Here is a 40,954-nt window from a genome sequence, read left to right as displayed (position 1 = left end):
GTCCGGACACACGCATGGCGGACAATTCTGGCCGTGGATGTACTTCGTCCCGCTGCAACAGCCGTTTGTGCACGGTCTGCACCGGCTGGAGCAACTGGCCATCTATGTGAGCCGGGGCACCGGGTACTGGGGACCGGCGAAACGTTTAGGCGCGCCGGCGGAAAAAACGCGTATCCGGCGCGTGGCGGGCACCCCGGGCGAGGCAGGACGCGATTGAGTCTCTAGACACCTCTTCGCTCCCTGCCTGGCCCGGCGGGCCCGGCACGCGCCGGATCCGCTTGATTCCCGCCGGCGCGCCGAAACGTTTCGGCGGTCCCCAGTACCCGGTGCCCCGGCTCACATAGATGGCCAGTTGCTCCAGCCGGTGCAGACCGTGCACAAACGGCTGTTGCAGCGGGACGAAGTACATCCACGGCCAGAATTGTCCGCCATGCGTGTGTCCGGACAATTGCAGGTCGAAGCCCGCCGCCTGTGCAGCCGGCGCGCTGCGCGGTTGATGCGCGAGCAGCACGCGCGGCACGCCTTCCGGTGCGCCGGCCACGGCCGCCACGGGATCGCTGCGCTTGGCTTCGTCGAAGTGATGGGCGGTGAAGTCCGTCACCCCGGCGATCGTCAGCGAGGCGCCTTCGTGTTCGAGCACGACATGCTCGTTTTCGAGGACGGTCAGGCCGATGCGGCGCAATTCCGCGACCCAGGCGGGCGCCCCCGAGTAGTACTCGTGGTTGCCCGTGCAGACGTACGTGCCATGACGCGAAGCGAGCTGGCCGAGCGGCGCGATGTGGTCGCGCAACGCGGGCACGCCGCCATCGACCAGATCGCCCGTGATCGCGACGAGATCGGGCTTGAGGGCGTTCGACGCTTCGACGATGGCTTCGATGTAACGCCGCCGGATCGTCGAACTCACGTGAATGTCGCTCAACTGCACGATGGTGAACCCGCCCAGTTCGGGCGGCAGATCGGCAATGGGAATGTCGATCTCGACCACGCGCGCCAGCCGTCGGGCGTTATAGAAGCCCAGCAGGGTCGAGGCGGCCGTGAGGATCAGCACGATCACGGCCGAGCGGGTGACGAGCTGCGCGTCGAGCATGGAGAGCGCCATTGCCACGCCGAGCACGACGTCGCGCAGCAACGTAAGCACGAAGAGCGACGAAAAAACGCCGATGGCCGTCATGCCCGTCCACGTGAGCAGGGTGGCGAGCGGCTCTTTCTGGATGGCGCGGCTCATGAGGCCCAACGGAATCAGCACGGTCGACGCGACGAGCCATAGCCCGCCGAGCACCTTCCAGCCGATGGCGACGGGCAGCGGCGTGAGCAGTCGCCAGCCGATGTAGGCGTGCAGCAGCGCGATGATGGCGAGCATCAGCCAGCGCGGGCGCGCGGGCAGTGTGCGCTTCGACGGCTTGCCGTGCGCGTGACCCGCACCGGGCGGTGTCTGTGCGGCCTGCGAAGCTTCGGAAGATTGGGACATAGCGTTGTCGGATCAGAATTCGGGGGCGGACTCTCGCCGTTATGCGGGCGCCACGCCCGATTGCAAGAGGGGCGGCACGCCATTCGCGGAATTCGCCGAATGGGCGTGGCCGTCGGCGCGGGTCCCCGGTCGGCGGTGCGCGACGGCGGATGACGTCGGCTGTCTTCTGCTAACGTCCGTACGTCCTCATGCTTTTGGCGCCGGATACTTCTGTGCGTTCATTACGAGCTTGTCGGCCACGGCGCGATTGAGGTCGACGCCGAGGACCGTGGACAGACGCACGAGGTACATGGCGATGTCGGCGAGCTCCTGCTCGACGTGCCGCGCCTCGTCCGTCTGCATGACGGCCTTGGCTTGCGCATCCGTATGCCACTGGAAGATCTCGACCAGCTCCGCGACTTCGACCGACAGCGCCATCGCGAGGTTCTTGGGCGTGTGGTGACGATGCCAGTCGCGCGCGTCGGCGAAGGCGTGCAACTCGGCTTCGAGCCCGGTGGTATCGATAAGACGGGCGACGGGGCTGGCGGCTGCGTCGACCTCGGACGGGCTTGGATCCTTGGGTGCTGTGGACATGGGATTCAGAACTCGGAAGTGGGGTATGGTAGCGCGTTGGCGCGCGTCGCGCCGTGTAGCGTTTCGATCACCGCAGCCTCGTTCATCCTTTGGATCGTTCTTTTTCCGCCAATCCCCAAGCCGTGCCGCCCTCCGGGGCGCCTGCCGATGCCGGCGACGCCCGGCGCTGGCGCGTCACGCTCATGCCGTCCGGCTGGCAGTTCGACGCCCCGGCAGACGTGCCGATTCTGCTCGCCGCGCTGGCCGCAGGCATCAAGCTGCCGAGCCTGTGTCGTAACGGCACGTGCCGCGCTTGCCTGTGTCAGGCGCAGACCGGCGGTGCGAGCGCGCCGGTGACGTACCGGATCGAGTGGCCGGGCCTGTCACGCGACGAAAAGGCGGACGGTTGGCTGCTGCCGTGCTGCGCATACGCGAGCCACGACCTCGTCATCGACGCGCCCGATGCTGTGCGTGCTGCGCTTTGATAAACTTGCCGCTATCTGGCGCTCGCCCGTGAGCCGTCATAACCGTTTCAGGATCAGGAAAGCCGAATGGCACAGTACGTATTCAGCATGAACCGCGTGGGCAAGATCGTGCCGCCCAAGCGTCACATCCTCAAGGACATCTCCCTGTCGTTCTTCCCCGGCGCCAAGATCGGCGTGCTGGGCCTGAACGGCTCGGGGAAATCGACGCTGCTCAAGATCATGGCGGGCGTCGACAAGGAGATCGAGGGTGAAGCGATCCCGATGTCGAACCTGAACATCGGTTATCTGCCGCAGGAGCCGCAGCTCGACGCCGAGCAGACCGTGCGCGAGGCCGTCGAAGGCGGCATGGGCGAGATCATGGAAGCCCGCACGAAGCTCGATGAAATCTATGCCGCTTACGCCGAGCCGGACGCCGACTTCGACGCGCTGGCAGCCGAGCAGGCCAAGTACGAAGCCATTCTGGCCGCGAGCGACGGCAACAACATCGAGCAGACGCTGGAAGTCGCTGCCGATGCGCTGCGTCTGCCGGCATGGGACACCAAGATCGGCGTGCTCTCCGGGGGTGAAAAGCGTCGTGTGGCGCTCGCGCGTCTGCTGCTCTCGAAGCCGGACATGCTTCTGCTCGACGAGCCGACCAACCACCTGGACGCCGAATCCGTCGACTGGCTCGAACAGTTCCTCACGCGTTTCCCGGGCACGGTCGTCGCCGTCACCCACGATCGCTACTTCCTCGATAACGCCGCCGAGTGGATTCTCGAACTCGACCGCGGTCATGGCATTCCCTGGAAGGGCAACTACAGCTCGTGGCTCGACCAGAAGGAACAGCGCCTGAAGCAGGAAGAATCGAGCGAATCGGCGCGTCAGAAGGCACTCAAGAAGGAACTGGAGTGGGTGCGTCAGAACCCGAAGGGCCGTCAGGCGAAGTCGAAGGCGCGTCTCGCCCGTTTCGACGAACTGAACAGCCAGGAATACCAGAAGCGCAACGAGACCCAGGAAATCTTCATCCCGGTGGGTGAGCGTCTGGGTAACGAAGTCGTCGAGTTCAAGAACGTGTCGAAGGCGTTCGGCGATCGTCTGCTGATCGACGATCTGAGCTTCCAGGTGCCGCCGGGCGCCATCGTCGGCATCATCGGCCCGAACGGCGCCGGTAAGTCGACTTTCTTCAAGATGCTCACGGGACGCGAGCAGCCGGACAGCGGCGAAATCAAGGTCGGCCCGACGGTCAAGATGGCTTACGTTGACCAGAGCCGCGATGCACTCGACGGCACCAAGACAGTGTTCGAAGAGATTTCGGGCGGCGCTGATGTGCTGACGGTGGGCAAGTACGAAACGCCGTCGCGCGCCTACATCGGTCGCTTCAACTTCAAGGGTTCGGACCAGCAGAAGCAGGTCGGTTCGCTCTCCGGTGGTGAGCGCGGTCGTCTGCACATGGCCAAGACGCTGATCTCCGGCGGCAACGTGTTGCTGCTCGATGAACCCTCGAACGATCTGGACGTCGAAACCCTGCGTGCACTCGAGGACGCGCTGCTCGAGTTCGCCGGTTGTGTGATGGTCATCTCGCACGATCGCTGGTTCCTCGATCGTATCGCTACGCATATTCTGGCCTTCGAAGGCGACTCGCACGTCGAGTTCTTCCCGGGCAACTATCAGGAGTACGAGGCGGACAAGAAGAAACGCCTCGGCGAGGAGGCAGCAAAACCGAAGCGAATCCGCTACAAGCCGATCGCGCGGTAATGCAGGAAAAGGCGCCGCAAGGCGCCTTTTCTGTTTGTGCAGCGGCAGGACTCGCCGGTGTCATGCATGGCGGGTGTCCGGCCGGTATCAGCCAGTGTTCGACGAGTCGCGCGTGTGCGCCTGCGTGCCGCACGGCCCGCCATTTTGACGAATCAGGAGTGTGCAAATGAGCCAGTCAGTGAATCAGTTGAATGGGAAAGTCGCCGTGGTGACGGGCGCTGCCAGCGGCATCGGCAAGGAGATCGCGTTGACGCTGGCACGCGCCGGCGCGGCCATTGCCATCGCCGATCTGAATCAGCAGGGTGCCGACGCCGTGGCTGAGGAGATCAAGGCAGCCGGTGGCAAGGCGATCGGCGTGGCGATGGACGTCACCAACGAAGAAGCGGTGAACAGCGGCATTGACCGCGTGGCGCAGACGTTCGGCTCGATCGACATCCTGATTTCGAACGCGGGCATTCAGATCGTCAATCCCATCGAGAACTATGCGTTCTCCGACTGGAAGAAGATGCAGGCGATTCACGTGGACGGCGCATTCCTCACGACCAAGGCGGCGCTCAAGCACATGTACAAGGACGACCGTGGCGGCATCGTCATCTACATGGGGTCGGTGCACTCGCATGAGGCGTCGCCGCTGAAGTCGGCCTATGTCGCCGCCAAGCATGCGCTGCTCGGGCTGGCTCGCGTGCTGGCCAAGGAAGGCGCGAAGCACAATGTGCGCTCGCATGTCATCTGCCCGGGCTTCGTGCGCACGCCGCTCGTCGACAAACAGATTCCCGAGCAGGCGAAGGAGCTGGGAATTTCGGAAGACGAGGTCATCAAGAAGGTCATGCTCGGCGGCACGGTCGACGGGGTGTTCACCACGGTCGACGATGTGGCGCAGACCGCGCTCTTCCTCGCCACGTTCCCGACGGCCGCGTTCACGGGGCAGTCGTTCGTGGTGAGCCACGGGTGGTTCATGCAGTAAGCCGGGCGACATCCGGTATACGGCGATTCGTCGGACCACCGATCCGTCGATTCACTGATCCATCGTCCCCGGCGCGGTCATATGGTGCGTATTGTCGTATTGCCGTATGACCGCAGGTATCGCCGACGGGGACGTTTTCAGCAATTCCAGTTCAAGCAGCACGCTTCAGGAGAACGGTCATGACGGCCAACCCCCCGAAAGTCCCCAAACGCGCCATCGATCTGCCGCCGTACGAGACGGTGGCGCTCGTCTTGCAGGGCGGCGGTGCGCTCGGGGCTTATCAGGCGGGCGTTTATGCCGGGTTGTACGAGGCGGGCATTGCGCCGAACTGGATTGCGGGCATTTCCATCGGCGCGCTCAATACGGCGATCATCGCGGGTAATGCGCCGGAGCGTCGGGTGGCGCAGCTCGAAGCCTTCTGGCGCACGATCTGTGAGCCGGGTGTTTTTCCGCCGTTGCCTGCGCCGTTCGAGGCGGCGATCCTCAACGGTCCGGAGTCGGGACGCATCGCCTACAGCGCCTGGCAAGCATGGCGCGCGCTCGTCGAGGGGCAGAAGGGATTCTTTACGCCGCGCTGGCCGCAGCCGTTGCCCACCGCCATGGGCGACCCGGCGCATGCGAGCTATTACGACACCTCGGCATTGCGCGGCACGCTGGAGCGGTTTGCTGACTTCGACCGGATCAACTCGCGCGAGATTCGCGTGTCGGTCGGTGCGGTGAACGTGCATACGGGCAACTTCGTGTACTTCGACAACACGCGTGAGCGGTTGCGCGCGGAGCACTTCATGGCGTCGGGCGCGTTGCCGCCGGGGTTCCCTGCGGTGGAGATCGACGGGCAGTATTTCTGGGATGGCGGTCTCGTGTCGAACACGCCGCTCTCGGAGGTGTTGGGCACGTCGCCGCGACGCGACACGCTCGCCTTTCAGGTCGACTTGTGGAGCGCACGCGGTCCGCTGCCGGACAATCTGAACGACGTTGCAGGACGGCAGAAAGACATTCAGTTTTCGAGCCGCACGCGTCTGGTGACGGACAACCTTCAGCGCGCGCAGCACTATCGTCGGGTGTTGCGCGAAGTGCTTGATCGGGTGCCGGCGGACGTGCGTGCGCGCGATCCGTGGTGTCACGCGGCGGAAGAGATTGCGTGCAGCAAGCGGTACAACGTCATCCAGCTGATCTACCGCAACAAGGAATACGAGGGTCACTACAAGGATTACCAGTTCGGTCTGGCGACGATGCTCGACCATTGGGCGAGCGGTCTGGACGACATGCGCCGCACGCTCGCGAATCCCGACTGGCTGGCGATGCCCAGCGACGCGCGTGGCTTCGTCACGCACGACATCCATCGTCAGGAAGTGATCTGACGTCCAATTCCTTGGGACAGTCCCGAAAACAAAAAACCCGCGCAAGCGGGTTTTTTAAATTCGGGTGGCCTCACACGGGTGAGGCCGGATACCTACCTAGTGTCGTCACCAGTATGGAGGCTGGGAGAGGAAAACTTAGGGCAGCGACGCCAGTATACTCGTTTGCCTATGTCTCAGAGATACGAGGTCCGTAGTTGCTGCATGGAGTGGAGTGAACTGGAAGTTTGTTTTTCGTCGCCGCGGTTGAGGCGTTACACGATCGCCTGCAAGGGAGATACGAAGCGGGCAGCCGCGGCCTATCCGCATAATTTGCAGATTGCCGAAGCGTTGCTGCCTTCGTTGAATGTGCTTGAGATAACGCTGCGTAACAGCGTCCACGCCCGTTTGATGGAGGTGTTTGGCGATGCGGCGTGGTGGAATACGAGGCGGTGGCTCGACGACGGAAGCTTCCTTTGGCAAACCGAACGCATCGCCAAAGCCAAAGAAGATCTGAGACGTCGTGGTGAGCCGCAAACCCCGGACAAGCTGGTTGCCGAGTTGAGTTTCGGTTTCTGGACGTCGCTCTTCAATGCGCGTTTTCAGGGAAATCTTTGGGGAGCGCTTCGCCACGCATTTCCGAGATGTCCCAAGAAAATTCGTAAACGCGACACGATTTCGAAAGCGTTGGCTCAGGTGCGCGATTTGCGAAACCGAGCGTTTCATCATGAACCCTTGCTATGGCTTGGCCCCGCCGTGGACGAACAATACACGACGGGCGTGGAGGTGATTGGTTGGCTCAACCCGCGACTTCTTGAATGGCTGAAGCCCATCGATCGCTTTCCTCAAACATGGCAACGCTGGGAGCAAGCGCAGGCGACATTTGGATCGGGGGTGAGGTAAGGGATGCGGGAGCCCGGGGGAACGCGGTCGAATGGATCCGGTATCACACGGGTTTCCATACTACCCCTGCGGCGTGCCCCCCGACACGCCGCAGGGCCCTGCTACCGGCGCTCGCGATCCACCGGTCCTTCTTTGATTCGGTCCTCGCTCACTGCGCCAGCGCGGCTTCCAGACGCATCTTGAGCGGTTGGAGGTCGAGCAGCATGGCCGTGCGCGCTGCACCGTCCGCCGTCGGCAACTCCACCGCCTCGCGCATGTCGTTGCGCATCTCGTGCGTGGCGCGTCCGAGCAGCAGGGCCGGCACCGGCAACTTGTCCGCCTCGTCCAGCGTCACGATGTTTTCGATGGCGTCGACCAGTAGCCCGAACTTGTCCTTGCCGTGCTCGATGACGAGAATCTTGCGCGTTTGCGCGTCGTCCTGCGCCGGCATGCCGTAAAGCGCACGCAGATCGACGATCGTCACCAACTCGCGCCGCAGATTGAGCATGCCGCGCACGAACGCCGGCGCCCCCGGCGCAGGCATCACCTCCGCCGAATCGTGGATGATCTCGCGCAACTGATCGAGACGCACCGCAAGCATGTGTTGCAGACGGAACGACACATAAGCGTGCCGCGTGCCGCGCGACGACTTCGCTCCCCGCCACGCACCGTCGCCCGCCTTCGCGCGTTGCGCCGGATCCGTCTCGCGATACAGCTCGCGATGCCCACGCGTGAGTTCGAGCACCTGCGAATGCGTGAAGAGTTCATCCGCGTTGAGCAACACGATGTCGTTCGCCTGCTCTCGCGCGATGCACCCTGAGAACAGTTGCGCATGCGACGCGCTGAACGAAGGCATCGCCAGCAACTCGTCAGCGAAATACGTGACGATGCTGTCCACCGCGTCCACCAGCAAGCCGAAATGCACGTCCTCCTGTTTGACGATCAGGATACGGCGCGGATCGGACGCCGTGCCCGCAATCTCCGCCTCCGGACGACTCGCCTGCAACCCCAGAAAGTGCGCGAAGTCGATGACCGGCACGACGGTGCCGCGCAGATTCAGCATGCCGACGCAAAACACACTCGCCAGCGCCGAATTCTGCAAGTCGGGAATGCGGATGATTTCGCGAATCGCCCCCATCGGCAACGCGAGATGCGAATGCTCGACGGTGAACGACACGCATTGCAACCGCTGACGCTGCTGGCGGCGCTGCGGCGCGGTGAGCGCCTGACGCGCGAGCAACTGCGGCATGTTCTCGATGCGCACGAGCGCAGCCGGGGCCAGTATCTGCAAGATCCGATCGCCACCGTCGAGCTTGATCGCGCCGGAGACCACCTGCGGCGCCGTGTGCGACGCATCGTATTCGAAGCCCGTGCGTTGCGATGCCCGCACGCGCAGAATCTCGCTCGTGCTGTCGAATAACAAGCCCACCCGCACGCCCTCGACATCGACGATGGCGATCTTCTCCGTGACGGGCGTCGCCTTGCCCATCCCGTCCCCGGCAATGGCAAGTAACGGTTTCAGATCGACGATCGGGATGAGCGTGCCGCGCAGATTGAACAGGCCCAGCAGAAACGCCGGTGAGAGCGGCACCGGCGTGATGCGCGCCGGGTAGTTCACCACCTCCTGCAACGCCGCAATCGGCAGCGCGAACTCCACGTCGCCCAGATGAAACGAGCCGAAGACTTCGACATCGTCGGCGCGCGCCGGCGCGGGTTTGGGTGACGCGGGTATGGCGAGCGGTGGCGTCAGCGCTGCCGTGGGCACTTCGTCTGCCGGGTGTGCGTCGTATGGCGGCACATCCGCAACATCCGACACATCCGACACATCCGGGGCATCTGGCGTTTGCCCGACACGCATCGTCACGCCGGGCAGTGACCCATAGCCCGCCCCATAGCCCTTCAAACCCTGATATCCCTGATAGGGCGATATCGTCGGCGGCAGGACCGTCGTGCCGGCGATGGCGTCGCGATGCAAAAATGGAAAGCCCGGTGTCCGTGCATTCATGATTCGCGTCCCACGAGTCTGAGCGCGGGGCGACGCGGTACCGCAGCGCCCCCGTTGGAACCGATGGTGCGCACCACGAACGCGTGATGCGCGCAGTCGATCGTCAGTTGCCGGCCGACTTCACCGCCCACTTCGACGTGCACGATCGGTATGCCTGTCTCGGCGATCAGCGCCTGTGCCATCTTGGCATTGGCGACGCCGATCAAGCCATGTTTGGCCGGTGGCTGGTGCGGCATCATGTTGCCGCCGCCCGCAATCACGGCCTCGATTTCGCTGCGACGCGCCCCGTCGGCTTTCATCAGCGCGAGCAACGACGGCACCGCCTGCGTCACGTATTTCGCGCCGATAGCGAGCGTGGGGTTCGGCGCTTCGGGCAACAGGCAATGCGCAAGTCCGTAGAGGCCGCGCGAGCGCCACATCAGCCCGATACCGACGCACGAGCCGAGCGTCGCGCGCAGCACGTCTTCGCCGCGCCCGATGCGCACCTCGCCCATCAACACCTGAATGTCATGCGACTGCCCCATTCGATGCCCCCTGATTGCGGTAAATGAGCGGTTGCTCGAACTGATAGCCGGTCGAGAGCCGCGAGAGCGACTCCGATTCGCCGACGATCAGCACGCCTTCGGGGGCAAGCGTGCCTCGTACGTTTTCCAGCACGCGTTCCTGATCGCCTGCCTCGAAATAGATCAGCACGTTGCGCAGCATGACGAGGTCGAACGTCTCGCGACGCGCCAGCCGCTGGTACAGGTTGTGTTCCGCAAACGTGATGTGCGCGCGTAGCTCAGGGGCCACGGTGAAGCCGCCGGCGCTCGGACGGAAGTACTTCGCGAGCATGGCGGGGCGCTGCTGCTTGAGACCGTCGATGCTGCGCCCGCCATAGTTGCCGGCCATTGCCACGGCCAGCACCTGACTCGAAATGTCCGTCGCGTGGATCTGATACTGGAAGCCCGCGTGGCGCGTGCGGAATTCCTCGCAGATCATCGCCGCCGAGTAGGACTCTTCCCCCGACGATGCTGCGGCCGACCACATCCGGAAGGTGCGGCCGGGGTTCGCCGCCTGCCAGCGCGGCAGGAAATGCTGGGCGAAGTAGTCCCACACGCGCGGCGTGCGAAAGAACGTGGTCTCGTTCGTCGTGACGAGATTCACGAAATTGCGCACCTCGTCAGGCGTGCTCTCGAGCAGGGCCAGGTAGTCGCGATAGCAACGCAGCGACAGCGTGCGCAGGCGCGGGCGCAGGCGGCCCTGCAACATCGTCCACTTCTTCTCGTTCATCGAGATGCCGGTATGCCGGTGCACCGCGCGCAGGAGTGCTTGCTGGGTCACGGCGTCGGCTTCAGCTTCGATTTCCATATCGGGCTCTCCAGGCGGACGTTGGGAAGCGCGTGCTTACACCTTGAATCTAGACACGGTGCGATCGAGTGCCTCGGCCTCCTGATTCAGACCGGTCGTTGCCTGCGCGATCGTCTCGCAGGCACCCGCAGACTTCTCCGTCTCTTCCGCGACGTGCTGGATGGCAAGGCTCACTTCGCGTGCCGCCACGAGTTGCTCCTCGGCGGCGCACGAAATCTCGGAAATCGCCTGCGTGGTGCGCGATACACCGTTCACGATCTTCTCGAACGCTTCTCCGGCCTGACGCGATACATCGCTGCCCTGAGCGACACGCTTGGTCGATTCGTTGATGAGCTTGGAAATTTCCTTGGTCGCCTGCGACGAGCGTTCGGCGAGCTTGCGGACTTCGTCGGCCACGACCGAGAAGCCCAGACCATGCTCGCCCGCGCGCGCCGCTTCGATGGCTGCGTTGAACGCGAGCAGGTTGGTTTGCCCGGCGATCTCGCCGATCACCTTCACGATCTCGCCGATGTCTTCCGACGACTTGTTGATCAGCTCCATCGCTTCGATCGAGCGGGCGATGGCGCGCGAGCCGGTTTCCGCTTCCTGCTGGGTCGACTTGGCGAGCTGGTCGGCGCCCTTGGTGTTGTCCGCAATCGAGTTGATCGACGCCGTGAGTTCTTCGATGGACGCGTTCATTTCCTCCACCGTCGCGCCCAGCGCCTGAGCGCCCGTCGCCACGGTATTGGCACGATCGGCGATGTCGCGCGACGCGCCCGAGAATTCGCCTGCCGAATTGACGACCTTGCCGATCACGCCACGCAGGTCGTCCATCATGTGACGAATGCCGTCGGCCAGTTGATCGATGGGGTCGGTGCCCGCTACCGCGATTTCGCCCGTGAGGTCGCCCGCAGCCGCGCGGTTGACGGTGTCGAGCAGCAACGCCACTTTGCGCTGATCCGCCTCGGCGCGTCGCTTCACGCTGGCTTCCAGCTCGACTTGCTGCGTGATGTCCGTGGCGAACTTCACGACTTTGTATGGCCGACCGTTCGCGTCCAGGATCGGGTTGTATGTCGCCTGAATCCAGATTTCGCGTCCGCCATTGCCAAGACGCTTGTAGCGGCCGGCGTCGAATTCGCCGCGATTGAGCTTGGCCCAGAACTCGCGGTAGGCATTGGACGCCGCGTAATCCGACTCGCAGAACACGCGGTGGTGCTTGCCGCGAATTTCGTCGAGCGAGTAGCCGAGCGTTTTCAGAAAGTTGTCGTTGGCCGTGATCACGGTGCCGTCGAGGTTGAATTCGATGACGGCCTGTGCGATGTCCATCGCGCGCACCTTGCCCTCGAACTCGGCCTGACGCGTGCGATCCGCCGTGACGTCGGTGGCGAACTTGATGACCTTGTAAGCGACACCGTTCGCGTCGAACACCGGGTTGTACGAGGCGCGGATCCACACTTCGCGCCCGCCTTTGCCGAGGCGCTTGTACTCGCCCGCATCGAACTGGCCACGGCCGAGCTTGGCCCAGAAATCGCGATACGCGCTGGACGCCGCATAGTCCGGCTCGCAAAACATCCGGTGATGCTGGCCTTGAATTTCGTCGAGCCGGTAACCGACCGTTTGCAGGAAATTCTCGTTGGCGTGAAGAATGCGACCCTGCAAGTCGAACTCGATGACGGCCTGCACGCGGTTGAGTGCGGCGGTGACGGCCTGTAGTTCCTGTTGTTCCATCTGGAATTCAGGCGTGGCGATTTCCATGACTATTCCCCTGAGACGCTTGCCCCGGCGCGTGTCGTGCGGCCGTCACGAAAGGGATCTGCGTGCCCCCCCAATTGAGAACGCAGTCCCCTATAGACGCGATTACGACAGCGAAATGGGCAACTTGAGATCGGTGCCTACCCGCATCTGGTTTATGCCGATGCCAAGGGGAATCGCTTCGAAAACCGCATCCAATAAGGCTTTAAAGATAAATGAATCGCATAGGAAGTCGACGCCGTTATAGCGTCGATACATTTCAAACGCACAGATGAAATAGGAATACGAATGCGCCTGCACATTCGCGGTGCAGGAAATTGGCGCGATCGCTTGTCGGAAACAGGTTCCGGCAAGGATCGGAGAGATTTGAAAAAAAGCCTCCTCCCGTGTCTGCAACGGGAGGAGGGTTTGAGTCAAAGCCGCACTCTTCGGGGCAATTGAAAGGGCGACGCCTATGACTATGCAAGCGCCATGCCAGCGACACGAAACTTGAGAAAGCCCCGTATTTATTGGGTTTTCGCAGATGCGTGGAATGCCGCTATCGGGCGATGTTACGAACACACGCCCACCGCGTTACGTAACAAAGTGCGACACATTCCCCGTTTGGCAACCTTCGCTTACACGGCTTACAGACACGTGATGGGCTTCCTACAGCCGCGACGATATAAAGAAAGCGAACGGATTCGCGTTCGTCCCTGTGGAGTCAGATCATGAAGTTAGTCGTTGCGGCGTTGCTTGCCATTACCCTTGCCGGATGTGTCGTCGTTCCGGAGCGGCCTTATTACGGTGGCTATTACGGACATCGTTGCTGCTATCGATATTGATGTCCGACGCGTTCTCTTTCGGTGAAATGGCTTTCATTTTTCCGGATGAGAATGCAAGACAATTCAGGGTATTAATGCGATCAAAGCTAATTCAAAAACTGGTGAATTCGTCAGTGCGCGATGACGCATGAAGCTTCGATAAATTCGCGAGGCTTCATGCGCGCATTGCATGAGCGTCGACGACACCGGTGACAACGACTGACGATGTCTTGAGCGACTGGAAGCGCTTTGAAGCCGCTGACGTGCAATGCGGCTTGAAATCCTGGCGCGTAAAAAAGCCCCGCAGGTCGAGTGACCTTGCGGGGCTTTTTTCGCCTTCGTGGCGAACGCGCTTACCGGTGGTGATGTCCGTCGCGATGATCCCAGCCACGGCGATCCCAACCACGGTCGTGATGCCAGTGACGCGGCGGCGGGCCGCGCCAGTAACGCGGGGGCGGACCATAGACGACGGGCGGCGGCGGTGCAACGACCATCGGCGCCGGGGCCGCATAGACCGGGGGCGGCGCGTAGACCGGACCCGGCGCGACGAAGGCCGGACCGGGAATGCCGATGTTGACCGAGACGTCGGTGCGGGCAAAGGCACTGCCCGACGTGAAAGCTGCTGCGAGACCTGCAATCGCTGCCGTCGCAATCCATAAACGATGTTGCATCTGTTCTCCTTCTCTCTTTTTCGACCTGGCGCTCCCTGCACGAACGGGCAGATATCGCTCGACGCCGTGCTTGCCTGCCGTTCCCGTGCCTCGTGGCATCGACACGCAGACGCGCTCCTTGAATCGAATTCTACGGACGGCCGGCGGCGCAGGGTGCTACCGCGGCACTACAGATGTAACAAGGCGTAAGGTGGCCTGCGATTGAGGTCGCCGGGCGTGATGCTGGCAGAGGAAAATGTCGCGCGTCGTGGGAGGATGGGCGAGGGGCGAGGGGCGAGGGGCGAGTGCCGGGCGTTGGATGACGCCCGGGCGGGTCAGTCGGCAGTCTGCACTCAGCGGCGCTGGTGATCGCGCGGGGCGAGAAAGCTGGCCGGGCGACGACCGCGTCGCGCAGAGGTCGCGAAGTAGGAGGGGCGACGCAGATCCTGCGTGTCGTCCGGCGAGCGCCAGTAGGGCGTGCGCGGTGTGCCGAGCAGGTCGCCGGGACGATGTGGCGAAAGCGGGGGCACGGCCGCCGGCCAGGCGACATTGCGCCAGCGGGCGCCGGCAGGCACCACAAGCACCAGCATGACGAAAACGAGCGTCACGACGGCGTAGACGACGACGGGCGGAAGCGAGGAAAAAGCGGTCTCCATGACAAAACTCCGGTCGCAAACCTGTCACACCACTGGGGGGATGCACGCGAACATGCCGTCCGGCGAGCAAAGTGTGGCGTTTTCACTATAGTCCATGCGGCTCCGGCTGACACTCGGTTGATGCCACGCGGGTTGCAGGACTACACTACAAACGCAGTTTCCCGATTGCCGTCGCCACTTTGCACGCCGGGGGATCGTGATGAATCAGGCCGTGCCAGACCTCAGCCTTGCCGTCGAATCCACGGCACGCGTGCCTGCTGTCACTCCTGTGGCGATCGATCACGTCGCTTATCCGAGTTACGACGCGACGCTCACGCACCGATTCTACGTCGATGTGATGGGTTTCACGCTGGCGGGCGCGCAAACCGGCATGAGCCACCTGTGGGGCAAGCCCTATCTGCTGGTGAGTTACCAGATCGCGCCGGGCGAAGCCCTCGCGTTCTTCAATTGCGACGGCCTCGCGCCCGAGCCTCATCCCGACACGCCTGCAACACAGATCCACCACGTGGCGCTACGCGTGCGAGACCGCGAGTCACTCGATCGCTGGAAATCGCGTCTGACGGCGTATGAGGTGCCGTTTGCCGTCGAGCGTCACGGCGACGGTGAGCATCTCTACTTACTGGACCCGAACGAGATCATGCTGGAGTTGTGCGTTCAGACACCGGAGTCGGCCGCCGGGCAGGCTCAGGGGGCGCTCGACACGCTGCAACGCTGGCTGGATGGCGTGAGGTGAGGTGTCGGCGTAACGCCGAGGCCGAAACCGAAATGAGGGGCCGTGAAGCAGGGCGTCAGTGAGATCGCTTGCGCGCGGCCGTTGACCGGGATGTGCTGCGCAGTGCCTAGGAATGTCAGACTTCGGCGTCTTTGCCGAGCCCGTCCCAGCTTGACGCCACCGGCGGGGCAATGCCGAAAAGATCGATGACGCGCGCGACCGTATCGTCGACCATCGCGTCGAGCGACGCCGGACGGTTGTAGAACGCGGGCAGTGGCGGATAGACGATGCCGCCCATCTCGGTCACGGCGGTCATATTGCGCAGATGCGCGAGGTTGAAGGGCGTTTCCCGCACCATCAGCACGAGGCGGCGGCGCTCCTTCAGGGTGACGTCGGCGGCGCGCGCGATCAGGTTGTCCGACAGCCCGTGAGCGACGCTCGCGAGCGTCTTCATCGAACAAGGCGCGACGATCATGCCCGCCGTGGCGAACGAACCGCTGGCGATGTTCGCGCCGATCTCACGCACGCTGTGGTACTGATCGGCCAGCGCCTGAACGTCCGAGCGTTCCATGCCGAGTTCGTGGCGCAGCGTCAGCCAGCCCGCGCTCGACACCATCAGATGGGTTTCCACGCCGCCCATTGCGCGCAGGCGTTCGAGCAGGCGCACGCCATACACCGCACCGGTCGCGCCCGTAATGGCGACGACCAGACGTGCAGGCGTTCGGGAGGCTCCCGTCGAAACCGTCATCGACCGCGGATCGGCGAAATCGGCGAAACGTGAAATCAGGCGAGTTCGGCGAGAACCTGCTTGAGTTCGCCGCTCTGGTACATCTCCATCATGATGTCCGAGCCGCCGATGAATTCGCCGTTGATGTAGAGCTGCGGAATGGTCGGCCAGTTGGCGAATTCCTTAATACCCTGACGAATTTCGTCGTCTTGCAGCACGTCGACCGTGAACAGGTCGCCCACTTCGCATGCCTTCAGGATCTGCACGGCACGGCCCGAGAAGCCGCACATCGGGAATTGCGCGTTGCCCTTCATGAAAAGGACGACGGGATGTTCGGAGACGATTTGCTGGATACGTTGCTGGGTAGTCATGATCGGAAGCCCGTGGGGATGCCGGAAAGTCGGCGTATCCGGCATTTTAGCGGTTTTCGGGCGGGTCCGTCGGACGCCGCTCGGCCGCCCTTTCGGACACCGTCTGCCCGATGCTCAGGCGCTCAGACCCGCCGGCCGCCCGTGGTGCGCTCGATCCCGGCGAGATCGCGCTCGGACATCACGTCCGCGAAGCCTGCCGCCGTGCAAAGCGCGCGGACGTCCGCCGCCTGGTGGTAGCCGTGCTCGCACAGCAGCCAGCTATCGGGCAGCAGCCGTGACGGCGCCCCGGCGACGATGACGCGCAGCGCGGCCAGACCATCCGCATGATCGGTGAGGGCGTCGACCGGTTCGAAGCGCAGGTCGCCCTGTGAGAGATGTTCGTCGCCCGACACGATGTAGGGCGGGTTGGAGACGATGATGTCGAACGGTGCACGCCCGGCGCCATCTGCGGCCAGCGCGGCGTACCAGTCGCTTTCGAGAAACTCGACGCGCGTCTCCAGCCCGAGCTGCCGGGCGTTCGCCCGGGCGACATCGAGGGCATCGGTCGAGCGGTCGACGGCGGTGACTTGCGCGTCCGGACGACTATGCGCAATGGCCAGCGCGATGGCGCCGCTGCCGGTCCCCAGGTCGAGCACGCGCGGTGCGCGGCGCGATTCGATGCGCGAGAGCGCCAGTTCCACGAGCAGTTCCGTTTCCGGCCGGGGGATGAGCACGGACGGACTCACCGTCAGCGTCAGCCCGAAGAATTCCCGTGTGCCGGTGAGGTAGGCGATGGGTTCGCCTGCCACGCGACGCATGTGCAGCGCCCGGTAGACGGCGACCGTCTCGGGGGCGAGCGGCTCGCGGTCGCGGGTGATCAGTTGGGTGCGGGTCCAGCCGAGCACGTGGGAGAGCAGAATGCGCGACTCCGCTGGAGGAAGCCCCGGCTCACGCAGCAGCGACGCGACCGTGGCAATGCCCGTCTGACCATTCCCGCCAACGTTTGCGTCGGTCCCCTCGGCCGCACCCGACGTCATCAGGCCGCCTCGCCCAGCGACGCCAGCAATTCCGCCTGATGCTCGGTCACCAGCGCGTTGATCATCTCGTCGAGATCCCCGTCCATGATGTATTCGAGCTTGTAGAGCGTGAGGTTGATGCGGTGATCCGTCATCCGCCCCTGCGGGAAGTTGTACGTGCGAATGCGCTCGGAGCGGTCGCCCGAGCCGATCAGGCTCTTGCGCGTGGCCGCTTCCTTCGCTTGCTGGGCACGGAGCTGGGCGTCCTTGATACGCGCCGCGAGCACCTTGAGCGCCTTGTCCTTGTTGCGATGCTGCGAGCGGTCGTCCTGACATTCCACGACGATGCCCGTGGGCAAGTGCGTGATGCGCACGGCCGAGTCCGTCTTGTTGACGTGCTGGCCGCCCGCTCCCGACGCACGGAACGTGTCGATGCGGATGTCTGCCGGGTTGATTTCGACGTCGGCGACATCGTCGGCTTCCGGCATCACGGCCACGGTACAGGCGGACGTATGAATACGCCCCTGCGTTTCCGTGGCGGGCACGCGCTGCACGCGATGACCCCCCGATTCGAACTTCAGCCGCGAATACGCACCCTGACCGATCAGCCGGACGATCACTTCCTTGTAACCGCCCAGATCCGACTCGCTGGCCGACATGATCTCCACCTGCCAGCGCTGGCGCTCCGCGTAGCGCGTGTACATGCGCAGCAGATCGCCCGCGAACAGCGCCGATTCGTCGCCGCCGGTGCCGGCACGGATTTCCAGATAGATGTTGCGATCGTCGTTCGGGTCGCGCGGCAGCAGCATGCGCTGCAACGTGCCTTCCATGTCGTCCATGCGGGCGCGGGCATTCATGGCCTCGTCTTCGGCGAACTCGCGCATTTCCGGGTCGGCCGCCATTTCCTGCGCCGCCGTGACGTCGTTCTGCGCCTGACGATACTGCTGATATTGCGCGACGACCGGCGCCAGCTCGGCGTGTTCGCGCGTGAGCTTGCGGTAGTTGTCCAGGTCGCGGGTAACGTCGCCCTGGCTCAATAGGCCATCAAGCTCGACCAGACGTTGCGTCAATTGGTCGAGCTTGGCTTGCATGCTCGCTTTCATCTATTTGTCGGCGGATCCCGAGGTGCGGAACAGTTCGGGAATGAGGTGAATGATTTGCTCGCGCGAATCGCCGCGCGCCGTGTTCAGCGCGTGGGTCGGGCCGTGCAGGAATTTCTTGGTGAGGGACTGGGACAGGGCTTCGAGCACGGCGGCAGGGTCGTCGCCACGCGCGAGCATGCGCTGGGCACGCTCGAGTTCGGCCACGCGCATGGCCTCGGCGGTGCCGTGGATATCGCGAATGACCGGCACGACGCTGCGGGCGTCGAGCCATTGCATGAAGTGCTGCACGCGCGTCTCGATGATCGCCTCGGCCTGTGCGACGGCTGCCTGACGCAGGGCATTGCCCTCGCGCACGACAGCACCGAGATCGTCGACGGTGTACAGGAAGACGTCGGCCAGACGACCGACTTCCGGTTCGATATCGCGCGGCACGGCCAGATCGACCATGAACATCGGCTTGTGCTTGCGCGCCTTGATGGCGCGCTCGACGGCGCCCAGCCCGATCAGCGGCAGCGTACTCGCCGTGCACGACACGACGATGTCGAACTCATGCAGACGTTGCGGCAGCTCCGACAGGCGGATTGCCGTGCCACCCAGACGCTCGGCAAGCTTTTCGCCGCGCTCGGCCGTGCGGTTGGCGATGTAGAGGGCTTTCGGATTCTGTGCAGCGAAGTGCGTGGCGCACAGGTCGATCATCTCGCCTGCGCCGATGAACAGCACCTTTTGCGTGCTGATGCTTTCGAAAATGCGCTGTGCCAGACGTACCGCCGCGGCGGCCATCGATACCGAATGCGCGCCGATCTCGGTCTGGCCGCGCACTTCCTTGGCGACCGCGAACGTGCGCTGGAAAAGCTGATTCAGATAGGTGCCCAGGGCGCCGGCCTCGGCGGCGGTGCGCACGGCATCCTTCAACTGTCCGAGGATCTGCGTTTCGCCGAGCACCATCGAGTCCAGACCGCTCGCCACGCGGAAGGCGTGACGCACGGCGTCGGACTGCGGCAGGGCATACAGATGGGGGGCGAGATCGCTGGCCGGAATGTTGTGGAACTGCGAGAGCCAGTGCACTGCGCGCTCACGGGCGGCGGCATCGTCGGTCACGCAGTAGATCTCGGTGCGGTTGCACGTCGACAGAATGGCGGCCTCGGGGGCGCTCAACTTGCCGTTGCCGGTCCACAGACTCTTCAGGCCCGCCAGCGCCGGCTCGATGCGCTCGAACGGAAACGCCACCCGTTCGCGCAGCGAGACGGGCGCCGTGTGGTGGTTCAGGCCGAGAGCGAGCAGTTGCATGATGTGGGGGATCTGATAGCCCCTGATTATAGCGCGTCGACGCGATGCCGGTTTCATCGGCGCCGCGTACCCGCGCGTTGGGACAGCTTGTCCAATGATCGCGCAGCCGTCCGCTTTTGACAAATAGTCATCCCTTATACCGGGGATAGCGAGACGCAGTGACCGGCGCGGCGGACGTACATGCTTCCGGGAATCTCAGGGAGATGGCGGCGGCACAGGCCCGGCGCGACAAGGGCTGGGGAGTGGGTGTGGACTGCCGGAAATCGGGGCTATACTGCGTTCGGGTTCCCGTCCTTGGAGGTACGTCATGGGCATCATCGGCACCATCGTCGTCGGTCTGATCGTCGGTCTCATCGCGCGCGCCCTGCATCCCGGGCGGGACAGCATGGGCATCATCATGACCATCATCCTCGGCATTGCCGGCGCGCTGCTCGCCAGATATGTCGGTCAGTTCCTCCACCTCTACACCGAAGGCGAGTCGGCCGGCTGGATCGCCTCGATCATCGGCGCGATCGTGCTGCTGGCGATCTACGGGGTCATCAAGCGCAATCGCGGCACGGCTTAGCACGCGCGGGCGGCCCATCGACATAGCCGCCCGTGAGGCTGCGACGATCGGCCGCAAGACCGTATCGGATTTCGGGACATTGAACGTCGCGCCGGTGCAACGCCGACGCGATGCGGTGGATTGCCCGCGATTTCATCGCTTCAAAACCTTCCAAAACCTGGAAGGCCGCAGGGTTTTGTTCGGCGAAAGTCTCGCCCGGCAAGTCTTCGTTGAAGACGGTGATGGCCGACGGTGAGCGTCATACGCGTTTGGCCGCATTCGGCTATGCTTGACGCCATCGCCAGGCCCAAGTCGTCTTGACTACGCGTGCGGCGCCGCCGCCACGTTCGATCCCCGTCTTCCGCCATCTGGTGTGGCTGTTGCACCCGGCAGGGTCGCAGCGCCCCTCTCTTAAGTTGTTAAGCACCCCCACTTCAAAAAACACATGTCTGCGACACGCAATTCCATGCGGCCATTGATCGTGGCTTCCGTCATGGCGGCAACGTCTATGGTGGCCATCGAAGCGACGATCATCTCGACGGCCATGCCGCAAATCGTCGCCCAACTGGGCGGCCTGAATCTCTACAGTTGGGTCTTTTCCGCGTTTCTGCTCGCCCAGACGGCGATGACCGTGGTGTTCGGCAAGCTCGCCGACATCTATGGCCGTAAGCCCGTCATCCTCGTCGGTATTGCCGTCTTCCTGATCGCCTCGATCGGCGGCGGGCTTGCGTGGTCGATGCCGGCCATGATCGTCTTCCGTCTGTTGCAGGGCGTGGGGGCGGCATGTATCCAGCCGGTCAGTCTGGTGATCATTGCCGATCACTACCCGATCAGCGAGCGTGGCAAGGTGCAGGGCTATCTGGCGAGCGTGTGGGCCATTTCGGCCGTGCTCGGACCGATGCTGGGCGGTCTCATCATTCGCGATCTGTCGTGGTCGTGGATCTTCTGGATCAACATTCCGATCGGCCTGCTGGCCGCTGCGGGTTTCATTGCCTACTTGCATGAAGAGGCGCCGCGTCAGCGTCCGAGCATCGACGTGATGGGCGCCGTGTACTTCACCATCGCGGTGGCCGGGCTGATGATCGCGCTGACCGATGCGAACTCGCTTACCGATACCCATGTCTGGGGTGGTGTGCTCGCCTGCGCGCTCGCGTGCGTGCTGTTCGTCTGGCAGGAGCGCCGTGCCAAGGATCCGATGATCTCGTTTGCGCTGTGGAGCCGCCGTCCCATTGCGGCTGCCAACGCGGCGACGCTGCTCTCGGGCATGGTGCTCATGGGGCTGACGACGTTCCTGCCGATGTATGCGCAGGGTGTGCTGCGTCAGACGCCGGTCGTCGCCGGTATGGCGCTCACCATGATCATGGTCGGCTGGCCGATTGGCGCGACGCTCGCCGCCAAGACGTTCACGCGTTTTGGTCTGCGCCGCATTCTCGTGGGCGGGAGTTTGATCATGCCCGTGGGCGGTATCGTCTTCGCTTTGCTCGGGCCGAGCAGCTCGCCGCTGCTCGCGGGCTTCGGCTCCTTGCTGATGGGCTTCTCCATGGGCACCGGCAGCGTAAGTGCGCTCGTGCTGATTCAGGAAATCGTCGATCCGTCGCAACGCGGCAGCGCTACGGCATCGAACATTTTCTCGCGTAACCTCGGCAGCACGCTCGGGGCGACGCTCTTCGGCGCGGTACTCAACTTCGGCCTCACGCATTCGAGCGGTCTCGCGCCGGTCACGTCCGATCAACTGCGTCACGTGCTCGAAGATCGCGGCGTGTCGACGATTGCCGATCAGGCGATTCGCGCGGTGCTGCAACATTCGCTGCACCTCACGTTCCTGTCGATCCTGGCAATCTCCATCGGTGTCGTGCTGCTGCTTCTGCTAGTGCCGACCAACGCCGTGGACTCGCGCACGATCAAGCGCGACAAAGCGGAGTTCGTGCCCGGCGGGCATTGACCGATGCGGCGGTGAAGTATCCGCGGCGCGCGCTCTCATGCCGCCGACGGGCAACGTTGCCTTCGAAGCAGCCGGTTGGGTATTCCAACCGGCTGTTTTCGTTTCGGGGGGCTGCAAGCGATGCGCGCGTCACACGCGCACCGCCGCCACACTCAACGCGACGCCGCCGGTACCAGATGCAGCCGAGACTCCGTGGCCGCCTCCACCGCAGCCCGGGAGTAGGGCAGCGTGAAGTATTCGCCGTCGAGCCATTTCTGCGCCAGATCGCGATAGTGCGGACTGTCGGGATTGCCCGATTCGCCCGGGAGGTTCATCGCGCGGGTGTTGTCCCAGTTGCCGACGTCGACCACGATGCGGAACGACGGGCCATTCGTCTGACGGAAATCGCTCACGCGATAGGTCGACTGGTTCGGCGTGAACGGGCTGCCGCCTTTCGGGAGCGGACCGACATTGAGCTTGGCGCGCATCTCGGCGTCGACGGCATCGGCGAGCGGATGAGCGTTCAGGTTGGTCTGGAGCTTGCCCCACTGCCATGCGCCGGGGTCGGCCCCCTGTAACTTGACCATCTCGCCCCACGCTTCGCCCAGACTCGACAGCAGGACGGCATCGCGTTTTGCGTTGGCATTCTCGCCGAAGCGTGCCGCAGGCTGTTCCAGCGCATCGAGCATAGGGGCCGGGTCCGGGGCACCGAAGGTGTCTGCCGCCGATTTGGGCAGCACGGCATTCTTGTAGGCGCGCCCAAGATGGCGGCTGAACCAGACTTCCTCGAGCGCGGCTTGCGCCGAGTCGGCCCCCATGTGGGCGTCCCAACCCTTGAGAAGTCTGAGCGCAGCCGACGTCTGCGGATCATCGCTCGACAGCGGCGCGAGGAGCGCCATCAGACGCCGCGCCGGTATCGACACGATGTCGTTCTGCAAACGTTCCGAATCCTCCAGCGAGACCTTGTCCTTCGCCTTCAACACCTCGTCGATGCGGGCGTGACGCGAGCCGTTGGTCCATTCGAAGCCGAGCTTGCGTTGGGCGTACGGATAGCCTGCCGGCATGTTCATTTCGTTGGACGTCGTGAAATAGCCGCTTGCCGGGTTGTACGCCGAGGGCAACTGATCGCGACGCCAGAAGCCGGCCCACTCGTAGCGTCCGTCGCCCGGTACCGGCATCAGACCATCCCAGTTGGGACGGATCGGCGCCATGCCGCTCGGCACCCAGCCGATGTTGCCGGAAGCGTCCGCATAGACCTGATTGACGGTCGGGGCGCCCCACGTGTCGAGTGCCGTCTGGAATTGCGCGTAGGTTTTCGCGCGCATGTAGCGCATGGCGTCGAAGTACGGCGACATGCCCGGTTCCAGCCATGCCGTGCGCACCGCATAGGCGCGATGTTTGGCCGCGTCGACGTAAATCACCGGTCCATGCTTCGTAAATTTGAGGTCGGTCTGCACCGGCGCGCCGTCGCGCACGTCGATCGTCTCGTGGACGGTTCGCATCGGCACCCATTTGCCCCGGTAGCGATACTGGTCGGGGTTGGCCGGATTCAGGTCGTAGACGTACAGGTCTTCCTGATCGATGTTGAAGATCGTGAGGCCGAAGGCGATGGTGCCGTTGTGCCCGATGGCAACGCCCGGAATGGCAGGCTCACCCGCACCGATCAGGTTGAGCGTGGGCGTGCTGACCTGCACGATGTAGCGCAGGCTCGGTGCCGCGTAAGCGCGGTGAGGATCGTTGGCCATGATGGCGCGGCCCGTCGTCGATTTTTGCGGCGAGATGACCCAGTTGTTGCTGCCTTCCGCCGATTCGGTGGAGACATCGTAAGGCCCGTTCTCCGCCAGTTGCACGATGTCCGCGTTGGCGTGTTGCAGGGAGTCTTTCGTGATCTTCACGCCTTGCGTCGCGAGATCGAAGACCTTGAGCAGATCGTCGGGCAGGCAGGGATCGAGCCCGTCGGGCACCTGCGTCTTCCATGTCGGTTGCAGGCCCACACGCACGCTATCTGCATCGAGCGACGCACGGCATACGACCTTGGCGCGCGCCACCTCGCTTTTCAGGTTGCGGGTCAGGCCGTGACTGCGAATGCGCACGATGTCTTCGGCGGACCACTTCGCTGGCCAGTAACCGACTTTGCGGAACTCGTACGGCATCTGATCGGGATGCCTTGCCAGCCAGTCGATGTAGGCGTTCACGCCCGCGGCGAATGCCTCGGCGGCAGGCTTCGCGTCGGGGCCGTACCGCCGCCATTCCGTGGCCATGTCGCCCCGGTAGACGAAGCGGCGCGCGGCATCGTCCTGCGCGACATACGCGCGTCCGAACACTTCGGATAACTGGCCGAGTCCCCGGCGTCGCCAGAGATCGATCTGGAACAGACGATCGCGCGCGGCGTTGAAGCCCTGAACGAAGAAACCGTCGCGCTCGTTGGCCGCGAAAATGTGCGGTACGCCGTTGTGGTCGATGAGAATGTCGGCCGGTTGCGACAATCCTTCGACGGTGAGCGTTTGCGCGGCGGGGGCGGGCGCGGCGGACGAGGTTGAGGTGTTAGTCTCGGCAGCATGCAGTGACACACTCCACGTCATCACGGAAAAGACGGCAAAGACCAGAACGCTGGCGGCGTGAATGGCATTGGGGCGGTGCATCGGCTTCCTCCTGTGGATGTCGGACGTCGTCTCTTGTCTTGCGTTTGTCTTGGGCTTGATGCTCTCATCGCAAAGTACCTCGCAATCCTAGACGTCTCGCTCAGGCATGCAACCCATGCGCCGCGAAAATGGCATAAATTCTTATTCGTCCAGCGCTGACGGGGAGAGGCAGCGATGCTGCACTGCACACGTTTTCCGGATATCGTTGCCGGTGCCCGTATCGTCAGGCGAACCCGTAGCCTTGCGCCGATAGCCTCGATTGCTTGACCGACCCATCACCGACCCACAACCGACCCAATCACCTGCCTCGACTTCATTCGTCGCGGCCACCGAACCGATGCCGGATCTGCGTCAGACGTCCTCCTCAGATTCCACCACGCGAGCCCAACGCTGGCGCGCGTCGCCATATGTGCGCACGTTCGTCGTGCCGCTCATGCGTTTCGGGGTTTCCGGGGTGATCTCGACGGCGGTGCATGTGATCGTGGCGATCACGCTCATCGAGGCGTTCGGTGCGGGGTCGGTGCTGGCGAACGCGGTCGCCTTCTGCGTGGCGACACCGTGCTCTTACTTGCTCAACACGCTATGGAGCTTCTCGGCGCGCGTGCATCGCACGAGTCTCGCAAGGTTCCTGCCGGTGTCGATCTTCGGGCTGCTGCTCACGACGTTCGTCGCACGAACGGTCGAGCATCTGGGTGGCAACCATTGGATCGGGATCGCTGCGGTCGTGTTGATCGTGCCGCCGACGACTTTCCTGCTCCATCGCTATTGGACGTATCGAGGCGTGTGAGCACACGCATGCCGGCCCGCGACGGAAGATGACTCACCTTGACGCTCGACTGGTAGCGGCGTCGCACCAGATAGAGCGGACGGCCCTTCGATTCGTAATAGATGCGTCCGACGTATTCCCCGATCACCCCGATGCCCACGAGCTGAATCCCGCCGAGGAAGAGGATGCCGACGAGCAGCGAGGCATAGCCGGGCACGTCCACGCCGTGAATGATGGTGCGTAGCGCAATGTAGCTGCCATAGGCGAGCGAGAGCAGCGCCAGCGAACCCCCGATGTAGGTCCAGCAGCGCAACGGCACGGTGCTGAAGCTGGTAATGCCTTCGAGCGCGAAATTCCACAGCCGCCAGCCGGAGAACTTCGACTCCCCCGCGCTGCGTGGATCGCGCACGTATTCCACGATCTCCGTGTGGAATCCGACCCAGGCAAACAGCCCTTTCATGAAGCGGCGGCGCTCGGGCAGTCGTTTGATCGCTGTCACGACGCGGCGGTCCATCAGCCGGAAATCGCCGACGTTCTCCGGTAGCTTCACCTCCGACAACCGGTTGTGAACGCGGTAGTACAGGCCCGCCGCCACTCGCTTGGCAACGCTGTCGCTCGCGCGATTGGTGCGTTTGGCGAGCACGACTTCCGCGCCGTCGCGCCAGCGCTCGATCATCACCGGGATGAGGGCGGGCGGGTCCTGCAAGTCGGCGTCGATGGGAATGACGGCGTCGCCCTGCGCTTCGTCGATGCCTGCGCTTAGAGCGGCTTCCTTGCCGAAGTTGCGCGTGAAATCGATGATGCGGATGCGTGTGTCCTTACGTCGCAACGCGAGCAGGACGTTCAGGGTGTCGTCCGTACTGCCGTCGTTTACGCAGACCATCTCGAAGCGCACGTTCGCCACGCTGTCGAGCACAGGCGCGATGGCGCGGTAGAACTTGTCGAGCGCCGGGGCTTCGTTGTGGCACGGCACGACGAGCGAGATCAGCGGCGCGCGGTAAGCCGCAGGCGAATCTGATGCATGCGACGTATGTGACGTATGGGATGTGTCGGTACGAGCGGCGGCGCGGGGCATGGCGATTACCTCGTGAACGCAGGCGTGGTGACGGAGTTACGCGGTGTTGCGGCGAGGTCGCTGCGGTGCGCGTCGTTCGGTGTGTCGAACACGTCGGCCTCGGGCACATGCGCCAGACGGCGCCGACGACGCCACAGCATGGCGAGCGTGCCCAGTGTGATGAACGGCAGAAACTGGAAGCCGATCTGCAACGAGCCGAGCAGGCCGAGCGCAGGTGTGATCCATAGCAACACGAGCCATTCCCGTTCGCCGCGCAACCAGCCGCGCGCTGCGCCGTCGCGCACGTACCAGGCGATCACGAGCGCGAGGAGCGCGAGGTCGTAGTCGTAGAGGTATGGGCTGATGAGGGTCGTCGCGCAGACCAGCGTGGCCGCGCGTAACGCGAACACCCCCGGACGTCGCCAGAAGTCGATCAGCACGGCGAGCGCCACTAACGCCACGATGCCGTGGACGACGGCAGAGACCGCCACGGAAGCCCCGAGCATGCGGGCGGTGACGAAAAACGTCGGCACCCGAGCGATTTGCGCCGTGCCGTTGACGATGCTCTGCCGCGCGAATTCGGAGGCGTGCAGGAAGGTGACGTAGACGTCGATGCCGAAGACCACGGCGGCGAGTGCCGTCGTGCCGATGACCGTCATGATGCATGCGGCGAGCGCACGCCACTCGCGGGCGCAGAGAAACGCGAGCGGAAAGAGCAGGGCGACATGCGGCTTGACGAAGAGCAGCCCGGCGAGCACGCCAGCCCAGACGGGACGCTTGCGCAGCAGCACGAGCGAGAAGCCCGCGAGCGCCGTCGTATAGAGCGCGATCTGCCCCGCGATGACGACGAGCAGCACGCCGGGAAAACCGAGTATGGGCAGACGGGCATTGCGCCAGGGGGCGGTGCGTCGCAGTGCGGTGTAGTACAGGCCCAGCCCGATCAGCGCGTACAGCGTGTACGCATAGGTGAAGGAGAGCAGGGCAACGGGGGCGAGAAACACCATCATCACCGGCGGATACAACCACGGCAACACGCCGCCGATCTTGTCGGCCCACGGTTGCTCCGCGATCTGCACTTTCGACATCAGATCGACGTTATAGGCGTCGAGCGGATGTCCTTGCAGTACGAAATGCGAGGCGCCCCAGAACGGCAGGAAGTCGAGCCCGATGGGGCTGATGGTCGGCGTGCCGGACAGCGCGTACCGGTAGCCCCAGATGAGCAGCACGGCGAAAGCCAGCACCAGGCCGACGCCGCTATACAGACGAATGCGTGCCGGATCGTCGGACCAGTGGCGCCGCATGGGCAGCGTGTCCGGAGTGATTTTGGTGACAGCCGACGACTTCGATGTCATGCAAGACCCTCCCCTTAGCTGCATGAAACGGCGTTGCCCGACTACGGTGACTGCATTTGGCGTGTGGTGTGTTGCGTCCGATATCTTGTCTTGCTAATGATTGTCGCGTTACGCGGGCGATGGCCTCAAGCAGGGCATTCCCGATACGGTTTCATATTAGACGAGACGCGTTGCCAAAAGATCAGGGATCGACCGCTGATGTGTACGCCCGATGGTATCCCGCCCGGGATATCGCAAACCAGCGTTTGAAATGATGTCTCGGAACGCAGGGGCAGCCGTTGGACGCCGAAAGCTTAGAAAAGACGAAGCATTCCGGTGACATGCCACCAGAGTGCCGTGAGCGGCACGACAGTGAGCAGTGCCACGCATGCCGTGGCGAGGCAGTAGCGGGTGGCGTCCCGAATGCCGATGCCTGCGAGCGCCATGGCCAGCACGAGCGGCGGCGCCTGATAAGGCAATGCGATGGTGGAGATGCCGATCGCCTGCGTCAACAAGACAGCCTTTACGCCGAGCGGCGCCCCGGCGGCGAGCGCGGGCACGAGCGGGGTGTAGAGCGCGGGTGCGGCGTTCGAGGTGACGAGGCACGTCAACGCCATCGACAGCGCGACGAGCACCAGATAGGCGGGCATCGTCGACATTTGTGCCAGATCGAGACGCGCGAGCGGCGGGCGCAGGGCGTTGGCCAGTCCCGCATGATCGACGGCGGCCGTCAGTCCGATGATGGCGGCAACGAACCACAGCGGCGCGAGCTTGACCTGCTTGAGGAAGGCGTCCGGATTCACCAGACGCAGGGGTCCGAGGCACAGCAAAGCGATGCCCAGACCGACCCAGCCGGCGGCGACGTGGTGCCAGGGTTCCGTGAGCCAGAGCACGAGCATGAGCGCGAGGGCGGCGAGCAGCCGTTTTTCGTCCGCGCGCACCGGTGTCACGGACATGACGATGTCGGCTTTGTGAGCGACGTCGCGTGCTGTCAGGCGATCCGGGAAGAGCCACTTGGCGACGACGACGAGCACGATGCCGCGGACCACGGCGAGCGTGGGCACGAGTGCGACAGCGTATTCCCCGTAGCCGAGCCGCAGACCGAGCACGGTCTCGGCGGTGCCTGCCATCACGAGGTTCGGCAGGTTCGCCGGCAGGATGGCCGTCGACAGTTCGCAACTGGCCAGTGCGGTGGCGAGCATCAGGCCGTGACGGCCCGGACGTCCCCGCGTGAGACCGACGCGTTCGCAGAAGCTCAGGACGATGGGTGTGAGGATGGCGATCCGGCCGAGCGTGGAGGGCATCACGATGCCGAGGGCGAAAGCGATGGCGACGAAACCGGCGAGGGCGAGGCTATAAGCGTGGCCGCAATGATCGGCCAGCCGCGACGCCACGCGCTCGCCCAGTCCGGTGACGTTCAATGCCATGCCGATCACGGCCCCGCTGAAGACGAGCCAGAACGCGCTCGACGTGAAGCCGGAAAAGACGACATCGGCGCCGAGCGAGGTGCACGTCGCGAGCAGGAACATCAGCAGCAGGGACACGAGGAAGTCCGGCAACCAGCCCGTGGCCCAGTAGCTCAGGCAAAGCAGGACGGCGACAGCGACGCTCAACGTGTCGCCGCGAAGCCCCGCAGCATATAGGCCGAGGCCGGCGGTAGCGCTCAATCCCGCGAGCAACGCGTGTTGCCAGAGGCAATCAACCCGGAATGCATCTGCGTTGGATACCGCGGCGGGCGGTGCGATGGGTGATTCGGACGGCGATGCGGCGGTTGAGGCGGCGGTTGAGGCGGCGGGTGCGGCAGATGAAGGCGCGGAGCGGGTCGGGGCCATTGGTGTCACCTCTCGTCAAATAATATATAATTTGACGAGATTATATATAGTTAACTCGAAGAGGTGGCCGATGCGTCAGGAATCCGGGACCGGAACGGCGGTGGAGCGGACATACGAAGCGCTGCGCGAGCAGATCGGGCGTGGCGAACTGAAGCCGGGCGAGGCCTTGCGTCAGGACCATCTCGCGGCGGCGTTGGGTGTGAGCCATGTGCCGGTGCGCGAGGCGTTGACGATGCTGGCGGCGGACGGGCTGGCCGTGAGCCGAACGAATCGCGGCACCGTGGTGACGGCGCTCACCGAGGACGACGCCATCGAGCTGGCGGATTACCGGGCGTTGCTGGAGGGGCGTTTGATGGCGCTGGCGTTGCCAAATCTGTCGCGCGCGGATATTGCGCGAGCGCGGGCGGCGCTCGAAGCGCTGGAGGCGGCGACCGACCTGACGGACATCGTGACGCGCAACGCGGCTTTCCACGGCATGTTGTACGCGAAGGCGGAACGTCCGTACTTCCAGCGTGCGGTCGCGACGGCGCGTCTGAACCTCGGGCGCTATCTGTTCCTGACGTGGCAAAAAGCGGACAACGCGACGCGTTCACACGAAGAGCACCGCGAACTGCTGCGTCTGTGCGAAGCGGGCGACGACGCGGGCGCGGTCGCGCTAGTGGAGGCGCACAACCGGGCGACAGGCGAGCGGATCGCGCAGATCATTCGTGAGGGATGGGCGGGGTGATGTGAGCGTTTTCCGATAGTTTGGTCATATCTGCTTGGGTCTGCGTGACGTCCGCCCTCACTGCGTCAGTCTCCGCAGGATAGGCGCGAGATTTCGACCGCAATGACTCACGAAATCAGCCGCCTGCATTGCCATACTTTCGCCTGCCAACAAGTCCAGACATTGAGAGCGGACTATAAAAGGACTATATTTGGTCCTATTCAAGGATTGGAAATATGGACATGCGCTACTCGACGCAGGTGAAACCCATCAGCTATTTGAAGGCCAACGCTGCGGAAGTCCTGGCCACATTGGCAGAGCAGCGAGCGCCGCTGGTGATCACGCAAAACGGTGAAGCCAAAGCTGTCTTGCAGGACGTGGCCTCGTACGAGGAAACTCAGGAGGCATTGGCACTTCTCAAGCTGCTGGCGCTCGGCAATCAGGATGTCGCCGCAGGGAAAGTGAAGCCAGTGGCCGACGTCGTCGCACGCCTGCGCAAGAAGCGAAAAGGCGGGGAGTGACTAACGCCGTGGTGGAGTATGAAGTGTTGTTGACGGAGGGTGCGGAGGGAGACCTCGAAGCGATATATGACTACATTGCCGAGTTCGACTGTCCGCAGAATGCCGATTACGTGCTGGACCAACTGATGGACGCCGTTTCCGGATTGGTGAAATGGCCTGAGCGAGGCGCTTACCCGAAAGAGTTGGCGGCGCTGGGCATTAGGGAATATCGCCAGGTGGCTTTCAAGCCTTACCGCGTTATCTACCGAATTGTTGGATCGCAGGTCATCGTCTACCTGATTGCCGATGGTCGGCGCGATATGCAAACCGTCCTCGAGAATCGACTGCTGGCACGATGACTTGCTGCCTTGCCTAGCCCCAAAACAAAACACCCCGGCGCAGTGGCCGGGGTGTTTTGTTTGCGGAAGACCGTGTCAGACGTTGATCACACGTTTAAACGTTGATCGGTCGGCAAAGTGCCGTGAATGCTAGGTTTCGCGGGGAAATCGGGCCACGGTCTTTGCGGGAATCGCTGGAGGTACCCCCAGTTGTACCCCCATGCACGTACTTAGGGTACGCGAGGGATCATAGACCAGATGGCATCCTCATGGCTACTGCCCGTAAACTGGAACCTTGACTGTGCTATCTCTGCTCGGAAAACCAGTGACCAGCTTTCCATATCAGCGGATCAACATAGTGGGGGCTCCTGGCTCGGGAACCTCAACCCTGGGGCGGGCTCTTGCCACGCGAATCGGTTTTGGTTTCGCTGACGCGGACGACTTCTACTGGAAGCCCACTACTCCACCATTTCAGGAGAAGTTCGACCCCGACCTGCGCCTGAAAATGATTCTTTCCCATTTGAAGGGGCTCGATGGAACTGTCGTATCCGGATCAGTGTGTGGTTGGGGCTCGGATCTCGAAGACTCCTTTGATCTGGTGGTATTCCTTGCTGTGCCCACGGCGCTGAGGCTTCAACGTATCGAAGCACGGGAAAAGTCGCTCTTCGGCAGTGCAAATCCAGAATTCCTTGCATGGGCGTCCCAATATGACGAAGGGAGGCTTCCAGGTCGAAGCCGCCCGCGCCATGAAGCTTGGCTTGCTACTCGGCAATGCCAAGTTTTGCGATTCGAAGGCGATGCAAGCATCGACCAACGTATCGACCAAATTATTGAATTCGCAACCCAACCCTCCTGATTATCTGTACAACTAGTTTATCTACCTGTGCGCAGGCACCGTACCACTCCGGCTTAAACACCAAACAATATGGTGACAGTGGAAGCCGCATTGTTAGCTGATGTACGAACGAGACTGCGATGAGATACGAGGCACCGAGTCGTTCTGGCTCATACCTCGGAGTTTTCTCATGGCTGCCCATCTCATTCACCACATCCCACACGAGCACAACGCATCTTTCACCACGCCGACTGCACTCATGCTCGACGCGCGGCTCACGCCCCTGGAGCGCAATGGTTGGCAAGTTCTGCGCATGCTGCGCTCTGCCGAGGGCATCAGCCCGCTGGCGAATCTGGGGCAGTTGCGCCGCTATCTCACTTCCACCCCGCTGGGGCAGAGGGCCGGGTACGAGACGGCCCGGCGCGTTCTCGTCGTGCTTCGGCTGACGGGGTGGATCAGTCAGGTGGGCCAGCAACGCGATCCTCTGACCGGCCATGTGCTCAGCGAGCTGTACCAGGTTCACGAAAGTGCCCTGCACTTCCAGCAGGCCTGCGCGCTCGATGCCAGTCTGTCCGCGCTTCTGCAAGCATCCATCGGCCACGAGAACAACCAGGTAGATCGGGTGGCTGTCCACATTCGGGCAACGCTGGCACAGGCACCTAAAGCTGCCTCCATCGCGACCCACGATCAGCGTCACGATGACGATGATTTGCCCCCTACGCCGCCGTCGCCGGCGAGCGAGGCAGCCGCCCCACTTCCATTGTCTGGCGATTCCGCTGGCAGCACGCTTGTTCCGCAACAGACCGGATACGCTCGCCACATGACGGCAGAGCAGGGCAGTACGTATAAGACGTATATGTATAAAAAAGAACGTACGTACCGCGCGCGCGAAAGCGACGACACTTCGGCACCGCAGTCGGTGAGCTTGCCACCTTGCCTGAGCAATGCCCAGGCAGATCAGCAAAAGGACGTGCAGGCCGCCTTGCGGCGGCTGCCGCCGCAGCATCGCCAGGAAGTACTCGACGAGTTGCAGGCACGCAGCCAGAGCGGCACAGTGCGCAATGTCGTGGCCTACTTCTTCGCCTTGGTGAAGCGCGTATTTGCTGGCGAATTCCGTCTGTGGGCAGGTCGTAAGGAGACATCTGCCGCCCCACGGCCTGCCGAGAATCGGCCCGCAGCTCCGCCGCGTACCGAAGACCGCCCTGAACCGACGGCGCAACCGGCATCGCGTGAAACCGCCCTGGCGCACATCGCCAACATCCGCAAGATCATGAACACCTCGACGAACGCTGGGGACATCGCAGCGCAGGCAATGCAGGCCAGGGGATGGCAGCCGCATCCTGCGTAGCAAATGCTGCCGCGAAACGGGTCGTCACTGCACGCCGCAGTGACGACCCGCGCAACACCGCAAACAATGCGGGCGAGAGCCAGTTCCTATTGCGTGCGGCCTACATGATGATGTCCGCACTACATTGACCGGGCAGTTGCCAAGACCGATGGGCTTCGTACATCAGCAACCCCAACAGCGCAGGTTCCTGCAAGCGCTGGCCCGTCAGGGCGGAACCCCCCCCAGGTATGCCCAGGCTCCTGCTGCATACCGGCTCCTACCCATGGGGCGGAGCCTTCTTTCATCGGTTTGTACTTCTGCCATTTCGCGCCCACGGCGCACCGTCTCTCGCGGCCACACCTTGCGCGCAACGCGTAAGGTTGCAGCGGCTTTCTTATCTCACTCACTTTCAAAGGAGGATTCATTCACACGTATCGCGTTTTCATCTTGCAGTTCTTCCGTCCGGTCTTCCAGCAGGAAGCAAGACGGACGCCTCATTCGAGGCTCTGGTGTCTCCTGAACACCATGCCCTTGCCCTCACGGGATCTCGCCTTGGCGAGTTGGCACCAACACTAACCATTGAGTTTCAGGACAACGCAGCACGACGCTTTGCTTGGAGGCCGGACGATGGACGACTTGACCTACACCCTGCGGCAGCTATGCCAGCGCAACCGTGACGGCAGCCACAACACACAGGCCGACCGGATGCGTTCTCTCGCGCTGGCTGCGCGGCAACTGCGCGAGACCGGTTTCCGGCAGATGAAGGCTTCGTCGCTCAAGGGCAAGCATGTCCAGGCGTTGCTGGAGCGCTGGCAAGGCGAAGGTTTGTCGTCTGGCACCATCAAGAATCGACTCTCTCACTTGCGCTGGTGGGCCGAGAAAATCGGCAAGGCCGGCATCCTGCCGGCGGACAACACGCAACTCGGCGTGGCCGAGCGCCGCTATGTGACCAACATCAGCAAGGCCCAAGAACTGGGCACAGGTCTTGAACAGGTCACCGACGCGCACGTACGCATGAGCCTTCAGCTACAGGCCGCCTTCGGATTGCGTCGGGAGGAAGCGATCAAGTTCCAGCCCAGTTACGCGGATCGGGGCGACCACATCGCCCTCAAGGGATCGTGGACCAAGGGCGGCCGGGAGCGAATGGTGCCCATCACCACGACAGAGCAACGCGACGTGCTCCAGGCAACACACCACCTGGCAGGCACAGGGTCATTGATCCCGGCAAACAAGACCTACATCCAGCAACGGCACGTCTACGATGGGCAGTGCAAGGCGGCGGGTCTGAGTCATATGCATGGCCTTCGCCATCAGTACGCGCAAAGCCGTTATGAGACGTTGACGGGGAGGCCGCCGCCAGCGGCAGGTGGACCATTAGTCACGGAGTTAAGTCCAACGCAGCACATAGAAGACCGCCATGCTCGTCAGACCATCAGCCGTGAGTTGGGACACGAGCGCGTTCAAATCACCGCCATCTACCTCGGTAGCTAGGTCAGGCAGTATGAGGCCCCATGGCCTACATGCACAGCCGTCCACCGGCTCAATCTGCAGGCCCAACAAACGTATTCAGCGCCGCTGCAATCCTCTTGCGTCGCTCAAGCAAGAAAGCCTTGTAGCCTTACACTTCCAGCAGCGATGCCTCAACCGGGATGCACTGTGCTGCGAACGCTGGCTCGCCAAGCTGGTCCACCAGCGGGGGGAGGTACACCGCTGGGGCCTTGTCGCTGATAGCGCGATTCGTCTTGCCGCCGATAAAGGCCAGATTGGCAATGTCGTCTGCCTCGCGGGCCGTGAAGCTGGTCTTCAGTACGGCTTTGGGAAAGATGTGATGAAACTGCAAGCGATGCTGGGTGCCGGAGTGGTCCAGGGCGATGGTCAGGTGGCTGCGCCAATCTTTGGCACCGGAGGCGCGGAAAGCCAGGAACATGGTCTTGAACAGCGCGCTGCGCTGGTTGCGGCCTTCCAGCTCCTCCGCGGTAATGTCCAGGCGGCCGAACTGCAGGCGCAGTCGGTCGATCAGCTCGCTCACCGCTCCGCCCTGACGAATACTTGCCAAATCCTGATCCAGAATGGTTTCGCTGGAGCCTCGGGAGAAGCGGCCTTTGGCATTGGCCATCAGCGCCCAGTAGCGCAGTTGGCGGGCCTCATCGTTGCTCAGCGCATAGTCGCGGCTATGCCCGAAATACGCCAGTACCACTAGCAGGAAAGGCGACGACAACAGTGCCGGGCTATCGATGCCAAGATTGCTGCGCAGGAAGTTGAGCGCGAATTCCATGCCATCGCAGGCTTCTTTCCATGCCTTCTGCAGTTTCTCCACATTCAGGCTACCCACGATCTGGAAACGTGATTGACCGGTGGCAAACGCCATCAGGTTCTTCAAGTGCAAACCGAGATCGAGGTCAAAGCCCGTCTTGGCACAGGCCTTCTGAAAATCCTGAAAGGTCTGCAGCGAGTGCCGCCACTTGGCGGTGATCTGAGCCAGAGCCAAATCGGAACTGCGCAGCTTGGCTCCCAGTGAATTGACCCGGACGAAGATTTCCGTGACTTCATCGTAGGAAAGCGTCCGTTCCAGTACATCCATCCGATAAACGTACTTGCGAATGCCACGTAGCCGAGCCAGGCGCTGGCTGTACTTCTCGTACCGCTGATCGTCAAAACCACTGATACCCGCACGTTTGAGGAACGGCGCATCGTTGTCGGTCTTGAACACTTCCGACACCTTCACCCAATGCGGCAACTGCTCCAGCTTCCTCGTGGCCACCACGAAGGTCATCTTGTTGAAGCGCTTGAGCAGTTCGTCCTCAGTCGAGTCCGTCTCATCGCCAATCAGTTCGCTATCGTCGTCGGCATCGTCCTCGTCGTCGCCGTTCTCTTCCACTTCGGTCACGACCGCCAACTGGTCGGGATGCTCCAAGTTGAACAGCAAGTCGATAGGCCGACGACGGCCGCGCACCGATACTGGCTCGCCGCGAATGACGGCAGAGAGCGATGTCAGACGCTGCTGACCATCCAGCAGAAGCCGGGTGCTCTGGTAGGGATTCGTGCTCTGGCTGACCGCGAAATCCTGCAGCGGCACAGCTTCATCCGTTTCCCAAAGCAGGATTGCGCCCGATGGGTAGCCGCGATACAGCGAATCCAGCAGATCGCGCACTCGCGTAGAACGCCACACGTACTGGCGCTGCATCTCCGGCAAGCGCAGTTCGCCGCGCTCGATCATGGATACTAGCTCTTCAACGCTGGCTTCGGCCTTGGCCATGGTTGTTCCTTATTGCGTCACTCTTATCAAAGCGAATCTTGTCGACCAAACCTGCGGCGTTATCAAACATCTTTACCTAAGCGCTGATAACGCCGCTCAAACGCCTCTTCACCACCCTCCATCACCTGGCAGACTTCGCTGCGCATAGACTGATTCTGTAGTGAGCTGGTCTGCTTCACATGGCACTGACGGTTGAAGTCCAACACGTGGATAAGCTCTGCATCACCATTGACCACGATGTTGGGGTTATGGGTCACGATAATGAGCTGACGGCGCAGTTTGTTGCTGCGAATCTGCTGAACCACCAGTCCGTAGATTAGGTGGTTGTCCAGATCGTCCTCGGGCTGGTCGAGCACCAGCGGCTCTTTGCCATGGGCTAACAGGAAGGCCAGCATGGCGGCTGCACGCTGACCGGCCGAAGCCTGGCCAATAGATTGAAAGTTCCGGCCATCGCCCTTTCGGCTGTATTCCACCTGCAAGCCGTCTTCGGGGAACCAGCACAAGATGTGGTCGGTGAACTCGGGGCGCTTGTCGGCTTCAGCTTTCAAGAATTTGTTGAACCAGCCACCATACTCCGCATTACCACGACATGCCTGCACCAGACGCCTTTTCTGGGCCAGTAACGCCTGCTCGAAGGCTGTCGCGTCCCAAGTTCTCGGCTGCTCAACAAGGTCAACAGTGACCAGCAGGTCTGCCACGAGGCCCTTGGGAGGGGCACCTTCCTGTTCCTGGTACAGGTCATCCACGTATTTGCCGTCGGCAGCCCCGAGCACTTCCCGCAACGAGCGCTCGATGCCCTGCGCATCTCGGCTGTAAGGAATCAGTTCGATCCGCACAAAGGGATTGCTTTGGAGCGCTTCTTGAAGGAATGCGCTGCGTCGCGTGCTGATGGCACGGCGGGCGGACTGCACCTGCTCCAGTAGCGCTTTGGCTTTTCCGCGCAAGTCGGCGTGTTGCTTCTGCAAGGTCTCCAGTCGCTTGAGCTCGGTTTCCAGCCGCTGCTTTTCCTGCACCAGATGACCGTACTCGTTGGGATCGCTAACGCCCTGTTGCTGCAAATCGGTCTTGAGCTGATCGTAGGCTGCTTTGGACGCGCCGATCCGCGCAAACCAGGGCGATGCTTCGAGCTCTCCTCGTAAGGCTTGCCCGTGCTCCTGCAACGCGACAGCCGCGTTCTCGACCTCCTGCCTGGCCTTGCCGATGGCCGCGTGCAACGCCTCGATGAGTGCGAGTGCAGAACAGTCTTCGTCGGCATCGAACAGCCCTTCGGCCACGTCTTCTGCCAGTAAGTCTTCAGCAACGTCCTTCAAGCGGATAGCTAATTCGGAGGAGACTTCAAACTGGCGTTCCAGCTCGCGACTTTGCCGGTTGCTGCGCTGGTAGTTCTTCAGCACCGCGGCATGGTCGGCCCCCTCGAAGCGGGCCAGCTTGCGCTGAATGTCTTGCAGGGAAAGCGTCAACGATTCACGGCCTTGCAGCTTGCCTTCCAGCTCGCGCATCTGCGCCCGAGAGGCCAGAAAAGCACGTTTGGCCTCCTCAAAGGCAGCTTGCTGCGATTGCGTGCCAGCCGCATCGTCGATCACCTTCAGCAGCGCCTGCTGGCTATCGCCAGCCAAGGCCGCGATCTGCCCCTGGCTGAACAAGCGGACCGGAAAGCGTTGTTCGGTGATGGCCTGGCTGACCGAGGGCTTGAAGCTGGCTGCGGTGGTATCCCATTCCTCCACCGCATGCCCTTGGCCGTCCTGCCGCCAGATCAGGCGATAGGACGTGCCATCGCGATGCACTTGCACGTAGAGAGCTGTTTCCGTGCGCAGGCCGCCTTCGTCGCTGCGGGTCTTGGCGACCTTATTGAATCGGTTGAAGGTCTGCCCGGCTTCTGAGGTAGACGACAGCTCCTTTTCCCGCTTATAGGCCAGGCGTAGGGCATGCACGACGGTCGATTTACCGGTACCGCGCCCGCCGATTAGGGCATTGAAGTAAGGGTTGAGCAGCAAGCTGGTGGCTGCTTTTCCTCGCCCCATATAGCGCGCGTCTCGGATTTCAATCGACTCGATAAAATGTTCTGGCGTATCGAAGGGGGCAAAACTGCTGCTTTCATCGCTACGCCGAACGGAGACCTCTTGCCCATCCAGCAACGCAAGGCGCAAGCCTTCCAAGCTGGGCGTGGCCATTTTGATCCAGGTGTAGCGTGAACCGGGCACGGCAGCCCCCTGAAAGCTGTGGCAATCGCTGCCAACCACGCTGGCGAAGCGCAGTTTCAGTTCGTCCAGCACCATCGGTACAGGACTCGTGGATGCTGCCCACTCCAGAGCCAAGATGCCAGGTTCCTGCAAGACCTGCTTGACCGTGGTGGTATCCAGTAGGCATTTGCGCGTGCCGGGCTCGACCTGAAGCAGTCCCTTATCGCTCTCGACGTGTGCCGGAATGGCAAGACCACCCATCGCCAGAATGCGCTCCACCACCTTGGCTGCCCCTTCGCGGGTGACGCCATCACTGTCACCGCGCGTGCCGTCGTAGTCCGCCCTAGCCAGCAGATCGCTGATCGTTTGGCTGGTGGCAGACGGGTCGAAGATCGCCAACAGATGAAAGCCGCCCTGTACCGAGATTTCCACGCTGGGGAACAGGTACAGCTCACGGAAACCGGCCGGCGGCGCGCCGGCATCTGCCTCGCGCTTCATCTGCGCATAGGCCGCCTTGAGCTTGTCGATCCACTCGCCGGTGTTGTGGTCGGTAACGGCCACGCAGTCGATCCCGGCGGCCATGTACTTGAGCAGCCAGGTCTGCGGCGTCAGCTCAGCGGGTGTGCCGATGGCGGCTTGCCAGGCTCCTGTGTCCCTGGAGGCCGGAGTGTGGGTATGGAAATCGAACTTCCACCAGCGTGCCCCGGGATAGGGCCAGTATTGGCTCATGTTCTTCCCCTGATTGAGGTCATCATTCCTCCACCTTGGCTTTAAGCACCTGCATTAGCGCCTGCACCTCATCCCTGAGGGGGTTGTCGTCGAACTCGTCCAGATTGCAGGCAAGACACGCCTCAATATTCTTGCGCGACAGGTAGTGCTTGTGCAGGAAGTTGATCTCGACGTGAACTTCGCTGTCTGCGATCTCGCGTTCATCCGGGTTGGCGCTATCGCGCAAAAACTGCAATAGACAAGCATGCAGCACGCTCGGCATATGAGCCTGAATGCCCCTGATCTGCTGCATGACTTCTTCGATGCGCTGGTCTGCCGTTGCTTGATCACTGAAGAAGATGTTCCCGTTCGGGTGGGCGATCTCATTGCGCTGATCCACCAGCTTTTGAAACTTGCCGATGTGCTGGTTCTCGCAACCGGCCAGGCGCAGGAATTTGAAGATGCTGCGCTCATTGACTTCGCTGAAGGTAAAGGGCGAACTGGCGGTCAGCAGCTCCTTTTCTTTTTGCTGGAACAGCACCGCATGGGTGAAGGCTTCCGGCTTGGCCTGCTTGATCTGCCACACCGAGAAATACACGTAGCTCATGTAGAGCATATGAAAAGCTAGCATGGCGAACTGATACTTGCCCGCCACATAGTTGCTCTCGAAGGCTTCCCAGACAAAGCGGATGTACTCGCCTTCGCCAGCCGATGGATAAGCCAGCGGCAGATAATCGTGGATTTCCAGTGCGGCGTCCATGATCAGCTCACCCAAACGCGATCAATAGCCGCTTTGATCTTGATTTCGAAGCGAGAGATCAATTCTCTATTGGCATTAACCAATTCGAGATCTCTTTCAATTTCGTCTACGATTGATTTCTGGTCTTCAATCCTTGGCGGGATCGGCACCATTATGTTTACTAGGACATTGCCATTAAACTGTGGCTGCCCTCCACCTGAGACCAACCTTCTTGCTTGCACCCAATAGTTCTCGCTTTGAGAAAAGGCCCAATAATATTTGGGAAGAATTCGATCTGAAGGAAGCCTCAAGCGGATTAGATAAGATGCAAAAATTGCAGGAGCATCTTCTTCGTATAACATGGTTTTCCCATAGGTTGCTCCCGTGCGTGCAACTAAGACGTCTCCCTTTTGTAAAGCATACTTAGATGCTTCATCGCTCAAATCAATATAGCGAGCGTCAC

The 40,954-nt window shown here is 62.5% G+C and carries 36 protein-coding genes and 2 pseudogenes (1 of these 38 running past the window's edge); 16 read left to right on the top strand and 22 right to left on the bottom strand.

What is annotated here, in order from left to right:
• Positions 1 to 217, top strand: a pseudogene (locus C5N93_RS07835) (metallophosphoesterase); the annotation flags it as partial.
• On the opposite strand, the gene C5N93_RS07830 reads toward C5N93_RS07835, so the two are convergent.
• A complete protein-coding gene (locus C5N93_RS07830) occupies positions 146 to 1,360 on the bottom strand; it encodes a metallophosphoesterase (protein WP_242558852.1) in 1,215 nt (404 codons plus the stop codon). The pseudogene C5N93_RS07835 and the gene C5N93_RS07830 overlap by 72 nt on opposite strands.
• Before the next feature lie 294 nt (positions 1,361 to 1,654).
• Positions 1,655 to 2,041 carry a nucleotide pyrophosphohydrolase gene (locus C5N93_RS07825; RefSeq protein ID WP_242558844.1) on the bottom strand — a complete coding sequence of 129 codons (387 nt, stop codon included), beginning with the start codon at positions 2,039 to 2,041 and terminating at the stop codon, positions 1,655 to 1,657.
• 182 nt (positions 2,042 to 2,223) lie between these two features.
• Between C5N93_RS07825 and C5N93_RS07820 the strand changes: the two genes are divergently transcribed.
• The 5 genes from C5N93_RS07820 (at position 2,224) to C5N93_RS07800 (ending at position 7,443) form a co-directional block, all read left to right on the top strand.
• The gene (locus C5N93_RS07820) at positions 2,224 to 2,505 is read left to right on the top strand and encodes a 2Fe-2S iron-sulfur cluster-binding protein (protein WP_242558851.1); all 282 of its coding nucleotides are present in this window, start codon (positions 2,224 to 2,226) and stop codon (positions 2,503 to 2,505) included.
• Between the two features lie 66 nt (positions 2,506 to 2,571).
• Entirely contained in the window at positions 2,572 to 4,239 is a 1,668-nt protein-coding gene (gene ettA, locus C5N93_RS07815; protein ID WP_069344045.1) for an energy-dependent translational throttle protein EttA, read from the top strand.
• 166 nt (positions 4,240 to 4,405) lie between these two features.
• Positions 4,406 to 5,203, top strand: coding sequence for a 3-hydroxybutyrate dehydrogenase (locus tag C5N93_RS07810; RefSeq protein WP_150722393.1), 798 nt, complete (start codon positions 4,406 to 4,408; stop codon positions 5,201 to 5,203).
• A 179-nt stretch (positions 5,204 to 5,382) separates the two neighbouring features.
• Entirely contained in the window at positions 5,383 to 6,564 is a 1,182-nt protein-coding gene (locus tag C5N93_RS07805; protein WP_069344047.1) for a patatin-like phospholipase family protein, read from the top strand.
• Positions 6,565 to 6,765: 201 nt separating this feature from the next.
• Positions 6,766 to 7,443 (top strand): hypothetical protein, encoded by a 678-nt coding sequence (locus tag C5N93_RS07800; RefSeq protein WP_242558843.1) that lies wholly within the window; start codon positions 6,766 to 6,768, stop codon positions 7,441 to 7,443.
• A 148-nt stretch (positions 7,444 to 7,591) separates the two neighbouring features.
• Here the strand turns inward: C5N93_RS07800 and C5N93_RS07795 are convergent, their stop codons facing one another.
• The 7 genes from C5N93_RS07795 to C5N93_RS07765 form a co-directional block, all read right to left on the bottom strand.
• Positions 7,592 to 9,427, bottom strand: coding sequence for a chemotaxis protein CheW (locus tag C5N93_RS07795; protein WP_242558842.1), 1,836 nt, complete (start codon positions 9,425 to 9,427; stop codon positions 7,592 to 7,594).
• Positions 9,424 to 9,951 (bottom strand): chemotaxis protein CheD, encoded by a 528-nt coding sequence (locus C5N93_RS07790; protein ID WP_069344049.1) that lies wholly within the window; start codon positions 9,949 to 9,951, stop codon positions 9,424 to 9,426. Before C5N93_RS07790 ends, C5N93_RS07795 begins: the two co-directional genes overlap by 4 nt.
• A complete protein-coding gene (locus C5N93_RS07785; protein ID WP_242558841.1) occupies positions 9,935 to 10,777 on the bottom strand; it encodes a protein-glutamate O-methyltransferase CheR in 843 nt (280 codons plus the stop codon). The genes C5N93_RS07790 and C5N93_RS07785 overlap by 17 nt, the downstream gene beginning before the upstream one ends.
• Positions 10,778 to 10,813: 36 nt before the next feature.
• The gene (locus C5N93_RS07780) at positions 10,814 to 12,511 is read right to left on the bottom strand and encodes a methyl-accepting chemotaxis protein (protein WP_242558840.1); all 1,698 of its coding nucleotides are present in this window, start codon (positions 12,509 to 12,511) and stop codon (positions 10,814 to 10,816) included.
• Positions 12,512 to 12,613: 102 nt separating this feature from the next.
• Positions 12,614 to 12,925, bottom strand: a complete 312-nt coding sequence (locus tag C5N93_RS07775) for a hypothetical protein (protein WP_242558839.1) — start codon at positions 12,923 to 12,925, stop codon at positions 12,614 to 12,616.
• A gap of 739 nt (positions 12,926 to 13,664) precedes the next feature.
• Positions 13,665 to 13,982 (bottom strand): hypothetical protein, encoded by a 318-nt coding sequence (locus tag C5N93_RS07770; protein ID WP_242558838.1) that lies wholly within the window; start codon positions 13,980 to 13,982, stop codon positions 13,665 to 13,667.
• 332 nt (positions 13,983 to 14,314) lie between these two features.
• Positions 14,315 to 14,617, bottom strand: coding sequence for a hypothetical protein (locus tag C5N93_RS07765; RefSeq protein ID WP_069344054.1), 303 nt, complete (start codon positions 14,615 to 14,617; stop codon positions 14,315 to 14,317).
• Positions 14,618 to 14,828: 211 nt separating this feature from the next.
• On the opposite strand from C5N93_RS07765, the gene C5N93_RS07760 reads away from it, so the two are divergent.
• Entirely contained in the window at positions 14,829 to 15,350 is a 522-nt protein-coding gene (locus tag C5N93_RS07760) for a VOC family protein (protein WP_242558837.1), read from the top strand.
• Positions 15,351 to 15,465: 115 nt separating this feature from the next.
• Here C5N93_RS07760 and C5N93_RS07755 read toward each other — a convergent pair whose 3' ends face one another.
• From C5N93_RS07755 to hemA, 5 genes are all read right to left on the bottom strand, one after another.
• Positions 15,466 to 16,077: a UbiX family flavin prenyltransferase gene (locus C5N93_RS07755; protein ID WP_150722386.1), complete on the bottom strand. Its 612-nt coding sequence runs from the start codon at positions 16,075 to 16,077 to the stop codon at positions 15,466 to 15,468.
• A gap of 35 nt (positions 16,078 to 16,112) precedes the next feature.
• A complete protein-coding gene (grxD, locus tag C5N93_RS07750; protein WP_150722385.1) occupies positions 16,113 to 16,427 on the bottom strand; it encodes a Grx4 family monothiol glutaredoxin in 315 nt (104 codons plus the stop codon).
• A 122-nt stretch (positions 16,428 to 16,549) separates the two neighbouring features.
• Positions 16,550 to 17,443 (bottom strand): peptide chain release factor N(5)-glutamine methyltransferase, encoded by an 894-nt coding sequence (prmC, locus tag C5N93_RS07745; RefSeq protein ID WP_242558836.1) that lies wholly within the window; start codon positions 17,441 to 17,443, stop codon positions 16,550 to 16,552.
• Complete coding sequence (gene prfA, locus C5N93_RS07740; protein ID WP_150722383.1) at positions 17,443 to 18,525, bottom strand: peptide chain release factor 1; 1,083 nt, start codon at positions 18,523 to 18,525, stop codon at positions 17,443 to 17,445. The genes prmC and prfA overlap by 1 nt, the downstream gene beginning before the upstream one ends.
• A complete protein-coding gene (gene hemA, locus C5N93_RS07735; RefSeq protein ID WP_069343472.1) occupies positions 18,526 to 19,812 on the bottom strand; it encodes a glutamyl-tRNA reductase in 1,287 nt (428 codons plus the stop codon).
• Between the two features lie 307 nt (positions 19,813 to 20,119).
• Between hemA and C5N93_RS07730 the strand changes: the two genes are divergently transcribed.
• Both C5N93_RS07730 and C5N93_RS07725 read left to right on the top strand, forming a co-directional pair.
• Positions 20,120 to 20,377, top strand: coding sequence for a GlsB/YeaQ/YmgE family stress response membrane protein (locus C5N93_RS07730; protein WP_044457212.1), 258 nt, complete (start codon positions 20,120 to 20,122; stop codon positions 20,375 to 20,377).
• A gap of 424 nt (positions 20,378 to 20,801) precedes the next feature.
• Positions 20,802 to 22,298 carry an MDR family MFS transporter gene (locus C5N93_RS07725; protein ID WP_069343474.1) on the top strand — a complete coding sequence of 499 codons (1,497 nt, stop codon included), beginning with the start codon at positions 20,802 to 20,804 and terminating at the stop codon, positions 22,296 to 22,298.
• 152 nt (positions 22,299 to 22,450) lie between these two features.
• Here C5N93_RS07725 and C5N93_RS07720 read toward each other — a convergent pair whose 3' ends face one another.
• Positions 22,451 to 24,859 (bottom strand): penicillin acylase family protein, encoded by a 2,409-nt coding sequence (locus C5N93_RS07720; RefSeq protein ID WP_217432461.1) that lies wholly within the window; start codon positions 24,857 to 24,859, stop codon positions 22,451 to 22,453.
• A gap of 397 nt (positions 24,860 to 25,256) precedes the next feature.
• Here C5N93_RS07720 and C5N93_RS07715 point away from each other — a divergent pair.
• Positions 25,257 to 25,631, top strand: a pseudogene (locus C5N93_RS07715) (GtrA family protein); the annotation flags it as partial.
• Here C5N93_RS07715 and C5N93_RS07710 read toward each other — a convergent pair.
• From C5N93_RS07710 to C5N93_RS07700, 3 genes are all read right to left on the bottom strand, one after another.
• Positions 25,576 to 26,760 (bottom strand): glycosyltransferase family 2 protein, encoded by a 1,185-nt coding sequence (locus tag C5N93_RS07710; RefSeq protein ID WP_242558835.1) that lies wholly within the window; start codon positions 26,758 to 26,760, stop codon positions 25,576 to 25,578. The pseudogene C5N93_RS07715 and the gene C5N93_RS07710 overlap by 56 nt on opposite strands.
• A 5-nt stretch (positions 26,761 to 26,765) precedes the next feature.
• Positions 26,766 to 28,091 carry a glycosyltransferase family 87 protein gene (locus C5N93_RS07705; RefSeq protein WP_242558834.1) on the bottom strand — a complete coding sequence of 442 codons (1,326 nt, stop codon included), beginning with the start codon at positions 28,089 to 28,091 and terminating at the stop codon, positions 26,766 to 26,768.
• Positions 28,092 to 28,384: 293 nt separating this feature from the next.
• Positions 28,385 to 29,683 carry an SLC13 family permease gene (locus C5N93_RS07700; protein ID WP_242558833.1) on the bottom strand — a complete coding sequence of 433 codons (1,299 nt, stop codon included), beginning with the start codon at positions 29,681 to 29,683 and terminating at the stop codon, positions 28,385 to 28,387.
• Positions 29,684 to 29,972: 289 nt separating this feature from the next.
• Here C5N93_RS07700 and C5N93_RS07695 point away from each other — a divergent pair, with 289 nt between their 5' ends.
• From C5N93_RS07695 to C5N93_RS07670, 6 genes are all read left to right on the top strand, one after another.
• Positions 29,973 to 30,629, top strand: coding sequence for a GntR family transcriptional regulator (locus C5N93_RS07695; protein ID WP_242558832.1), 657 nt, complete (start codon positions 29,973 to 29,975; stop codon positions 30,627 to 30,629).
• A gap of 221 nt (positions 30,630 to 30,850) precedes the next feature.
• Complete coding sequence (locus C5N93_RS07690; RefSeq protein ID WP_242558850.1) at positions 30,851 to 31,129, top strand: type II toxin-antitoxin system Phd/YefM family antitoxin; 279 nt, start codon at positions 30,851 to 30,853, stop codon at positions 31,127 to 31,129.
• Entirely contained in the window at positions 31,126 to 31,467 is a 342-nt protein-coding gene (locus tag C5N93_RS07685; protein WP_242558831.1) for a type II toxin-antitoxin system RelE/ParE family toxin, read from the top strand. Before C5N93_RS07690 ends, C5N93_RS07685 begins: the two co-directional genes overlap by 4 nt.
• 304 nt (positions 31,468 to 31,771) lie before the next feature.
• Complete coding sequence (locus tag C5N93_RS07680) at positions 31,772 to 32,302, top strand: AAA family ATPase (protein WP_242558830.1); 531 nt, start codon at positions 31,772 to 31,774, stop codon at positions 32,300 to 32,302.
• 169 nt (positions 32,303 to 32,471) lie between these two features.
• A complete protein-coding gene (locus tag C5N93_RS07675) occupies positions 32,472 to 33,629 on the top strand; it encodes an STY4528 family pathogenicity island replication protein (protein WP_242558829.1) in 1,158 nt (385 codons plus the stop codon).
• Positions 33,630 to 34,235: 606 nt separating this feature from the next.
• Positions 34,236 to 35,099 carry a phage integrase N-terminal domain-containing protein gene (locus C5N93_RS07670; protein WP_242558828.1) on the top strand — a complete coding sequence of 288 codons (864 nt, stop codon included), beginning with the start codon at positions 34,236 to 34,238 and terminating at the stop codon, positions 35,097 to 35,099.
• 127 nt (positions 35,100 to 35,226) lie between these two features.
• Here the strand turns inward: C5N93_RS07670 and C5N93_RS07665 are convergent, their stop codons facing one another.
• The 4 genes from C5N93_RS07665 to C5N93_RS07650 all read right to left on the bottom strand — a co-directional run.
• Complete coding sequence (locus C5N93_RS07665) at positions 35,227 to 36,864, bottom strand: DUF262 domain-containing protein (RefSeq protein WP_242558827.1); 1,638 nt, start codon at positions 36,862 to 36,864, stop codon at positions 35,227 to 35,229.
• A gap of 62 nt (positions 36,865 to 36,926) precedes the next feature.
• A complete protein-coding gene (locus tag C5N93_RS07660; RefSeq protein ID WP_242558826.1) occupies positions 36,927 to 39,773 on the bottom strand; it encodes a TrlF family AAA-like ATPase in 2,847 nt (948 codons plus the stop codon).
• A 22-nt stretch (positions 39,774 to 39,795) separates the two neighbouring features.
• Positions 39,796 to 40,512 carry a hypothetical protein gene (locus C5N93_RS07655; protein ID WP_242558825.1) on the bottom strand — a complete coding sequence of 239 codons (717 nt, stop codon included), beginning with the start codon at positions 40,510 to 40,512 and terminating at the stop codon, positions 39,796 to 39,798.
• A gap of 2 nt (positions 40,513 to 40,514) precedes the next feature.
• Positions 40,515 to 40,954 carry the final stretch of an N-6 DNA methylase gene (locus tag C5N93_RS07650; RefSeq protein WP_242558824.1) on the bottom strand. The gene runs 2,041 nt beyond the window's last position, so 440 of the gene's 2,481 nt are visible here — the last part of the coding sequence; its start codon lies off the right edge, out of view; its stop codon occupies positions 40,515 to 40,517.

Origin of the sequence: Pandoraea sp. LA3 (assembly GCF_022696215.1) — a bacterium.
GTDB lineage: Bacteria > Pseudomonadota > Gammaproteobacteria > Burkholderiales > Burkholderiaceae > Pandoraea > Pandoraea capi.
This window is presented reverse-complemented; position numbering and strand designations above follow the sequence as displayed.

What these genes read in the sequence shown, in the direction of transcription:
- C5N93_RS07830 (WP_242558852.1), bottom strand. Translation starts at nt 1,360, where the DNA reads ATGCTCGCCATCATCGCGCTGCTGCACGCCTACATCGGCTGGCGACTG.
- C5N93_RS07825 (WP_242558844.1), bottom strand. Translation starts at nt 2,041, where the DNA reads ATGTCCACAGCACCCAAGGATCCAAGCCCGTCCGAGGTCGACGCAGCC.
- C5N93_RS07820 (WP_242558851.1), top strand. Translation starts at nt 2,224, where the DNA reads ATGCCGTCCGGCTGGCAGTTCGACGCCCCGGCAGACGTGCCGATTCTG.
- ettA (WP_069344045.1), top strand. Translation starts at nt 2,572, where the DNA reads ATGGCACAGTACGTATTCAGCATGAACCGCGTGGGCAAGATCGTGCCG.
- C5N93_RS07810 (WP_150722393.1), top strand. Translation starts at nt 4,406, where the DNA reads ATGAGCCAGTCAGTGAATCAGTTGAATGGGAAAGTCGCCGTGGTGACG.
- C5N93_RS07805 (WP_069344047.1), top strand. Translation starts at nt 5,383, where the DNA reads ATGACGGCCAACCCCCCGAAAGTCCCCAAACGCGCCATCGATCTGCCG.
- C5N93_RS07800 (WP_242558843.1), top strand. Translation starts at nt 6,766, where the DNA reads ATGGAGTGGAGTGAACTGGAAGTTTGTTTTTCGTCGCCGCGGTTGAGG.
- C5N93_RS07795 (WP_242558842.1), bottom strand. Translation starts at nt 9,427, where the DNA reads ATGAATGCACGGACACCGGGCTTTCCATTTTTGCATCGCGACGCCATC.
- C5N93_RS07790 (WP_069344049.1), bottom strand. Translation starts at nt 9,951, where the DNA reads ATGGGGCAGTCGCATGACATTCAGGTGTTGATGGGCGAGGTGCGCATC.
- C5N93_RS07785 (WP_242558841.1), bottom strand. Translation starts at nt 10,777, where the DNA reads ATGGAAATCGAAGCTGAAGCCGACGCCGTGACCCAGCAAGCACTCCTG.
- C5N93_RS07780 (WP_242558840.1), bottom strand. Translation starts at nt 12,511, where the DNA reads ATGGAAATCGCCACGCCTGAATTCCAGATGGAACAACAGGAACTACAG.
- C5N93_RS07770 (WP_242558838.1), bottom strand. Translation starts at nt 13,982, where the DNA reads ATGCAACATCGTTTATGGATTGCGACGGCAGCGATTGCAGGTCTCGCA.
- C5N93_RS07765 (WP_069344054.1), bottom strand. Translation starts at nt 14,617, where the DNA reads ATGGAGACCGCTTTTTCCTCGCTTCCGCCCGTCGTCGTCTACGCCGTC.
- C5N93_RS07755 (WP_150722386.1), bottom strand. Translation starts at nt 16,077, where the DNA reads ATGACGGTTTCGACGGGAGCCTCCCGAACGCCTGCACGTCTGGTCGTC.
- grxD (WP_150722385.1), bottom strand. Translation starts at nt 16,427, where the DNA reads ATGACTACCCAGCAACGTATCCAGCAAATCGTCTCCGAACATCCCGTC.
- prmC (WP_242558836.1), bottom strand. Translation starts at nt 17,443, where the DNA reads ATGACGTCGGGTGCGGCCGAGGGGACCGACGCAAACGTTGGCGGGAAT.
- prfA (WP_150722383.1), bottom strand. Translation starts at nt 18,525, where the DNA reads ATGAAAGCGAGCATGCAAGCCAAGCTCGACCAATTGACGCAACGTCTG.
- hemA (WP_069343472.1), bottom strand. Translation starts at nt 19,812, where the DNA reads ATGCAACTGCTCGCTCTCGGCCTGAACCACCACACGGCGCCCGTCTCG.
- C5N93_RS07730 (WP_044457212.1), top strand. Translation starts at nt 20,120, where the DNA reads ATGGGCATCATCGGCACCATCGTCGTCGGTCTGATCGTCGGTCTCATC.
- C5N93_RS07725 (WP_069343474.1), top strand. Translation starts at nt 20,802, where the DNA reads ATGTCTGCGACACGCAATTCCATGCGGCCATTGATCGTGGCTTCCGTC.
- C5N93_RS07720 (WP_217432461.1), bottom strand. Translation starts at nt 24,859, where the DNA reads ATGACGTGGAGTGTGTCACTGCATGCTGCCGAGACTAACACCTCAACC.
- C5N93_RS07710 (WP_242558835.1), bottom strand. Translation starts at nt 26,760, where the DNA reads ATGCCCCGCGCCGCCGCTCGTACCGACACATCCCATACGTCACATACG.
- C5N93_RS07705 (WP_242558834.1), bottom strand. Translation starts at nt 28,091, where the DNA reads ATGACATCGAAGTCGTCGGCTGTCACCAAAATCACTCCGGACACGCTG.
- C5N93_RS07695 (WP_242558832.1), top strand. Translation starts at nt 29,973, where the DNA reads ATGCGTCAGGAATCCGGGACCGGAACGGCGGTGGAGCGGACATACGAA.
- C5N93_RS07690 (WP_242558850.1), top strand. Translation starts at nt 30,851, where the DNA reads ATGCGCTACTCGACGCAGGTGAAACCCATCAGCTATTTGAAGGCCAAC.
- C5N93_RS07675 (WP_242558829.1), top strand. Translation starts at nt 32,472, where the DNA reads ATGGCTGCCCATCTCATTCACCACATCCCACACGAGCACAACGCATCT.
- C5N93_RS07670 (WP_242558828.1), top strand. Translation starts at nt 34,236, where the DNA reads ATGGACGACTTGACCTACACCCTGCGGCAGCTATGCCAGCGCAACCGT.
- C5N93_RS07665 (WP_242558827.1), bottom strand. Translation starts at nt 36,864, where the DNA reads ATGGCCAAGGCCGAAGCCAGCGTTGAAGAGCTAGTATCCATGATCGAG.
- C5N93_RS07660 (WP_242558826.1), bottom strand. Translation starts at nt 39,773, where the DNA reads ATGAGCCAATACTGGCCCTATCCCGGGGCACGCTGGTGGAAGTTCGAT.
- C5N93_RS07655 (WP_242558825.1), bottom strand. Translation starts at nt 40,512, where the DNA reads ATGGACGCCGCACTGGAAATCCACGATTATCTGCCGCTGGCTTATCCA.